General features: G+C 36.1%; 50 protein-coding genes. 5 read left to right on the plus strand and 45 right to left on the minus strand.

The window, feature by feature from the left end:
* Positions 1–102 precede the first annotated feature (102 nt).
* The 10 genes from Q0X02_RS02090 to Q0X02_RS02135 form a co-directional block, all read right to left on the minus strand.
* Positions 103–1,680, minus strand: a complete 1,578-nt coding sequence (locus Q0X02_RS02090; protein WP_297810833.1) for a cell wall-binding repeat-containing protein — start codon at positions 1,678–1,680, stop codon at positions 103–105.
* A gap of 468 nt (positions 1,681–2,148) precedes the next feature.
* Positions 2,149–4,119: a cell wall-binding repeat-containing protein gene (locus Q0X02_RS02095; protein ID WP_297810836.1), complete on the minus strand. Its 1,971-nt coding sequence runs from the start codon at positions 4,117–4,119 to the stop codon at positions 2,149–2,151.
* A gap of 67 nt (positions 4,120–4,186) precedes the next feature.
* Positions 4,187–6,022: an ABC transporter ATP-binding protein gene (locus Q0X02_RS02100; protein ID WP_297810840.1), complete on the minus strand. Its 1,836-nt coding sequence runs from the start codon at positions 6,020–6,022 to the stop codon at positions 4,187–4,189.
* Positions 6,006–7,808 carry an ABC transporter ATP-binding protein gene (locus Q0X02_RS02105; protein ID WP_297810843.1) on the minus strand — a complete coding sequence of 601 codons (1,803 nt, stop codon included), beginning with the start codon at positions 7,806–7,808 and terminating at the stop codon, positions 6,006–6,008. The genes Q0X02_RS02100 and Q0X02_RS02105 overlap by 17 nt, the downstream gene beginning before the upstream one ends.
* 79 nt (positions 7,809–7,887) lie before the next feature.
* The gene (locus tag Q0X02_RS02110; protein ID WP_297810847.1) at positions 7,888–8,553 is read right to left on the minus strand and encodes a sensor histidine kinase; all 666 of its coding nucleotides are present in this window, start codon (positions 8,551–8,553) and stop codon (positions 7,888–7,890) included.
* A gap of 7 nt (positions 8,554–8,560) precedes the next feature.
* Positions 8,561–9,256: a LytTR family DNA-binding domain-containing protein gene (locus tag Q0X02_RS02115; protein WP_297810849.1), complete on the minus strand. Its 696-nt coding sequence runs from the start codon at positions 9,254–9,256 to the stop codon at positions 8,561–8,563.
* Positions 9,257–9,336: 80 nt separating this feature from the next.
* Positions 9,337–10,200, minus strand: coding sequence for a UTP--glucose-1-phosphate uridylyltransferase GalU (gene galU, locus Q0X02_RS02120; RefSeq protein ID WP_297810852.1), 864 nt, complete (start codon positions 10,198–10,200; stop codon positions 9,337–9,339).
* 531 nt (positions 10,201–10,731) lie between these two features.
* On the minus strand, positions 10,732–13,317 hold the full coding sequence (gene clpB, locus Q0X02_RS02125) for an ATP-dependent chaperone ClpB (protein WP_297810855.1): 2,586 nt from the start codon (positions 13,315–13,317) through the stop codon (positions 10,732–10,734).
* 18 nt (positions 13,318–13,335) lie between these two features.
* A complete protein-coding gene (locus Q0X02_RS02130; protein ID WP_297810858.1) occupies positions 13,336–14,277 on the minus strand; it encodes a DnaJ domain-containing protein in 942 nt (313 codons plus the stop codon).
* Positions 14,278–14,522: 245 nt separating this feature from the next.
* Positions 14,523–15,062 (minus strand): sigma-70 family RNA polymerase sigma factor, encoded by a 540-nt coding sequence (locus Q0X02_RS02135; protein WP_297810861.1) that lies wholly within the window; start codon positions 15,060–15,062, stop codon positions 14,523–14,525.
* Positions 15,063–15,299: 237 nt separating this feature from the next.
* Here Q0X02_RS02135 and Q0X02_RS02140 point away from each other — a divergent pair, with 237 nt between their 5' ends.
* Positions 15,300–15,755, plus strand: a complete 456-nt coding sequence (locus tag Q0X02_RS02140) for a hypothetical protein (RefSeq protein WP_297810864.1) — start codon at positions 15,300–15,302, stop codon at positions 15,753–15,755.
* Positions 15,756–15,846: 91 nt separating this feature from the next.
* Here the strand turns inward: Q0X02_RS02140 and Q0X02_RS02145 are convergent, their stop codons facing one another.
* Positions 15,847–16,794: an albumin-binding GA domain-containing protein gene (locus Q0X02_RS02145; protein ID WP_297810866.1), complete on the minus strand. Its 948-nt coding sequence runs from the start codon at positions 16,792–16,794 to the stop codon at positions 15,847–15,849.
* A 692-nt stretch (positions 16,795–17,486) separates the two neighbouring features.
* On the opposite strand from Q0X02_RS02145, the gene Q0X02_RS02150 reads away from it, so the two are divergent.
* The 3 genes from Q0X02_RS02150 (at position 17,487) to Q0X02_RS02160 (ending at position 19,552) form a co-directional block, all read left to right on the plus strand.
* Positions 17,487–18,038 carry a hypothetical protein gene (locus tag Q0X02_RS02150; RefSeq protein ID WP_297810868.1) on the plus strand — a complete coding sequence of 184 codons (552 nt, stop codon included), beginning with the start codon at positions 17,487–17,489 and terminating at the stop codon, positions 18,036–18,038.
* A 66-nt stretch (positions 18,039–18,104) separates the two neighbouring features.
* Positions 18,105–18,317, plus strand: coding sequence for a hypothetical protein (locus tag Q0X02_RS02155; protein ID WP_297810871.1), 213 nt, complete (start codon positions 18,105–18,107; stop codon positions 18,315–18,317).
* Positions 18,318–18,403: 86 nt separating this feature from the next.
* Positions 18,404–19,552, plus strand: a complete 1,149-nt coding sequence (locus Q0X02_RS02160) for an MFS transporter (RefSeq protein WP_297810874.1) — start codon at positions 18,404–18,406, stop codon at positions 19,550–19,552.
* Positions 19,553–19,632: 80 nt separating this feature from the next.
* On the opposite strand, the gene Q0X02_RS02165 is transcribed toward Q0X02_RS02160, so the two are convergent.
* Positions 19,633–20,130 (minus strand): M50 family metallopeptidase, encoded by a 498-nt coding sequence (locus Q0X02_RS02165; RefSeq protein ID WP_297810877.1) that lies wholly within the window; start codon positions 20,128–20,130, stop codon positions 19,633–19,635.
* 32 nt (positions 20,131–20,162) lie between these two features.
* Complete coding sequence (locus Q0X02_RS02170; protein ID WP_297810880.1) at positions 20,163–20,636, minus strand: site-2 protease family protein; 474 nt, start codon at positions 20,634–20,636, stop codon at positions 20,163–20,165.
* A gap of 97 nt (positions 20,637–20,733) precedes the next feature.
* Here Q0X02_RS02170 and Q0X02_RS02175 point away from each other — a divergent pair, with 97 nt between their 5' ends.
* Positions 20,734–20,892, plus strand: coding sequence for a hypothetical protein (locus Q0X02_RS02175; protein WP_297810883.1), 159 nt, complete (start codon positions 20,734–20,736; stop codon positions 20,890–20,892).
* Positions 20,893–21,133: 241 nt separating this feature from the next.
* On the opposite strand, the gene Q0X02_RS02180 is transcribed toward Q0X02_RS02175, so the two are convergent.
* The 32 genes from Q0X02_RS02180 to Q0X02_RS02335 form a co-directional block, all read right to left on the minus strand.
* Positions 21,134–22,171, minus strand: a complete 1,038-nt coding sequence (locus Q0X02_RS02180; protein WP_297810886.1) for a DUF5633 domain-containing protein — start codon at positions 22,169–22,171, stop codon at positions 21,134–21,136.
* Positions 22,172–22,847: 676 nt separating this feature from the next.
* On the minus strand, positions 22,848–23,270 hold the full coding sequence (locus Q0X02_RS02185; RefSeq protein ID WP_297810889.1) for a hypothetical protein: 423 nt from the start codon (positions 23,268–23,270) through the stop codon (positions 22,848–22,850).
* A gap of 44 nt (positions 23,271–23,314) precedes the next feature.
* Positions 23,315–24,250, minus strand: coding sequence for a TIGR01212 family radical SAM protein (locus Q0X02_RS02190; protein ID WP_297810892.1), 936 nt, complete (start codon positions 24,248–24,250; stop codon positions 23,315–23,317).
* Complete coding sequence (locus Q0X02_RS02195; protein WP_297810897.1) at positions 24,243–24,683, minus strand: peroxiredoxin; 441 nt, start codon at positions 24,681–24,683, stop codon at positions 24,243–24,245. The genes Q0X02_RS02190 and Q0X02_RS02195 overlap by 8 nt, the downstream gene beginning before the upstream one ends.
* Positions 24,676–25,509, minus strand: a complete 834-nt coding sequence (locus Q0X02_RS02200; RefSeq protein ID WP_297810899.1) for a Cof-type HAD-IIB family hydrolase — start codon at positions 25,507–25,509, stop codon at positions 24,676–24,678. Before Q0X02_RS02200 ends, Q0X02_RS02195 begins: the two co-directional genes overlap by 8 nt.
* Positions 25,499–25,813, minus strand: a complete 315-nt coding sequence (locus tag Q0X02_RS02205; protein ID WP_297810902.1) for a DUF1292 domain-containing protein — start codon at positions 25,811–25,813, stop codon at positions 25,499–25,501. The genes Q0X02_RS02200 and Q0X02_RS02205 overlap by 11 nt, the downstream gene beginning before the upstream one ends.
* An 18-nt stretch (positions 25,814–25,831) precedes the next feature.
* A complete protein-coding gene (gene pepD / locus Q0X02_RS02210) occupies positions 25,832–27,217 on the minus strand; it encodes a beta-Ala-His dipeptidase (protein ID WP_297810905.1) in 1,386 nt (461 codons plus the stop codon).
* A gap of 205 nt (positions 27,218–27,422) precedes the next feature.
* Positions 27,423–28,518 (minus strand): peptide chain release factor 2 gene (prfB, locus tag Q0X02_RS02215; protein ID WP_297810908.1). Its coding sequence is split into 2 segments (ribosomal slippage): positions 27,423–28,445 and positions 28,447–28,518, totalling 1,095 coding nucleotides; the frame shifts between segments, so codons are not numbered across the junction.
* 73 nt (positions 28,519–28,591) lie between these two features.
* On the minus strand, positions 28,592–31,321 hold the full coding sequence (gene secA, locus Q0X02_RS02220) for a preprotein translocase subunit SecA (protein ID WP_297810911.1): 2,730 nt from the start codon (positions 31,319–31,321) through the stop codon (positions 28,592–28,594).
* Between the two features lie 213 nt (positions 31,322–31,534).
* Positions 31,535–32,245, minus strand: a complete 711-nt coding sequence (locus Q0X02_RS02225; RefSeq protein WP_297810914.1) for a transaldolase — start codon at positions 32,243–32,245, stop codon at positions 31,535–31,537.
* Positions 32,246–32,267: 22 nt separating this feature from the next.
* Positions 32,268–33,626, minus strand: coding sequence for a PTS ascorbate transporter subunit IIC (locus Q0X02_RS02230; protein WP_297810917.1), 1,359 nt, complete (start codon positions 33,624–33,626; stop codon positions 32,268–32,270).
* 28 nt (positions 33,627–33,654) lie between these two features.
* Positions 33,655–33,930 carry a PTS sugar transporter subunit IIB gene (locus tag Q0X02_RS02235; protein WP_297810920.1) on the minus strand — a complete coding sequence of 92 codons (276 nt, stop codon included), beginning with the start codon at positions 33,928–33,930 and terminating at the stop codon, positions 33,655–33,657.
* Positions 33,923–34,393 carry a PTS sugar transporter subunit IIA gene (locus Q0X02_RS02240; RefSeq protein ID WP_297810923.1) on the minus strand — a complete coding sequence of 157 codons (471 nt, stop codon included), beginning with the start codon at positions 34,391–34,393 and terminating at the stop codon, positions 33,923–33,925. Before Q0X02_RS02240 ends, Q0X02_RS02235 begins: the two co-directional genes overlap by 8 nt.
* Positions 34,394–34,496: 103 nt before the next feature.
* Complete coding sequence (locus Q0X02_RS02245; protein WP_297810927.1) at positions 34,497–35,438, minus strand: AEC family transporter; 942 nt, start codon at positions 35,436–35,438, stop codon at positions 34,497–34,499.
* Between the two features lie 143 nt (positions 35,439–35,581).
* Positions 35,582–36,226 carry an NAD(P)H-hydrate epimerase gene (locus tag Q0X02_RS02250; protein WP_297810930.1) on the minus strand — a complete coding sequence of 215 codons (645 nt, stop codon included), beginning with the start codon at positions 36,224–36,226 and terminating at the stop codon, positions 35,582–35,584.
* A complete protein-coding gene (locus Q0X02_RS02255) occupies positions 36,223–37,197 on the minus strand; it encodes an ATP-binding protein (RefSeq protein ID WP_297810933.1) in 975 nt (324 codons plus the stop codon). Before Q0X02_RS02255 ends, Q0X02_RS02250 begins: the two co-directional genes overlap by 4 nt.
* A complete protein-coding gene (locus tag Q0X02_RS02260; protein ID WP_297810935.1) occupies positions 37,197–37,955 on the minus strand; it encodes a DnaD domain protein in 759 nt (252 codons plus the stop codon). Before Q0X02_RS02260 ends, Q0X02_RS02255 begins: the two co-directional genes overlap by 1 nt.
* A gap of 4 nt (positions 37,956–37,959) precedes the next feature.
* Positions 37,960–38,523 carry a GNAT family N-acetyltransferase gene (locus Q0X02_RS02265; RefSeq protein ID WP_297810938.1) on the minus strand — a complete coding sequence of 188 codons (564 nt, stop codon included), beginning with the start codon at positions 38,521–38,523 and terminating at the stop codon, positions 37,960–37,962.
* On the minus strand, positions 38,520–39,857 hold the full coding sequence (gene dnaB, locus Q0X02_RS02270; RefSeq protein ID WP_297810941.1) for a replicative DNA helicase: 1,338 nt from the start codon (positions 39,855–39,857) through the stop codon (positions 38,520–38,522). Before dnaB ends, Q0X02_RS02265 begins: the two co-directional genes overlap by 4 nt.
* Before the next feature lie 33 nt (positions 39,858–39,890).
* Positions 39,891–40,337 (minus strand): 50S ribosomal protein L9, encoded by a 447-nt coding sequence (rplI, locus tag Q0X02_RS02275; protein ID WP_297810944.1) that lies wholly within the window; start codon positions 40,335–40,337, stop codon positions 39,891–39,893.
* Positions 40,318–42,306, minus strand: a complete 1,989-nt coding sequence (locus Q0X02_RS02280) for a DHH family phosphoesterase (protein WP_297810946.1) — start codon at positions 42,304–42,306, stop codon at positions 40,318–40,320. The genes rplI and Q0X02_RS02280 overlap by 20 nt, the downstream gene beginning before the upstream one ends.
* Positions 42,299–43,171 carry a DUF2232 domain-containing protein gene (locus tag Q0X02_RS02285; RefSeq protein WP_297810948.1) on the minus strand — a complete coding sequence of 291 codons (873 nt, stop codon included), beginning with the start codon at positions 43,169–43,171 and terminating at the stop codon, positions 42,299–42,301. The genes Q0X02_RS02280 and Q0X02_RS02285 overlap by 8 nt, the downstream gene beginning before the upstream one ends.
* 105 nt (positions 43,172–43,276) lie before the next feature.
* Complete coding sequence (locus Q0X02_RS02290; RefSeq protein WP_297810951.1) at positions 43,277–43,558, minus strand: hypothetical protein; 282 nt, start codon at positions 43,556–43,558, stop codon at positions 43,277–43,279.
* Positions 43,559–43,590: 32 nt separating this feature from the next.
* Complete coding sequence (locus tag Q0X02_RS02295) at positions 43,591–43,773, minus strand: hypothetical protein (RefSeq protein ID WP_297810954.1); 183 nt, start codon at positions 43,771–43,773, stop codon at positions 43,591–43,593.
* Positions 43,774–43,904: 131 nt separating this feature from the next.
* Entirely contained in the window at positions 43,905–44,765 is an 861-nt protein-coding gene (locus tag Q0X02_RS02300) for an IS3 family transposase (protein ID WP_366093899.1), read from the minus strand.
* A gap of 230 nt (positions 44,766–44,995) precedes the next feature.
* Positions 44,996–45,118 (minus strand): transposase, encoded by a 123-nt coding sequence (locus Q0X02_RS02305; protein WP_297810957.1) that lies wholly within the window; start codon positions 45,116–45,118, stop codon positions 44,996–44,998.
* Positions 45,119–45,210: 92 nt separating this feature from the next.
* Positions 45,211–46,584: a M14 family zinc carboxypeptidase gene (locus tag Q0X02_RS02310; protein WP_297810960.1), complete on the minus strand. Its 1,374-nt coding sequence runs from the start codon at positions 46,582–46,584 to the stop codon at positions 45,211–45,213.
* Positions 46,584–48,173, minus strand: coding sequence for an ABC transporter substrate-binding protein (locus Q0X02_RS02315; protein ID WP_297810963.1), 1,590 nt, complete (start codon positions 48,171–48,173; stop codon positions 46,584–46,586). Before Q0X02_RS02315 ends, Q0X02_RS02310 begins: the two co-directional genes overlap by 1 nt.
* 13 nt (positions 48,174–48,186) lie before the next feature.
* Positions 48,187–49,149, minus strand: coding sequence for an oligopeptide/dipeptide ABC transporter ATP-binding protein (locus Q0X02_RS02320; protein ID WP_297810966.1), 963 nt, complete (start codon positions 49,147–49,149; stop codon positions 48,187–48,189).
* Positions 49,139–50,122 carry an ABC transporter ATP-binding protein gene (locus tag Q0X02_RS02325; protein WP_297810968.1) on the minus strand — a complete coding sequence of 328 codons (984 nt, stop codon included), beginning with the start codon at positions 50,120–50,122 and terminating at the stop codon, positions 49,139–49,141. Before Q0X02_RS02325 ends, Q0X02_RS02320 begins: the two co-directional genes overlap by 11 nt.
* Positions 50,122–50,964: an ABC transporter permease gene (locus tag Q0X02_RS02330; protein ID WP_297810971.1), complete on the minus strand. Its 843-nt coding sequence runs from the start codon at positions 50,962–50,964 to the stop codon at positions 50,122–50,124. Before Q0X02_RS02330 ends, Q0X02_RS02325 begins: the two co-directional genes overlap by 1 nt.
* Position 50,965: 1 nt before the next feature.
* Positions 50,966–51,934 (minus strand): ABC transporter permease, encoded by a 969-nt coding sequence (locus Q0X02_RS02335; RefSeq protein WP_297810975.1) that lies wholly within the window; start codon positions 51,932–51,934, stop codon positions 50,966–50,968.
* Positions 51,935–52,334: the final 400 nt, after the last annotated feature.

A 52,334-nucleotide genomic window follows, 5' to 3' on the forward strand; every position in this document is an offset into this window, starting at 1 on the left:
TAGTGCAAGATAGGAATTACTTCCTTTCTTACACTATTTATGGTACTAAAAAGAGAGGCAATCGCCTCCCAAATTTTTAAAATTTTATTTTTTAATTACAAATTAATTTAGATTGAAAAATCCTGCTGGATCTGTTGTTTCATCTGCAAACCAAATATCAGCATATCCGACGTTGATTGAAACTCCCATTACGCTAATTGTGTTCCAATGTTTTAGTCCTGTAATAACAGCATTGTGGCCTGTAGACCTTTTCCAAATATTAAGGGCTCTTGAAGCTGCATCTTCTCTTGTGAAATCACTCATTGCAGAAATTTCGTATCCATCCACCTTGAAGTTTGTCAATTCTTTTGGTTTGTTCCACATACCTTCTTGGTGTTTGTGATCTTCTGTATACATTACGGGTGACCATTTTCCATTGTTTGACCAGCTATGAAGATTAGCTTCGATTCCTCTGTTATCCTTCCAACTTTCGCTGTAGTATTTGTTTTGGTCGTTGTTGTGAGTTCTGGCAACAAATGTCAATGATTTAGAAACTTTTAGTGGTTTCAACCCTTTTGATTGACGGTATTCGTTTACCAATTTTGCTAATTCTTCTTCTCTTAATGAAAGCGGTGTGTTGATGTCGAAGTTAGAAAGGTTAGTATCTTTTACTCGTTTTGCTTGTTCTGTAGGTTTCTTTTCTTGTTTTTCTGGTTTCTTTTCTTGTTTTTCTGGCTTCTTTTCAGTCTTAGCTGGCTTCTTTTCTTGTTTTTCTGGTTTGTATGTGCCAGTTAATTTTTGATATTGTGTTTTGGAAACTGAATTTTCTCCACCAACAATTGTGACGTTTTTGATGCCAGCCTTGTCGATATATGATTTTATGCTGTCAATTGCAGAATCATCTGACAATAAAATTCCTGTGTTCATTTTAACTGCAAGTGGTGCTGCAGACAATGCATCTGGATAATCTCTTCCATCAGCTATTACAGCCTTTTCAGTTTTGCCGATTTGTTTCAAAACTTCGATTGAAGTATCGTTTCTGTTCTTTCCAGAAATTCTATCTACATTTTCCAATCCTTTTATATTTACTGAATTTTTACCACCAATTATAGTGCTAACTTTTTTTGCTTCAACGCCTTTTGGTAATTTTTTTCCGTTAGTTAGTACAAGAGTTTTGTTTTTTGAAATAGCAAAAGGAGCTGCTGACAATGCGTCGGCAAAGTTTTGTCCATTGGCCAATACAATATTTTTTGATTGTAATGCTTCTGCTACTTTTGTTGATGTTTCGTATCTGTCATCTCCAGAAATTCTCGTGATTTTTTTGCCTTTAGTTTTAAGTGTTTTTTCTACACTTTTAGATACAGAGCCCTTACCACCGATAATAATAACTTCTTTTGCCCCAAGTCTGTCGATTTCTTTTTGCAACTCAGAAGAAGCCTTTGATTTTTCAGTCAATAAAACTGGTGCTTGATTAGCAAAGTTTCCTGCTGTCAATGCATCGGCGAATTTTTCTCCGCTAACTACGACAACTTTGTCGCTTTTTTCAAAAGCATGCTTTGCGATTGCTATTGATGTTTCATATCTGTTGTTGCCTTTAATTCTTTGAACGTCCACTTCTTTTTCTGCAAATGACACTTGTGGAACGATGTTTGCTAGCATAACTCCTGCTAACATCAAACCTAAAATTTTTTTGTTTTTCATAAATTTTCTCCTTCTACAACTAATATTCTATCCCTTTTAATTAGGATACTGTTTTAGTTTTTACAGTTATATTATACCCCTTAAAAGTGTAAAGTTAAATCTTTTTTTTGATATTATACCCTAGCGAAATAGTATGTATTAGTAAACAGAAATTTCATTAGTGATATTTGTGCAAGAAGTTTTCATTTTCATCGTCACTTACTTTAAAAAAATTTTAAATTTAGCAGACATTCATGCTAAGAATATCATACGGATGAAATTGCTTTGGTTTCAAATCGAAACAATCCGTCAAAAATTTGACCGCGTAAGCGAAGCGTGCTTCAAAATTTAGGATTTTGGGATTTAGAAATCAACAATTTCAGTAGTCTAGATATTCGTGCATGAAGTTTGCTAATATTATTGTATAAATCGTGCATGAAGTTTGCTAATATTTCTCATAAAAAAATGGTCCCTATAAGAGACCATTTTTTATCTTACTACTACTGCCATTTGTCTTGACATATAATTTTCAGAAACTTCTGAGTATGATTTTGTGATTTCGTTTGAGTACCAAGGATCTGCCAAGTAGAATCTGTTTGATTTCGGATCGTAGCCATTGATACAAATTCCGTGGTTGTTTGCGAAAAATCTCTTTCCGTGAACATTTGTTGACCATCTCGGTTTTTCCCATCTCAATGTTCCGTAGTACATAATAGAATTTCCGTTTTGAAGTTCTGCCAATATATCTCTCATATTTGAGCCTGAAATATTTTCCGCCTTACCATTTGCAAATCTGTTCGCAAATTCTGTCATTGGCTCAGGATTCATATACGTCGCCATAATGTTTTTGTGGTAGTATTCGTCCCAAACGTATGGATTTTTTGAGAAACCTTTGTTGTTGTCGTTCGTATTCATTGGAAGTTGATTCAAAAACTCGTTGTAAGTGTAATCCATCGCGTATCCTTTTGCTTGCAATGCGTGATACATCGCTGTCGGCTCGCAGCCTATTGGTGCTGGCTTTTGTTTGATTCCACGTTGTGATTTTGGTGTGATTTGGTTCATTATGTTTGGAACTGTAATGTGAACTGTAGCAAAATCTTTTGGATTGTAGTATTTGAATCCTTCTGGTCTTATCCACCCTTTTATTCCGTTGAACGACAAATTCACCCACTTGTCTTCTATTTTGACAACTTTCAAAATTTTGTTGACTGCAACGTCGATGATTTTTTGTGCGGTGTCTTTCATTTCTGTCAACAAAGAAACCGCTTTGTTATTAACAACGTAGTCTTTTAATCTGAAGATGTTTTTGTCAACCGTGTGAACTTTTATCAACTCTCTTTTCAACAATGCGTTTTTAATATTTGCGAAGCAGTCATCTGAAATGGAAGATGTTCCTCCAAACACGAATGATTTTTCTTTTACATCCAAATTCTTCAAATAATTTTCTGTTGTCTGTGATTTTGTAGAAATGAACGATTCGTCCTCTTCAAGTTGGATGTTGTTTTTAGGAACAAGGACGATTGGACAGTCGATTTTTTGACTAACTGGTGCTGCTGCGAGTGCATCTGCATAGACTTCTCCGGTAGTGAAGATTGCTTTTTTCGCTTTTGGATGAGAAATCTTCGCCACTTCAACCGACGTTTTGTATCTGTCAACTCCGGCAATTCTTGTCGAGTTCAAATTAAGAATGCTGTCTATTTCAGATTTTACAGAATCGCTAATGCTGTTAGTTCCACCTACAATATAGCTTTTGACGATTTTCGATTTGTCAATTGATGACAAGTAATCTTTGATTGACGTTGGCAATTCGTTTTTTCTCACCAATAGAATTGGAGATTTTGTTTTGTTTGCAAGTCCAACTGAACTCAAACTATCTGCGTAATTTTCTCCACTAGCAAACACCAAAGTGTCAGCATCTTTCTTGTTATTTGCTAATTTTGCGTTGACAGCGTATCTGTCATTTCCGTCGATTCTTTCAACTTCGATTCCCATTTCTTTCAAAAATTCTTCAACATCTTTGCTGATTGTCTTTTCGCCACCAATGATGTGAACTTTTTTGATGTTTCTGTTCTTAAGTTGTTCTCTAGTATTTTCGTTTAGCTTTGAACCTTCAGTGTACAAAATCGGCATCTTACCGTCAGTGATGTTTCCAGAGCTTATAGCATCTGCGAACACTTCGCTTGATGTAAGTACAACTTCTTTTGTCTTGTTAAAAAACTCATCGTGAATCTTGTTTGCAGATTCAAATCTGTCTTCTCCTTCGATTCTATCGAGCGCATTTTGCTCCGTGACAGCCTTATCAACGTCGTTGACTTTTTGTTCATTTTTTTCAGCAGAATTTTCAACTTGTGCGTTTTCTTCGATTTTTGGCGAAATAATATTCTCGCCATCAGCAAAACTGATTTTGGAACTCAAAGACAACGCCAACAATAATGCTAAAAAGATTTTCTTTTTGTTCATTTTTCCTCCTAAGTAAAAGTACTGTTAACTACAAGTATATCACTGTTAGAAAAAATTTGCCAAAATCCTACACGTAAAACTTCGCTTGTGCATCCCACATTTGCCTGTACAAACCGTTTAGCTGTAATAATTCGTCGTGAGCTCCAGTTTCAGAAATTTCTCCCTTGTCGAACACGATAATTTTGTCGGAGAATTTGCAACTAGACAACCTGTGTGAGATAAAAATTGCAGTTCTGTCTTTGATTATTTCTCCCAATTTCTCGTAAATTTCAGCTTCACTTATAGGGTCAAGACTCGCCGTCGGTTCATCCAAAATCAAGAACGGACTATCTTGGTACAACGCTCTTGCAATGGCGATTTTTTGTTCTTGACCTTTGGAAACGCTAATTCCATTTTCGTCGATATCTTTGTACAGATAAGTTTGGATTCCCTTGTCCCATTTTCGAACATCATCGTACATTCCGACATCTTTGAGCGATTGAACTACTTTTTCTTCGTCGTAATCCATTCCCGAAGCAACATTTTGTGCCAATGGATATGCGAACAAATTAAAATCTTGGAACACAACTGAGAATATTTTCAAATACTCATCGTATCTGTATTTTTTGATGTTAATTCCATTCAACAAGATTTCCCCTTCAGTAACATCGTAAAATCTAATCAACAACCTCACAAAAGTAGTCTTGCCACAACCGTTTTGCCCTACAATCGCCAATTTTTTCCCAAGGTCGAATTTCAAATTGATATTTTTCAATACCCAATTGTCAGTTCCAGGATATTTGAAGCTGACATTTTTAAATTCGACTTCGTATTTTTTGTCGGATCTTTTTTCCGTAGTCAAACTTCCATTGTAAAACTCCGATTTTTTGTGCAAATAATCCATCATAAGTTCTGCATACGGAGTGTTGCTCTTGTACAATGCAACGCCTTCCAAGAATTTCGACAAGTTACTCGTAAAATTGATCAAACTTCCCAGATATTGACTGAGCATTCCTATTGAAATAGCTCCAAGTAATGATTTGGATACTACGACAAGATAAATCAACAAAACTTGTAATTTCGAGAAAAATTCGCTGAGTATTTTGTAAGTGACGCCTTCTGTCGACATAATTCTATCGAAAAATCCACCAGGATTAAAAATCCCACATTCATTAAGCATATTAGCTGCAATATTATATTGATGATACATTCTCGTATCCAGCATTCTGCTTTTATCTTTCATTCGCCAACAATAAAATGAGAACACTCGATTTCCAAATTTTCCTTGTTCAGCTATTTTGTTCCAAATTTCAAACTGTTTTGCGTTGAATTTCTGTGAAATCCATGATAAAAATACAACCACTACAATCAACAAAACATTTATCCAAGAACTATTCAAAAACGAAAAACTTTCTGGTGCATTCCAGCTTGTAATGAGAAATTGATACGACAACACCAAACTACCTATCATCGCCAATAAAGATTCCAATATCATATCGTAGGCATACAGCACTCTTATAATTCCGAATTCACCGATATTTATGTTTTGTTCTATATTCGATTTTTCTCCAATAATGTCTGTGTCTTGGGATTGTTTGTAATCCAATTCATTGAATTTTTTGGATAAAATATGAAAAAATATCTCGTATTTCTTGTCCTTGTATGTGTTTTGGATTTTATTCGTCAAAGCAAGAATTATTTGAATGAAAAACACTGACAACAACGCAATTACTGCCCATTTACCTATAAATTGTACAGGCATCTTATTGACAATCCCGTCTATCATTCTAGCAGATGCGTAAATACTAATTAACGGGAAAACAGCAGTGAATAAACAGTTGAGAGTGTAGCTGATGATAAGTTTTTTGTAATTTTTCCACAAAACACTCCAAGTATCTTTGAATAGTTTAAGATTCTTTTGCATTGTAGTCCTCCCTGTAATATTTCGCTTGGGTGTCGAACAAATACTTGTACGTTCCGCCCTTTTCCATCAATTCTTCGTGAGTTCCACGTTCTTCAATCCCCTTATTTCCAATCAACAAAATGTAATCGCAAAATCTCGTCGAAGCCATTCTATGAGAAATAAAAATCGATGTGTGGTTTTTCGTTAGTTCATTGTATTTGTTGTACAAGTCCCTTTCTGCTAATGGGTCAAGCGCTGCTGTCGGCTCATCCAATATCAAAAACTTAGAATTCTTGTACAAAGCTCTTGCAAGAAGTAATTTTTGAGTTTCTCCCCCTGATAAAACAGGAGAATCTTGGTAGATGTCTTTTTCAATCGTGTTGAATACTCCATTTGGAAATCCCTTAACCTTATCGTAAAGGCCTGCCAATTTCAACACTTCTTCCACGCCTTCCACATCATCTGTGGATTTTGATTGGGTTACATTCATGTAAATTGTTTCCGGCAATATCGAATAATCTTGGAACACCGCAGAGAAAATCTCGTAGTATTTTCTTCTGTTGAGTTCTCTCAAATCAATTCCATTGACAAGCACACGACCTTCTGTTGGATCCAAAAATCCTATCAAAAGCTTGATCAACGTAGTTTTACCCGATCCATTGAGTCCAACTACAGCCACCTTTTCTTGTGGGTTGACTTGGAAGTTCACATTCTTCAATACATATTCGTCACTACCAGGATATTTATATCCCACATTTTCGAATTTTATCGTAATATCATCATCTGGATTTAATTCGATTCCGCCATCCTTTTTGAACTTTTCTTCCAAATCTACAAACTCTCTTACAGTTGCGATGTCCTTCGCTTCCATAAAAAGCACACTTAAAAAATTGAACAATCTTTGAACATCGTAGCCGAATTTTGTTTGTGCAGAAAAAGCCAACAAGAACATACTTGCATCGATTTTGCCATTTACTGCAAAATTTATTAAATAATAATATGTAACGGAATTTCTCAAAAGGTTGAACACGCAATCCAAGAAATCTGCCATCAACATTTTGTTGCCCATCTTGTTCATGAAATCATCGTACAAGACAAAAACGCTGTCGTAAATATCTTCCAGCCAATTTCCAAGCCCAAACATTCTGATATCCTTGGCGTGTTTGTGGCTACTAACTGAATTAATGTAGTTGAATTCCTTTTCAAACTTAGCTTGCGTTTTTCTATTATCGTACTTCCATTGTTTAAGTTTTTTTGAATACATAAAACTAATCAAACTAGCGATAATAGACACCAAAATTATGAAAATAGGAAGCCTTGCAAGTAAAATCAAATAAACACTCGTGCTGATTAGTAAATACAAAACGTCTTTCATCGTAAGCCAGATATGTTCTGTAGCTTTGTCATTTCCTTCTAAGTTTACGTTCGCTTTTTCGGATAAATCCAACACATTCTTGTCCAATGTCATCTCGTAATCCATCGACAAGAATTTTTCGATACATTGATTTAACATCAAAGTTCGAATGTAGATTTTTTTCGGCAAGATTCTCAAATCCAACGACTCTTTTGTCGCAGAACAGATGAAAATCAAAACCGCAAACACAACAACAGTAAGTATAATCGTTGTGAAATCTTGTGAGTTTTCAACCATTTTGATAATTTGTGGAGTAAAGTACAACTGTAAAATATCAATTCCAGCCGTCGTTATAGCCATAATTATCAGAATGAAAATCAAACTTTTTTGGTTGTTCCACGCAAGATTGAACATAAATTTAATGTTATCATTTGTAGAATATTTTTTCTTCATAACTACCTCCCAATAATATCTTAACCGAAATATTCTCGTATTTACGTTTTAGGGATAAGCACATCAAAAACAGGGATGACTATATCAAAATCTCCGTCGTAAAAGCATTGTCCTCTGAATTTCTGTTGATGTAACCGTCGTATTTGTCCACGATTTCGTCGATGCTGATAAGTCCCAATCCTCTGTTCTCGCCCTTTGTCGATTTGAAAATTCTGCCAAACTTCTCCTGTTTTTTGCTACTTGTCTTGTTAGTAAATGAAATGTACAATTTATTTCCCTTCATATCCATATAAATCCTAATAAACCTGTCCTCTTCTGGCAAATTTCTCACCGATTCAATCGCATTGTCGAACAAATTTCCGATAATCGTCGCCAAATCGATATCCTCAATATCCAAAATATTGGAAATCTTGCACTCGGCGATACATTTTATATTTTCATTAGTCGCCATAGTTATCTTGGAATTTAAAATAGCATCCGCCATCCTATTTCCCGTCCTAATCACAGGAGCGATTGAATGCAAATTCTCATCCAAATTATCCAAGTAGTTCTTGATGGATTCCATATCATTTTCAGCCACAAAAGAACGCAAAGTCTGCAAGTGATTTCTGTAATTGTGGCGAAACTTTCTGATATCGCGGTACATATTCTCCACTTCTTGATAATGAGTGTTCAACAGTTGTTGTTGATATTCAAAAATATCTTTTTTAGAGAACAAAATCCTAATTTTATTTAAAAACTTCATATCTCACCTAATAAAACTCAATAATTTTTCTGTTAAGCTCGTTGAACTTCGCATTTGACAGCAAAAATTTGCTATCATTTTCCAACAAAACATAATCCTTCTTTGTTTCTGCAATTTTTTCTATATTTATAATCTCCGAACGACTCACCTTGAAAAACCTATCGTCCAGCATATCCATAAGTTGCGTCAACGTCATCCTAATTCTGTAACTTTTGTTTTGTGCGAAAATGTCAACGTAATTTTTGTCCGAAATGCAACTGAAGATATCCTTCAACAGAATTTTCGTGGCGATTTTCTCGTCCTTCACAACGATAAATTTTTCGAGATTGTCCAATTGACTTGTCGCCTTATCCAAAATCTCAAAAAGTTTTTCCTTTTTTATCGGCTTAATCAAAAAATGCAGAGCGTCCACATCGTAGCCGTATCCGATGTATTCCGGATAACCACTTATGAAAATAATCTGAATATCAGAATTTTTCTTCCTTATCTTCTTGGACAATTCCACGCCATTAATCTTTTTCATCTCAACATCCAACAACAAAATATCTATCAAATCTTTCTCATCGTAATTGAATATGAAATTTTCCCCCGATGAAAAAAGCTTAGTTTTTAAATCAATTTTGTTGATATCTGCCCATTCTTCGCAGTATTTCTTATACAAATTTCTTATATTTTCTTCGTCATCTACGATTGCAATATTCATAACACACCTCTGTCTTATTTTATCACAACAAATAATTTTCCAATAAAAAAGCTACTGACAACTTGTGCCAATAGCCAATATTATTTTTCTCGCAAAAATTCCAACAATTCGTCCTTTATTTTCTCATCATGAAGTGCGAAATCAACCGTAGCCTTCACAAACCCAAGCTTGTTACCGACATCGTATCTCTTGCCAATAAAATCATACGCAATCATCTTGCGTTTTTCTGCAAGCTTATTTAAAGCATCAGTCAATTGAATTTCATTGTTCTTGCCGGGTTTCGTTTCGTGAAGAATCGGAAAAATATCCGGCGTTACAATGTATCTTCCAAGAATTGCCAAGTTAGTTGTAGCCTCTTCACGGCTTGGTTTTTCAACCAACGACTCAACCTCAGTAATTCTATCCGAAGTCTTCACACCATTCACAATCCCATACTTGTCTACATCTTCCCACGAAACTTCTTGCACACCCAAAATCGGCGATTCTTCCCTATCGTAAATATCAGCCATTTGTTTGATACAAGGAAGTTCATCAGAAGTATTGTAAATAATATCATCACCCAACAAAATCGCAAAAGGCTCATCGCCAACAAAACTTTCCGCGTATTTTATCGCATCTCCAAGCCCGTTTTTCTTCTTCTGTCTAATAGTGTAAATGTTCGCCATCTTCGAAAGCTCGTGAATTTCTCCTGATATCTCCGAAGACTTCTTGTTCAATTCGTATTCCAATTCGAAATTCACATCAAAATAATCTTCGATAGAGCCCTTATCCTTGCTTATAATAATCAAAATATCCGTAATTCCAGAATCCACAACCTCCTTTACAATATGATGCAAAGTTGGTTTATCGTAGATTGGAAGCATCTCCTTCGGAACAGATTTCGATGCAGGAAGCATCCTCGTACCAAAACCCGCCGCAGGAATAACCGCTTTTCTTACCTTCATTGTCGCTCCTCGTGTTAAAATTTTACGCCATAAATCATTTGTCTCTATTAATATTGTAACAAGAAATGTTGATTTTTGCTATAAGGGGGCGTGTAGGTCGCAAGATTGAGATTTCGTAGATGCTTACAAAAAGTGCAAAACCGATTTGCACGCTCCTTCTTTTGATTCTTGCTGTGATAATTTCAAAAGCTTGTCCATGAAATAAAAGCAGATTACTGCATTTGCTAAGAATATCGTCTGGAGAAAATAATCAAAAATCCAAGCGAAATGACCCGTAAAAATCTCACTCGTGCCAGCCGAAGGCGCACTTGAGATTTTAGGGGCATGAGCGTGAGGATTTTTTTATTTTTGTAAGCCAGATATTCGTGCAAATCAGTTTTCTGATTTCTTCTGAGCCGAAACTGTCTTGATTTTGCCATAGTCCAGACGATGCGTGTTACGACTTTTATTTCGTATCTTGGTGTAGCGACAATTTTTCTGTACCACAACAAAAAATAGGCAAGACCTGTGATCTTACCTATTTCCTACAATCTATTTCTTTTTAATTCCCAATTCACCATCTACATTTGTGATAACGACAGTGTCTTTGTCAGTTACAGTTCCTTTTATCAATTCACGTCCAAGTTTTGTTTCGACGTTGGATTCGATAAATCTCTTAACCGGTCTTGCACCGTACAATACATCGTATGCTTTGTCGATAATCAAATCTTCTGCAGATTCGTCAATTTCGATAGTGATTTGTCTGTCTTCCAATTGTTTTTGCAACAATGAAACTTGTTTTTCGATAATCTTGTAGATGTCATCTTTTGTCAATGGTTTGAACATTACGATATCGTCAATTCTGTTCAAAAATTCCGGCTTGAATTTTGATTTCAATTCGTCCATTACAGCCGTTCTGCTGTCGGATGAAATATTTCCGTCGTCGTCAATTCCTTCAATCAAATCCATCGAGCCGATGTTACTTGTCATTATTATTATTGTGTTTTTGAAATCGACAGTTCTACCTTTGTTGTCAGTCAAACGTCCGTCATCCAAAACTTGCAACAAAATGTTGAAAACATCTGGATGTGCTTTTTCTATCTCGTCGAACAAAATCACTGAGTATGGTTTTCTTCTGACAGCTTCAGTTAGTTGACCACCTTCATCGTATCCGACATATCCTGGAGGAGCTCCGACAAGTCTACTTACTGCGTGTTTTTCCATATATTCTGACATATCTATACGAATCAAATTCTTTTCGTCATCAAACATATTTTCAGTCAACGCTTTTGCAAGTTCTGTTTTACCAACACCCGTTGGTCCAAGGAAAATGAACGATCCGATTGGTCTGTTGAGGGACTTCAATCCACTTCTAGCTCTGATTATCGCATCAGTCACGGCGTTGATGGCTTCATCTTGTCCCACAACTCTCTTGTGCAACAACTTGTCCATATTCAAAATCTTGTCACGTTCAGTTTCCACCAATTTTGTCACAGGAATTGATGTCCACTTGCTGACAACTTCAGCGATTTCATCTTCAGTTACGCTTTCTTTGATGATGGAATTGTCATCTTCGTCCATTTTCTTGTTCAATTCTTCGAGCTTGTTTTGAAGCTCAACTAATTTTCCGTATTTTAATTCAGACAATTTTTCAAAATCGTATTTTCTTTGAGCTTCTTCCATTTCATGGTTGACAGCTTCGATTTTAGATTTTGTGTTCTTGATTTCGTCGACTTTGGATTTCTGTTTCGTCCATTCCATATACATAGCGTCGAACTCGTTTTTCGTGTCTTGCAATTCTTTTTCCAAATTTTCGAGTCTAATCTTGCTCATCTCGTCGTCTTCTTTGTTCAAAGCGGCACGTTCGATTTCGAGTTGCAATATTTTTCTCTTAGTTTCGTCGATGCTTTCAGGCATAGAATCAATTTCTGTTCTGACCATCGCACTCGCTTCGTCCATCAAATCAATAGCCTTGTCTGGCAAAAATCTGTCCGTGATGTATCTGTCCGACAAAGTTGCCGCAGCGATTACTGCGTTGTCAGTGATTTTGATTCCGTGATAAATCTCGTATTTGTCCTTGATACCACGCAAGATTGAAATAGTGTCCTCAACTGAAGGTTCTTCGACCAAAACTTTTTGGAATCTTCTTTCCAATGCGCCATCTGTTTCGATGTACTTTCTGTATTCATCCAAAGTTGTAGCACCTATTGTTCTGATTTCACCTCTCGCAAGCATTGGCTTCAACAAGTTCGCTGCATCCATTGCCCCTTCCGATTTACCGGCACCGACCAATGTGTGGATTTCGTCGATAAACATAATAATCTTGCCGTCAGATTCTGCAACTTCTTTTAATACGGCCTTCAATCTTTCTTCGAATTCTCCTCTAAATTTAGCGCCGGCAATCAAACTTCCCATGTCCAATGCAAAAATAGACTTGTTCTTCAACGTTTCCGGAACATCGTTGTTGACAATTCTAAGCGCCAATCCTTCCACAATCGCAGTCTTACCAACACCCGGTTGACCAATCAACACAGGATTGTTCTTCGTCCTACGGCTCAAAATCCTGACGCTGTGTCTAATCTCGTCGTCACGGCCGATTACAGGGTCGAGCTTTCCTTCCTTCGCCAAGTCCGTCAAATTACGACCGTATTTTGCCAACACATCAGTCGTATCTTCCGGATTGTCGCTGTCAACTTTTTGATTTCCACGCAATGCCTTCAAATTTGTCTTGAAATTCGTAGAATTTATATTAAATCCCTTCAACAAACCAGCACTGACGCTGTTTTTTTCGTTCAAAATACTTAGGAAAATATGTTCCACCGAAACGAAACTATCTCCCATTGATTTTGCCTCGTCCTCTGATTTCAACAATATCCTTTGAAAAACAGTGCTAGGATAAACGCTAGATTGACTGTCGTTTTTAGGAAGAGAATCTATTTTTTTATTGAAAGCACTCACAACGCCATTGTAATCAGCTCCGATTTTTTGAATCGTCTTTGCAACAATAGAATCTGAATCGGATAAAAGCGCATAAGCCAAGTGAATATCTGTCACTTCAGGATTGCCCAATTTAATGGCAGAATTTTGTGCATTTTGAATTGCTTCAACAGATTTTTGTGTGAATTTATTTAAATCCATAAACATTACCCCCTTACATTATTCAGAAATTTCGTATAATTTTTTGTATAATTTTTCTTGTTCTTCGTTTAATTTTGTTGGATTTACGATAGAAATTTCGAGGAACAAATCTCCCTTGACGCCTTTCATATCGACAAATCCCTTGCCCTTAACTCTAATTCTTTGATTAGACTTGATGTGTTGAGGAATCTTGACTTTGATTCTCTCACCAGTAATCGTATCGACGTTGATTGATTTTCCAAAATAAGCTTCCCAAGGTTTAAGCTCAACCTTTTTGATTATGTTGTGGTCTTCGAGCTTGTTGTACAAATCGACCAAGTTAATCTTCACATAAATGTCGCCGTCAACGCCGAATTTTTCGCCCTTGACTTTGATTTTCTTGCCGGGCAAAATCCCCTTTGGAATTTTCAAATTCAAATTGACAGTCTTGTCACCAATCCTAAGTCCCAATCTTTTTTCGGCGCCGTTGTAAATGTCCGATAGAGAAACGGAGATTTCGGTGTCATATCTTTGCCTTTGTGGTTTTCTTCCAGCGCCTTTGAATCCGCCGAAAATATCGGAAAATCCTCCGCCGCTACTTTGTCCTCCCGAGAAAAACGCATTGAAAAAGTCCGAGAATCCTCCGCCCGCACCACTCGTCGTGTAAGTGTACGAGCCGCCGTTCTTGCCGAAACCGCCGAACCCACCGAAGTTTCCAAAATCGTACGCATTAGGGTCGAAATTTTGACCGCCTTGGAAATTGTAGTTCGAGCCGAACATATCGTATTTTTTACGCTTATCTTCGTTTCCCAAAACCTCGTAAGCCTCGTTAATCTCCTTAAATTTTTCTTGGGATTTCTCATCGCCTTTATTTAAATCGGGGTGATATTTCTTGGCGAGTTTTCTGTAAGCCTTCTTAATTTCTTGGGCACTCGCCTTCTTATCCACTCCTAAAACTTTGTAGTAATCTTTGTATTCCATAAAATCCTCCCGAATAAGAATTTGTTTTTGACTTTCTTTGACCTTAAATATATTATACACCCTCCCCGAAATTTTATCAACAAAAATTACAATCGTTGCAATTTCTTTGACATTCAAATCAATTTTTTTCCAAATTACTCCAAATACAACACCCCAGCTTATTAGAAAAAACTCCGTAAATTTTCCCAAATAAAAAATGGAACCACACCGATTCCATTCTGACCGCTCGCCAATTCAGCCACAACTCAATACATCTTGCGCAGATTCTCCAACGCCTTGCTCCTCGTGTTGTAGAAAGTGGACTGTTTCATATTCAATTTTTTGCAGATTTCCCTAGCACTTTTTTCACGAAGGAAATTCTCGTAAATAATCTTCTGTTGCCTTTCCGGAAGCTTGCGTACCCTCTCGTAAAGTTGTTTAATCTCCAATCTATCCTCAAAATCCTGCTCGATATTTTCATCAGATTCAATCAAATTCATTATTTCATCACCATCCTCATTCGTAAAATTCAACGAAGAAACACTCCTTCTCGGATTCTTCTTCAGATAAAAAAACCTCAACCTCTGCTTCAAATAATAATTGAACGGAACTTTTTTCCTGTCGTCGTACTCCATTATCGCATACATAATCTCCGTCTTTCCCTCATCAACAAGCTCACGAAAAATATCGGCCCTGTCGTAATAATTTTTGATGCTGGAAATAATCAACGGCTCAAAAGCCTTGTAAATTCTCTCATCATCTAGTATCTTGTTTCTAACAATATAATCTATTAATTCGTATTGCATAATCTCATCTCCTTTTTTTTAATTTTACTATCCAAAGCCAAATTTGATTAATCGAGAATCAAATCAAAAACAACTACAATTTAGTCATTTACAATGGAAATTTACACAAATTTTTCACTATTCTCGTCGCAATTCTTGGATTTTGCGAACAATTCATTGTAATTTTTTGTTCAAACGCTTGTCTATGAACGTTTGTTCTGTTATAATAAAATTATCATAAAAATAAAAGGAGAAACAATGAGACAACTACAGGCAATAATCCCGATATACGTCGATGATATCGGAAATGCAGTCGAACTTTATTTTAATGATTTCACCACTACTAGATTTTATTCATTGGATTGTTGCATCAAAAAAATCGCCCGCAACGAACTTATAGACATCGCCGAGGCGAAAAAATTAATCAAAAAATCACTGAATATCACGAAAAATCCTCCTATTTGTTTTAAAAACGGAACCTACTGCATGATAAAAGTCAGAAAACCAATTTCAAAAAACGACGGAAGCTATGGACTGTTCAACATCGACTCGATAAAAGAAATAGTAAAAGGACACATAACGCTCACCAACACACAAAAAATCCCTACACTAGAATCCAAAAGAAACATCGAAGACAAAATCAAAAAAGCAAAACTTGCGAGGCTTTTGATTGAAGACTACACAGAAAACTTGGACATATTCACAAGAAAATAAAAAAAGCTGATACATCTAGTATCAGTTTTTTTGCATTAAAAAATGGGACCACAATTAGTCCCATTTTCAATTAATCTTTTACTCAGATTAATTATTTACGTTTTTTAAGTGAAATGAAAGCACCTGCAACGCTTGATAATGAAGCTGCTGCTAATGTTAAGATTTCAGCTTCGCTACCAGCTTTTGGTAATTTTTTCTTATTCTTCTTATTTGGAGAATCAGTGTTTTCTTTTTCTTTTTTACCAGGTTTTTTAGCTTCTGGTTTTTTAGCTTCGCCAGGTTTTTTGTCTTCTGGTTTCTTAGTTTCTGGTTTTTTGTCTTCTGGTTTCTTAGTTTCTGGTTTTTTGTCTTCTGGTTTCTTAGTTTCTGGTTTTTTATCTTCGCCAGGTTTTTTATCTTCTTTACCAGGTTTTTTATCTTCTTTACCAGGAGTTGATGGTTCATATGGTGCATATGGTCCTTCTGGAGTTGAAGGTTGTCTTTCTGGTGTTGATGGTGTTACTTCAGGAGTTGATGGTTTTTTGGTATTTTTTTTGTTCCATTCATCAATTGTTGTTAGGTTTTCTTTTGCCCATGCAAGACCAGCATCTTTTGCTTGTTCTACATCATAAAGTGTTTTAGCATCTTTTACTCTTTTAACAAAATCATTTTTTTCGTTACCAAGTCCAGCTTTTTTAAGTTCAGCTAATGCATTTACTTTTGCATCTGCAACTTTTTTAGCTATTGCTTCTTTTTGTTTTTTTGCCCATTCAGCTTTTGTTTCTTCAGTTTTAGATTCTTCATGTGATTTTAATAATTGTGCTTTTAAAGCTTTTACAATATCAATTGTTCTTGCATTTTCGATTTGTTTTAAGTATAATTCTGAAGTTACTCCTGCTGCTTTCAATTCTTTGATTGCTTCTTCTTTTGCTTTTATTAAATTTACTTTCGCTTCATTTTTAGCTGCTGCTGGTTGGTCGGCAGCAAAAGTTCCTACCCCACCTGTTACTACGATTGCACCTGCTAGTGCAGCCATTAATAATTTTTTATTAAGTTTCATAATATTATGACAATGGAAACTTCCCTTTCGGGTGGAATTTGTCTCCTCCTTTTAAATTTTTGCATTTCAATGCTATTTAAATCAAATTCGTTTCCAAGCAATTTCTTGCCATTCCTTTGATTACCTCGCGGTAAATTCGGGCAAAGCCCTACTAAAATTGAACGCTTCATTTATGTTTTGTAAATGATTCTTGCTTCTTCCACTGATTTCCCCATCAATGTCCACAAGCGTTTGGTTTGGCTTGTTCACAGCCTACCGTATATCAACTACTAATAATAGTAGCAATTACCGTGTTGTGAACACCTTTTTCTTCGTGCCTTCAATTCTAATGTAAGGTGTACTGTAAGATTATCCTGCGATATTCAAAATCAAGTGAAAATTCTTCACTTTTCTTTTTATTATACATCGTTAAAATATTGTGTATTTACTTATGATTATAAAATAAAAAAAAGATTTTGTTTTTCCACTTTCTGTGTTTATATTCAGTATATACCATAGTTAACAATTATGCAAGATTTTTTAGCGTGTTTTTTTATTAGAAAATTTTTTTCTACAATTTTTGTTTTGCAAAACACTTTTTATTGTTTTTTTGCTTTTATTTGCAAGATTTTTGTGTATGTGTAACAGAAGTTACGGAAATTTTGCGAAAAAAAGTGATATAATTATAAAAAAATAAACTACGGAGGTGTTTTATGTCGAGATTTTTAGGTCCGATTCACTATATAATGTTCGATAAGATAAAATATTTGGACGGGATTACAAAAGAGTTGTGCAAATTGTCAGATAAAAATGTCGATTTGGAAAAAATTGAAGATGGTTCGTTGGAGGATTTGATTGACACGGACAACATTCACGGATGGTTGCAGGTGAGGGTTTCTGTCGTGGAGGATAATTTGGCAAAGATTTTGAGCGAACTAAAAAAAGAAGGAATCCTCGATGATGGTTTGAAGGTTGCCTACGAGTTCGGGGCGAGGGAAAATTTCACGGGCGACGCGTCAGATGCGTTTCAATTTATGTCCGAGAAATTCTTGGACGGTATGCCTTGCGATATGGCGAATTTGCCATTGGACTCCGACGGCTTCGAGTTTCGTTGGATAAAAAGAATTGACGTTCACGATAAATTCTACATCTACGGACAAACGAGTGAGATTTACGATTGTTTTCGCAAAGCTTGGCTCGATGGTCTGCTTTCTAATTGTGAGCTCGAATATTTTGTCGATGGCGATGTGAATGTGATTAGATAGATTTGTTTGGCCCTCTTTTGGGGTATAAATATATGTAACGGGAACATTACTTTGAGGAGGTATGTTATGTATATTAGAGAACAAGTGCTTAAAAACGCCAACAACAAGGAAAAAGTATCGGAGATTTTGGAGAATTACTTCAAAACAGGTGCAAATTTCGAAAATGAATACAGTCGTGACGAACTTCGCCGTCGTGGATTTGAAGAATTGAAATTAATCGGCGAAATCCAAGTTTATCAATTGTTGATGAACTCCGATGACGATAGAAGCACAATATAAAATTAAAATGAACAATCCCTTGCCAATGGCAGGGGATTTTTGTGTGGACAAAGTATATTTTATTGAAAAAGAGTTATAATGTACGTATGAAAACTTCAAGAAAAATATATGCAATGAATTTATTTTCCAATTTAATATTTTATGCGCCTGTTGCGTTGTTGGTTAGGACGAATAGAGGAATTAGCTTGTCGCAGTTTTTTGTGTTACAGGCGATACTGTCTGTTACTTGCATGGTTTGTGAATTTCCTTTGGGTGTTTTAACCGATAAAATCGGGCTGAAAAAGTCAATAGTTCTCGCACAGTTTACTATGCTAACTGCAAGGATAATTTTACTGATATCCAATAATTTTATGCTTTTTGCAGTGGAGGCCTTGCTTGAAGGAATTGCTTTTGCATTAAATTCCGGAACAATAAGCTCCTACATATACAAGCTTTTCGGCGACGATAATTACAGTAATAATATTTCGAAGTTCTATAATTGGGGAACGATTGCTTTTATCGTATCAACTGTAATGTTTCCTTTTATTAATTCAAGATGGAACATTAACGCTTTGATTTGGATTACCATAATTGCAAATGTAACTGCAACTGTGATTTCTATTTTTATTCCAGATACCGACAACTCAGTAGAAACTGAGGAACAATTTGATTTGTCAAAAACATTGAAGCTATTGGTACACGATAAAACTTTTAGAGTAATCGTGTTAATCGTGTCGTTGTTTAATTTGTCATTTTTGTTGATCAACTTTTTCTATGTAAAAGTCATAATTGACAATGGATATTCGGAAAACATAGTGTCGCCATTAATCCTGGCTTACTCGGGACTTCAACTCTCACAAACATTTATCATAAAATATCTAGGAGAACAAAAAGCATGGAACAAAGTTCGATTATTTTCAGTTATTGCATCATTGTTCTTTGCTGGATTATGTGTGATATCTGGAAAGCCCGTAGTATTGTTGATGATTATTCTTCCAGCAATCTTGTCTGTCTTGGGGATATTTATTGAAAAAATCCAAAACAATTATATAGACACAATAGGCTTCAAAAATCACAGAGCAACCATGCTATCAGCATTTAGCTTCTTCGCTGATGTGTTCGAAGTCGTCTTCTTGTTGGCAAACTCGTATATTTCATCGTTCAATTACAAATACATCTTCGTGTTTATAGCAGCATCACTCTTGTTGAGTGCAATTATGCTTAGAAATGATAATGCCGTAAAGTCTGTATCGTGATTTGTGAGTTTAGTAAGTATGATATAAATTATAAAAATCCCTTGCCAATGGCAGGGGATTTTTGTGTGTGTTTAATGGTATTAGATTTTCGTTGTTTTTTTCATTCCTTTTATTGCATTTAGGCATTGAAGTCCGTCAGATTGTTTTGCTCTAATACCTTCGTATTCTTTTGGTAACAAACTAATCAAAGCCTTCCAGAAATTAATATAAAATGTGATAAATACGATGTTACGGTAAAAACTACTTACATCAGTTGAATGATTGATATCATAGATAAAAGGAATCATACTTACAAATAAAATAATGTTAACAAGTGGTCCCGCCAAAAACACGATCAAATTTTTCTTGTAATACCAATCTTCATAATCATCATCAAAGTAACATGCTCCATCGGCTGGAATTAAATGTATTTTAAACCTTTTGGTTTTCAATATTTGTTTGCCTCTTCCGATTTCAATTCTCCATTTCTTTGATTGGTAAGCTATACGATAAGCAATAGCATGTCCCATCTCATGTAAGATTTGAGAAATTTGATAAACAAAATAAGATATTACGATTTTCATTAATAAGTTAAGCATTATAACCTCAATTATGTAAAATAAAAAACAAATCAGTCTTTAATTATTTCAATTATTCTTCTTCCGTCGCTAGGAACATCTCTTTTATAATAAATTGGCAACAAAGTCCAAAAAAGTGTTGCCATATTAAATCGCAACAAAAACTTTATTGATTCTTGAAAAAGATGCGAATATCCAGCTATCATTTTCCCTTCATTTATTAATAATGGAATTGTAACAATCAGTACTATTAAATTAAATAATGGTCCACCTAATGGAATCATTATTTTTTGTAATTTGCTCTTGCCATTATAATATTCCTCGTCTAACTGTGGGAGTATTTTCCCAACAACAATTATAGGTCTTATAATAAGTCTTTTAGTTTCAAATAAAACCTTACCAAGTCCCATATCTATTTTCCAATCTTTACATTTAAAGAAAATAATACACATTAAAATATGTCCCATTTCATGACAAAAAACAAGTACAATTATTATCAAGTATTTGATTATTAGTTCTAAAATCATTATATCCTCCTAAATCTATGATTACGATTTCATTCTACCCTCCCCCACTATTTTTTGTCAAGCATTTTGTGAAAATATACTCATTTTGGAGTAGATGATGAGTTGTATATCCCTTGTCAGTGAAACAATCAGATTACTGATTTTGCTAAGAATATCATCTGGAGAAAATAACCAAAAATCCAAGCGAAATGACCCGTCAAAAATCTCACTCGTGCCAGTCGCAGATGCACTTGAGATTTTAGGGTCACGAGCGTGATGATTTTTTTATTTTCGTAAGTCATATGTTCGTGCAAATCAGTTTTCTGATTTTACTGTGAACCGATACCGTCTTGTCAGTGATACAAATTTACATAAGCCAGACGAGACGTGCTACGACTTTTATTCATTATCTTTGTGTTGCGATAAATTTTCTTGTCCGTGTGTTCATGCAATCAAGTGTTTTAATTTCCAAATAAAAAATGGGGTTATAGACCCCATTTTCTCATTTTAATTTAATTTTATTTGCGTTTTTTAATTGAAGTATACACACCTAGAACACCTGCCAATGATGCTGTTGCTAGTGTAAATACTTCTGTTTCAATACCTGCTTTTGGTAGTTTTTTCTTGTCTGTGCTACTTTTAGCAGATTTATCTGCCTTGTTGTCCGAAGAAGTTACAGTAACTTTTCTCGATTTTTTTACAAAAGTCACCTTTTTCTTCTCTGCGTTCTTCTTAAATTCTTCGGCTTTTTTCTTTGCTGAGGCTTTCATCGCTTCGGACTTCTTTTCTTCAGCCTTTTTTTCTTCCTCGGCCTTCTTTGCTTCTTCTTCCGCTTTTTTCTTTGCTTCTTCTTCAGCTTTTTTCTTCGCTTCTTCTTCGGCCTTTTTCTTTGCTTCTTCTTCTTTTTGTTTTTCTGATGAATTTTTCAATCCATCTATTTTCTTTTCGTTTTCTGTTTTCTTTGCTTCTTCCTCGGACTTTTTCGTTTCTTCTTCAGTCTTTTGCTTTTCTGTTGAATTAGCTGATTTTTCTGGTTCTATTTCCTTGAATTTTAATGTGTAGTGCCATTTGCCATCTTTTTCTTCTAAGTCAAATGCGTTCTTCACCAATTCTGTTTCCAAGTCTGTCTTTGCTGCTTTTTCCGCTTCTTCCTTAGTGCCAAATTCATGTTGAGCCTTTAATTGTTTGATTTTTCCTATTGCTTCATCAAAACGTCTCATAACTCCTATGGCGTATTTAGTAGTTAGACTCGTTTGTATATCGAGCAACGCCCTTTCTTCTTTTACATCCTTTTTTAATTTTTCCACTTCAGGATTTTTTTCTAATTTCTTTAATTCAGGGTTTTTTTCTAATTGTTCTGATTCAAAATTTTTTTCTAGTTTGTCTAAAATTTTATCAACATTATCCAATATTTCATTGATAACTTGGACAGAAACCTCTTCTTGTAGTTTTATCGAATTATCCGTATTGTCCTCTGTAGCAAAACTACTAACTCCACTGCTAAGAACCATCGCTCCCGCAAGTGCTGCTACCAATAATTTTTTCTTTAATTTCATACCAATATGACAATGGAAACTTCCCTTAACGGGTGGAATTTGTCGCCTCCCCTTCAACTTTTTCAAATACATTTATCAATCCGTTCCCAAGCAATTTCTTGCCATTCCATTTACAAGCTATCTGCTCGTATTAGCTACCAGAAATATTCCTGCCGAAATATTCTATGCTGTCGAGTGAAAACATTTTTCACAAGTTAACAATATGACCACAAAATAATTTTGAATTTTGTTAATAGGTACACGATTTTAGCTTCTCAAAAGTATTTTTGTGTATAACTATTTATTTTGTTATTTTTATTATACTATATGATTTTGAGTAATACAATATAATCTTGGTATTCAACAACATTTTTAAATTTTCACCATTTCCATCACCAAATCAGATTACCGCTTTTGCTAATAATATCGTCTGGAGAAAATAAATAAAAATCCAAGCGACGTGACCCGTCAAAATCTCACTCGTGCCAGTCGCAGACGCACTTGAGATTTTAGGGGCTCGAGCGTGAGGATTTTTTTGTTTTCGTAAGCCAGATGTTCGTGCAAAGCAGTTTTCTGGTTTCTTCTGAGCTGAAACAGTCACTGATTTTAGCGATAGTAAAACAATTTTTGCTTTTACACAAATCTACACGATTTACCCAAGAAAAAAGACCCTCGAAGAAGGGTCTTGTTGTATGTTTTATGCGTGCAATTCTGTCGTGTCTTTGTGATATTTTTCTGGTAAGCTTTGTTTGTCCTTGTTCATTCCTATGAAGAAGTTGACGTTAGCTTCTTTTGATAGTATTTCCAAGTTTTCCAACAATTCGTGTAGTTGTTCGTCTGTCATATTGACGATTGAGTAAATACCATCTACGTAAATAGTTTCGATGTCGAAATCCCTTGACATTATTCCTGCCAAAAATCCGTACAAGTTTTCTGGGTTTGAAATGTGGAATGTCGACGCATCTATTAATCTCACTGAGTGGTCAAGTGTAAATATGTGCTTGTCATCAGAATCTACAAATATTATGTTGCCGTTTTTGTTTTTCTTTTCGTCATTTGCTTGGTCTATCAACCATTTTGTTTTTCCACTACCTTTAGGACCTACTACAAATTTAATCATTTTAATCATCCTTTCTTAAACTAAAATAAAAAGTTTAATTTCCTTTATAATATTATACCCATTATTTGATTAAAATTATCACCTTGGAAAATATTTTCTTCTTCCATTTTCCCGATTATCATATCCTGGATTTTCCAATGACTTGTGTTCCAATTGCAAAACACGGAAATCTCCTCGGGCATTCTTCCGACAAGTCGTTGTATCAGAATATTTTTGTCCAAATATTTCAGAAACTCCACCACTTCATCTACGTAAGTTTCGAGCGATTTTAGTTTGATTTCTCCTTCTTCGTACATTTTTGAAAGCTTGGTGTTTTTGGGAATGTAGAGCGAATGAATTTTGCATTCGTCTATTTTCAGTACCGATAAAAGCTTCGCAGTTTCCCTGACATCGTCCATATCGTCCCACGGAAGCGCCAAGATAATATGTGTGCAAATTCTAAATCCGTACTCTTTTATCATCAAACACGCTCGGATAAAATCGGCTACTGTGTGTTGTCTGTTGATTATTTTCAGCGTTTTGTTGTTCGAGGTTTGCAGTCCAAGTTCTACAATGATGTCGACGTGTTTTTCTTGTTGAAGCTGTTTTAATATTTCCAAGTGCTCAACTGCAATGCAGTCGGGTCTTGTCGATATGCTGACAGCGACTACATTTTCTATCACCGCTTCGTTGACGTATTTTCTGAACAAATCAATAGGCATATAGGTGTTCGAGTAATTTTGAAAATACGCTATGAATTTGTGGGCGTTGTATTTTTTCTCGATGGTTTGTTTGTCTTTTTCCAATTGCTCACGAATCGAAAGGCACTTTTCTTTGTTCTCGAAGCTACCTCCTTCTTCGTGACAATAAATGCACCCACCAACGCCGAGCCTTCCATCTCTGTTAGGACAAGTCAAATCCAATTTAATCGGCAATTTGTAGACTTTTTCTTTGTAATGCTCTTTTAAATATTTGCTGTAAATGTTGTATCTATCAGTCATTTAAGTTGTCTCGAACGAACTCTAGCACTTCTTGTGGATTTTCGTCCGGTTTTACTTTCCTAAATTCTTTCACTAAATTCATATCCTTGTCGAATACAAATGTGCTTCGTTCGGTTTTTGTGACTTCCTTGCCGAACATTTTGCCCGTGTACACGCATCCGAAATTGTTCAAGAACACTCTGTCCGGGTCTGAAATCAGTTGTTGTTTGAGCCCTTGTTTTTTTCTGAAATTTTCGTGTGTCTTTTCAGAGTCCTTGCTTATTCCCACAACTTCTGTGTTGAGCTTTTTAAATTCATCGTAAATCTCGGAAAATCCGTCAGCTTCAATCGTGCATCCACTTGTGTTGTCTTTTGGGTAGATGTAGACTACCAAATTCTTGCCAATGTATTTGTCATAATATTCTTCATTCAAAAAATCTTTTAAATTATTCATAATCCCTCAGTCCAAATAGTTCTTCTAAAAATTGTGCCATTCCATCTTGTTCATTAGTGTATTTTGTGATTTTGTCAGCGTGTTGTTTGAGTTCATCACAAGAATTTTTCATGGCAACTCCCAGTCCAAATCCTCTTATCATTTCCAAATCGTTGTGGGCATCTCCAATCGCCACGACATCTTCCTCGTCTATCTTCATCTGCTTCAAAATTCGCCTAGCTCTTGTGAATTTATCGGTGTTTGCGTTTTGCACTTCTAGCATTCTGACATTTTTTGAGAAATATTTCGTGTGAATGTGATATGTCACAAGCTCATTGTCTTTAATCTTGTCCACAATTTCAGCGATGTTTTTTTTGTTTGAAATAAGTATCATACTCAAACAATCATCAATCGGAAGATTTCTCTCTTTCACTGTCATAATCTCTGAGAGCTTGCCAACGCTGTCTATAAATTTGGATTTGTCCTCTCTATCGTCAACAAGTAGGCTGCATTTTTTTTCGACAAAAAAATACGGTCTTATCCCATACTCTTTTGCAAGAGTTGTAAGCCGCTCGACCACATTATACTCCAACGTCAAATCCTCCTTTTTAATATTGGAGCTACTTTCAACAGTAGCTCCGTTATTAGCAAGGATTATCTTGTCAAAATCTAATTTTGCGGTCAATTGTTTAGCTCTGGATAGACCTCTTCCTGTCGCAATGATAATCTTGATTCCTTTTTCGTAAAGGATTGTTAGAATTTGTCTGCTGTAATCAGTGATTTTCTTGTCATCTGTCAGGAGAGTTCCGTCCAAATCTATCATAACAGCCTTAAAATTATTCTTCATCTTCTCCTTCAAAATCGACAAAAATTTCTTCGAATGTTTGCTTAGCTTTTTCGTACTCGTCATCGTCTTCAATGACATCTAAGTTAGCTTCGTCATCGTTGATTTCTTCGTACTTGTAAATCATAATTTCTTTGTCATCTTCTGACACAAGTGCAATGTAGTCTGACTCGTATCCTTCAACCTCGAATACTCCAAGTATTCCGCATTCCATCTCTTCGCCATCTTCAAGTGTTAGTACAAGAGTGTCTAACTCCTCTTCATGTTCATGCATTTCTTCGTTTTCTAAATTTTTTTCGTCACACATTTTTTTGTCCTCCATTTTTTATAGTGATTCTATCAATTTTTTTAAAAATTCATATACTCTGTCAGTTGATTCAAGATCCAGCGTTTCTTTTGGAGTATGAACTCCTGTCATATCTGGGCCGATTGAAATCATATCCATTTCTGGGTACTTCTTGGCAAAAATCGCACATTCAAGTCCTGCGTGGATAACTTCCACTTTCATATCTTTGCCAGTTAATTTTTTGTATTGTTCGAGGCATTTTTCTCTAAGTGGGCTGTCTTCACGATATTCCCAAGGTTCATAGAAGCTTTCAGTGATAACTCTGCCATCGTTCGATTGTGCTGCATCTGTTATCAATTGTTGCACTTCACGGACTTTTTTCAACAACGATGACCTGATGGATATCGTGAATGTAAATTTGTCGTCAGTCTTCGCAATTGCTTGGTTGAGTGATGTTTCTACCAAATCCTTTCCTTCGACCATTGCCACAACTCCGTTTGGAATCGCAGTCAAAAAGTTAAATATGTTTTGAGATGTTTTCGCATCCATCGGAGTTGTCTTGTCAATTTGTTGGAAGACAAATTGCATCTTGTCTTCTTTTTGTTTGAATCCGGTGATGTTTATTTCATTTTCTTTGATTTCATCTTCACTCGCAATCACAACCTCACAACTTCTAGCGATGGCGTTTTGTTTCGTTCCGCCGTCAATCGAAACAATTCTTATGTTGTGATTTGATGAAATTTCTTTGAGGATTTGAACGCAAGATTGGTTGGCGTTTAAGTATCCTTTGTTGATGTCCGCACCGCTGTGGCCGCCTTTGAATCCACTGATTGAAAATTTGTAGAAATACTTTCCAAAATCTTCCCTTTTAATGTCAAATTCAGAGTTCAAAGTGATTCCACCAGCACATCCCACCGTCACGATTCCCTCTTCTTCGCTGTCGACGTTGATTAGATAATGACCCTTCAAGAAATCTTCCCTCACTGCGTGCGCACCGATTAGTCCAACTTCTTCGTTAGTCGTAATCATAAGCTCCAAATCTGGATGTGACAAACTTTCATCTTCGAGAATGCCAAATCCCATCGCAATGGCAACTCCGTTGTCAGCTCCCAAAGTCGTCTTGTTGGCTGTTAGTTTGCCATTTTCTATGATAAACTCGATAGGGTCTTTTGTGAAATCGTGGTCGCTGTCGTCTTCCTTTTCACAAACCATATCCATATGGCCTTGTAGGATAACTCCCGGATGACCTTTTTTGTCTTCAGTTGCGGGCTTTCTTATGACAATGTTGAGTTGTTCGTCAACATCGTATTCCAAGCCCAATTTTTTTGCTTTATTTACCAAGTATTCGTTAATTCTCTCTTGGTCAAACGAGCAACGTGGCACGTTTGACAATTCTCTGAAATTTTCTAATACTATGTTTTTCATTTATTAACTCCTCTAGTTCTTTATACCCATTATAATACTAAAACTCACAATTTCAATCCTTTTCTCACAAACATTTTGCCGCTCTTTTGCTTTTGATTTTTTCTTTCCAAAGCAAATCTTCGAGATAATCACATTTCTGACAAAACGTCCACTATGGTTTTTTGAATATTATTTTTATATTGCACATTACTTGTCGTTTGAAAATTTAATTTTGACTCAAATACGCATTTATAAATTTGTCCAAATCGCCGTCCAAGACATCTTGCACTTGCGAAGATTCGCAGTTGGTCCTGTGGTCTTTTACCAAAGTGTACGGTTGAAAGACGTAGGATCTAATTTGCGAGCCCCATGCTATTTTGTTGTATTTTCCTTGAATGTCCTCGATTTTTTCACGCTTTTCTTCTTCTTTTATCATTATAAGCTTGGCGATGAGCATATCCATCGCGTATTTTCTGTTGGCGATTTGCGACCTTTCCGTTTGGCATTGAACTGTCACTCCCGTTGGAATGTGCGTTATCCTCACGGCAGAATCTGTCATATTGACGTGCTGGCCACCGGCGCCAGATGCCCTGTATGTGTCAATTTTCAAATCCTTGTCGTCGATTTGGATGTTGTGGTTGTCCTTGATTTCGGGAAACACGTCCACTGATGCGAACGATGTGTGACGGCGTTTCTGTTGGTCGAACGGAGAAATCCTGACAAGTCTGTGAACGCCCTTCTCGCTTTTTAAAAATCCGTAGGCGTTGATTCCCTGAACAATCAATGACACCGATTTGATTCCACCTTCCGTGTCCTGATTGTAGTCGGTGATTTTGTAGGAGTATTTCTTGTCGGTAATCCACCTCGTGTACATTCTCAATAACATTTCCGCCCAATCCTGCGCCTCCGTTCCACCCGCTCCTGCGTGAATGGACAATATCGCATTATTTCTGTCGTACTCTCCCACCAAGAGCGTTTTTATTTTAAATTCGTCGACGTTTTCTTCCAAACTTTTGAGCGTCTTCTCGATTTCTTTTGCGTATTCTTCGGTGTCATCTTCCTTGCTTATTTCGAGCATCATCGTGACTTCGTCGATTTTTTCTTTTATGTCGTCGTATTTTTCGATATCATCTTTGATAGAGTTTAATTCATCGAAAATCTCCTGCGCCTTGTCGCTGTCATCCCAAAATCCCGGCTTCAATGTTTTTTGTTGCAATTCTTCTAATTTTTTTCTTAAATTGTCTAAGTCAAAGAGACTCCTTTATTTCGTTTAGATTTTGAGATAAATTTTCTATTTTTTCGTTGATTAAAAATAAGTCCATTTACATCCTCCAATCGCATAAATTTTGAACAAAAAAGAGGGATTTCTCCCTCTTAAAAGCAAGTTCGCTTGTTTTATTTGTTTTTGCCACAGCAATTTTTGTATTTTTTGCCACTTCCACATGGACAAGGGTCGTTTCTTCCGATTTTTCTTCCCTTTACTACTGGCTTGTTGACTTCTTCTTCGCCACCAGTTGTCGATGTTTCGTGAGCTACTTGTCTTCTTTCGATTTCTTCGACCGGTTGAACGTTGAACATTCCCCTTACTGTATCTTCCTTGATAGAGTGGTTCATATCTTCAAACATTTCAAATCCTTCGTTGTTGTACGCTCTGACAGGGTCTTGTTGACCGAACGCTCTTAGTCCGATACCTTGACGCAACTGATCCATCGCATCGATGTGGTCCATCCATTTTCTGTCGACAACCATAAGAAGAATTACACGTTCGATTTCTCTGAACTTTTCCTTGCCAATGGCTTCTTCTTTTTCATTGTAAACTTCCAACGCTTTTTGTACGACATAATCTGTGAAAGTCTTCTTGCTGTAGCTGTTGAGTCTTGTAAGGTCAAGTGTTCCTTCTGGAATGAATGTATTCAAGTAAGTCATCAACGCTTCAACTTCCCAATTTTCAGGTTTTGGGTCTTGGCAGTATGTCTCGATGGCGTTTGAAATGATGTCTTTAATCATCGACACGATTGATTCGTGCATATCTTCGCCGTCCAACACCTTGTCTCTTTCAGTGTAGATTACTTTACGTTGTGCATTCATAACGTCGTCGTATTTCAACACGTTCTTTCTGATACCGAAGTTGTTGGATTCTACTTTTGTTTGCGCTCTTTCGATAGCTTTTGTAATTGCTCTAAATTCCATTGGCTCATCTTCTGGGAACTTGCCCGATTCAGCGTATTTTTGAATAGTTTCGCCGCCGAACAATCTCATAAGATTGTCTCCCAATGAAACGAAGAATCTTGACCTACCAGGGTCACCTTGACGACCGGCACGACCACGCAATTGGTTGTCGATACGACGAGATTCGTGACGTTCCGTACCGATTATATATAAACCACCAACTTCGATGACTTTTTTCTTGTCTTCGTCAGTTATTTTCTTGTATTTCTTGTATAATTCGTTGTAGACATTTCTAGCCGCAACCAATTCTTCATCAGTGCTTGGCAAGAATGAATCCAAACTTTCAATCACATAATCTCCGTAGCCTTGTTTTTTCATATCGTGTTTTGCCATAAATTCAGGATTACCACCCAAAAGAATGTCGGTACCACGACCAGCCATATTTGTAGCGATTGTAACTTTGTTGTACATACCAGCTTGTGCTACGATTTCTGCTTCACGTTCGTGTTGCTTAGCGTTCAACACGTCGTGTTTGATTCCACTCTTCTTCAACAAGTTAGACAATTTTTCTGATATTTCAATTGAAATAGTACCAACTAGAATTGGTTGACCAGTTTCGTGAATTTTTTTGATTTCTTCTACGATAGCGTTGAACTTTGCATTTTCGTTGATGTAAACTCTGTCTTGCTCGTCAACTCTCGCAACCGGTTTGTTAGTAGGGATTTCAACAACGTCCATCTTGTAGATTTCGTTAAATTCTGCTTCTTCCGTCTTGGCAGTACCAGTCATACCGCTTAGTTTGTTGTACATTCTGAAGTAATTTTGGAATGTAACTGTCGCCAAAGTCTTGGATTCGCTCTTAACTTCTACGTCTTCCTTCGCTTCAATCGCTTGGTGAAGCCCGTCAGAATATCTTCTACCTTCCATTATACGTCCAGTAAATTCATCGACGATTAAAATTTCTCCGTCCTTTACAACGTAGTCGATGTCACGCTTCATAGTGTTGTTGGCCTTCAACGCTTGGTTGATGTGGTGAGCCAATTCCATATTGTTCGGGTCAGACAAGTTTTCTACGCCGAAATACTCCTCGGCTTTTTTAGTGCCGACCTCAGTAAGACTCGCCGTTTTTCTCTTTTCATCGACCAAGAAATCCACTGTTTCATCTTTAAATTCACGATCGAAAATATCAGGCTTGTCTTCTTCAGGGTCCATTATACGACCTGTCAAACCATTGGCAAACAGATTTGCCTTCACATACATATCCGTAGATTCGTCGCCTTGACCGGAAATAATAAGTGGTGTTCTCGCTTCATCTATCAAAATCGAGTCAACCTCGTCCACTATTGCAAAGTTAAGTCCTCTTTGAACCTTGTCTTGCTTGTAGATAACCATATTGTCACGCAAATAATCGAAACCGTATTGGTTGTTAGTTCCGTAAGTAATGTCACAAGCGTAGTTTTCACGTCTTTCATCATTGTCCAAGCCGTACACGATAACGCCTACTGTAAGTCCCAAAAATTCGTGAACTTTTCCCATCCATTCCTTATCTCTCTTTGCAAGATAATCATTGACAGTTACGACGTGAACGCCCTTGCCACTAAGTGCATTCAAATACGCTGGCAAAGTTGCAACCAACGTCTTACCTTCACCGGTTTTCATTTCGGCAATTCTACCTTGGTGCAAAACAACACCACCGATTAATTGCACACGATATTGTTTCATTCCCAAAACTCTGTAGCTGGCTTCTCTAACGACAGCAAAAGCTTCAGGTAAAATATCATCCAAAGTCTCTCCGTTTTTTAATCTTTCTTTAAATTCAACAGTTTTATGTTTCAATTCGTCATCCGATAATTGTTGCATCTCCTTATCGTATGATTCAATTTTTTTAATGATTGGTTCTATTTTTTTCAACTCTTTTTTGTTAACAGAGCCGAAGATAGATTCAAATAATCCCATACATATCTCCTAACTTTATAAATATAAATACTACCTTTTATTTTAACATTAAAATAATTCATTTACAACAAAAATCATCGCCATTTGCAGGATATTTTTGAAAAAAACTCTATTACGTCAAAATTTTTTATTTTGTTCGTGTTTTCTAAAATTTTTTCAAATTCGTGGTTTGTTTTCGCTAAAAAAGAGCCCACAATTGTGAGCCCTTTGATTTTATAAAATTGAAAATCCCAACTCTTTTGAATCTTTGCAGAACATTTTCACTGTGTCTAGTGAGTATTCGTTCAAATCTTTGCCACTCAATGAAAGTTTTTTGATTATCGCAGGAGTGCAAGTGATGATGTCCACTCCAAGTTCGTTTGCTTGGTAGATGTTCAACACTTCTCTTGGTGATGCCCACAACAATTCGCAGCCTTTTTTGCTTTTGCAAATCGCCAATGATTCTTTCATTATCGGCATTGGGTCAACTCCTGTATCTGCGATTCTTCCAGCGAATACTGAAACGATGCTTGGTACACTTTCAGTCAAGTTGTCTACGACTGTTTTCACTTGTTCAACTGTGAAGATTGCTGTGACGTTTAACTTGACACCTTTTGAACTTAATTTTTTCAACAATGGTGCAGTCGATGTTCCGTCGCTTGTTGTTACTGGGATTTTAACGTAGACATTATCTCCCAACGCAGAGATTTTGTCGGCTTCTTTTTCCATAGTTTCCAAATCATCTGAGAAAACTTCAAATGACACTGGATATTCTGTTATTTTTTCGAGAACTTTTTTTGCAAACTCAACGTAGTCTGTGATTCCCGCTTTTTTCATCAACGATGGGTTGGTTGTAAATCCTGTAACTTTTTTAGATGCCAATGATTCCAACATATCTTCAAGCACTGCACCGTCTGAATATATTTTTGTATTAATTTTTTCCATTTAAGCCTCTTTCCTTTGTGTTTTATTCTTCGTTGTTAATGGCTGTGTTTTTCTTTGTAATTATTGATGGAGCTATTAAAACAACTAGCAATACTGCAATTATAACATAAACTCCGACATTTCCCATTGCGTTTCCGATTTTACCTAACGTAATTCCTATCAATCCAAAGTCAAAATCTCCGAATGTCGTATTGTTGAATCCCAATTGTCCCAAAACCGGCAACAAAAATGCTGGAAGAAATGCCAAGAACAATCCATTGATGAATGAGCCTACCATAGCTCCTCTCCTACCACCTGTTGCGTTTCCGTAAATTCCTGCAGTGGCACCACAGAAGAAGTGTGGAACAAGTCCCGGAATAATCAACACGCCTCCGAATGCTCCCAAAATGAACATTCCAATCAATCCTCCGATAAAGCTACAAGCAAATCCGAGTATAACTGCTGTTGGTGCGTATGGGAAAAATACTGCACAGTCAACTGCAGGAACGGAGTTTGGAATTAATTTCGTAGCGATTCCTTCGAAGGCTGGAATCAAATCTGCAAGAATCATTCTTACTCCTGAGTACACGATTGCAACTCCAACTGCAAAGCTCAACGCACACACGATTGCAAAAATGTATGGGTTTTTGCCGCCAGCTAATTTGCCTACAAAATCCGGACCAGCTTTGATAGATGAAATCAAATAGAACACCATCATTGTAAGTGCTGTCGAGATTGTCGTATTTCTCAAGAAACCCCATTTTTCTGGAATTTCGATGTCTTCTGTCGATTTAGAACCTTTTCCGACGATTGAACCGATTAATGCTGCCAAATAATATCCCAATGAGCCGAAGTGACCCATGGCGATTTCATCTCCGTCAGTCGCTTTGAGTGTGTATTTTTGTCCGATAGCTGGTGAGATTGCACTCCACGCTCCTAAAATAAATCCGCCTGCAAGAACAAGTCCGATTCCTTTAAAACCGATTGCTCCCAAAGTCGCTGACAATAAACAAGCCATAAAGAAGCTGTGGTGACCTGTCAAGAAAATGTATTTGTATCTCGTAAATCTGGCGATGATTAAGTTGAAAACAAGTCCAACCAACAAGATTGACATTGTTTCGACACCCAAAACTTTTTGTGCAACAGATGTTATTGCTTCGTTGTTTGGAACAACTCCTGTTATGTTAAATCCGTGTTGAATCATTTGGCTCAACGGATCCAAGTTCGTCACGATAACGTTCGCACCAGCCGCCAACATCAAGTAACCTAAGATAGGTCCCAATGTACCAGTCATAACTTTGTGAGCTGGTTTTTTCAATGCGATTAGACCTATCATTGCGATAAGTCCCATCAAAAACGCTGGTTCAGATAGAATATCTTTTATTACTTCTAAGATTCCCATAAATCCCTCCTAAATTTTAAATTATATATTATTTGAATCCTTCAAGTACGGGAACTAAATCTTCTTCGATTTTCTTTCTGTTAGTGTAGCTTTTTACGATAGCTACTTTTTGGTCAGCAGAAAAAATAGATTTAAATTCCTTGACAGTGACAAAAAGGTCAGCTCCCTTTCCGACAGCAGCGTTGGAATCGCAAGATTCAACGTTAGCTTCAATTCCCATTTCCTTGCAAATAGCTTCGACTTTCATTTTTAGCAACAAGCTACTTCCAATTCCATTACCACATACCGTTACAATATTAATCATTGTTTTCCTCCTCTAGTTTTTTGTTGATAATTTCCAACATTTTATCTTCTGAATCACAGGCTATGATTTTTTCTATGATTTCATCTGAATCCAAAATAACTCCCAATTGTTGAAGCGCCTCGATGTGCGAAGAAGAATCCACTGCACACAAGCAAAACAATAGTCTAACCCAATTGTCTTCGTTTTCTTCTTCATTTCTAAAATTAACGGCCTCGTTAAATTTGGTCAAACTAATCGCCATTTTCTTGACGTTTCCATCGGGACGTGCGTGAGGAACAGCGACGTTTTCGCAAAGCACGATGTACGGGCCCAGCTCCTCCACACTTTTAATCATACTGTCGATGTAATTTTCGTTGATATAATCATTTTCGAGCAAACTCGCTGCTGCAATTTTAATAGCATCTCGCCAATTATCTGCTCGTTGTTCAATCCTTACTAAATTTCTCTTGATTAATTCTTTCACAAATTCACCTCTTTACAAAAAATATTAACTAATAAAAGTTATATTAAATTCATTTTATCATAAATCTCTCAACTATTGAACATAAAAAACAAAATCTTACATATCACAACAGAAAACTTCCGATAAGTATCACACAAGGCATACTAACAACCGATACAACCGTCGACAAACACAACGCCCTCGAAGGAAAATCCACAGGCTTGTTGAACATAACGCTAAAAAGCACGCTCACTCCGGCAATCGGAGCCGCTGACATAGCCAACATTGCAATCTTCGAGTTTGTTGGCATAGGGATAAAATACAAAATGACGATGTGAATCAACGGAAAGGCGAAATTTCTGATAAAAGTAATCTCCCAAGCTTTCTTGTCCTTGTAAATAGGCTCGGTGATGCTTACAAAATTTGCCCCAATCACTATCATACTCAAAGGCGTGTTCATATTTGCCAAGTAAAAAATAGGCTTCGTTATAATGGAAGGTAACCTGTAAATAATACCAAACATAAATAAAACAAATCCAAGCACGGAGGCTATAATACAAGGATTCATAAAAACTTTCTTCCAATTAATCTTGCCGGATTTATTCGCCTCGAAAAGCCCAATTCCATGACTCCACAAAAACAAATTAAACACAGCTAAGTATGGAATCGCATAAAACATTCCCTCTTTGCCGAGCAGAGCCTCAATCAAAGGAATACCCATAAACCCGCAATTGCTGTAGACGCTTTGAAATTTGTAGTCGCTCAAATTCTCGTTTTTGGAAAATCTCTCGAATTTAAAAACAAAATGACAAATCAAAATTGACGAGCCCAACAAAATTATCGCACACAAAAAATCCATCTCGAAACTACTCAAAAGACTATCTGTCACAGGTCGATTGAACGCATTGATGATGACGCTACTTCCGATTATGTACATAACAAATCTAGTCAATTGTTTGATAGTTTCCTTGCTGAAAAACTCGTATTTCCGCAAAACAAATCCCATTCCCATAAACACAAACATTATCAAAATCTGCTGAAAAGTAATAACAAAAATAATAACCACCCCCTACATTTAATTATTTATTATACCACTTGGAGAAATTTTTTGTAGAGTATTTTTTTCAATTTGCTTTAGAAATTAAAATCGTTAAACCAAAAAAATAAATTTTGAGAGAGCATTTTTTTGCAAAACAAAAAAAACGCCTCTTACGAAGCGTTGTTTAATACGTATTTGATTGATTTTTCCGGTATCCCAATGTCTTCCACGACGAATTTGGCATTGTAATCTTTCAAGGATTTTTTCGGAAGTTGCAATGTCACGAGCAAATCACAATCGACACACACGTTGTGAATCAAATACTCGTCCGAATCCAACCCCGATGGCATATCCACACTCACTGTGAATGCTTTTGAATTGTTGATGTAATCAATCACATCTTTGTGAATACCCTCGATATCTCTTTTGAGTCCCGTGCCGAAAATGCTGTCGACAATCAAATCATTTTCTTTTATGTCGAATTTCGTGTTTTCGTCCACAAATTCAATGTCGACGTCCAATTTTTCCAAAATACCGTAGTTGATTTTGAAATCTGTCGTCGCTTTTTCGAGCTTTTCAATCACATACACTTTTACTTTTTTTTCAGCGTTGAAAATATCCCTAGCAACTGCAAGTCCATCTCCTCCGTTGTTGCCAACAGACGAAAACACGTACGCCGTGTCAAATTCTCTGTCCAAAATGTGCTTGGAAATCTGAGCCTTGGCATTTTCCATCAACACAATCGAAGGAACTCCGATTTGCTCAATCGTGTATCGGTCGATTTGCCTCATTTGTTCAGCTGTTACATAAATCATAATCCTCTTTTGAACCTCTCTTCTCTGATATCCCTTCCGAAAAATTGTATCGGCATAAATTCTCCTTTGATTCTCGAAGCTATTCTCGCATCGTATTGCTCGGACAAATCATCGAGGCTTATGTTGGTCGAAATCATCGTCGTTTTTTGTTGTTGGATTCGGTAGTTGAGCAAATCAAACAGCAAGCTGATGTTGGTGTCCGATGAGTTTTCCGTTCCCAAATCGTCAATCATCAAAACGTCGCAATCGTAGAGGATTTCCTCGACTTCCGGCTGTGGCTGGTCGTTGAAATTCTTGTATCTAATCGAAAAAAGCTTCTTCAAAAGTTGCATCGCAGACATATACACAACAGAATATCCTCGATTGATTATCTCACGGGCAACAGAAGACAGCATATAAGTCTTTCCAACTCCGACAGGTCCATACAACAAAATGGACTTGTCCTTTTCGGTGTAGTTTGTCGAATAATCGTAGAGATAATTTCTGATGTTTTCCATATATTCACGCTGAGAAATCTTGAATGTGGGATTGATTTTCGTGTCAAAAACATTCAAATCAAAATTGTCGAAGTTTTGCGTGCTCATTTGTTCATTCAGCATACTTTTTTCCCTGGCGATGTTTACCATCAGAGTTTTCTTGCACGAACAGATTTTGCCATCGTAGACTCCAGTGTCTTTGCACTTGTCGCAGTGGTGTTTGAGTTGTAAAAAATCGCTCGGATATCCGTTTAATATGAGCATTTTGTGCATTTTGTCTTCGAGCGACTTGATTTTGTTTTCGTAATCTTCGAGCGGAGCTTTGCCACTCATAGCTTTTTGAATGTAAGCGTATCCGATTTTGTTGCGCTCGATGAACAGATTATGATATCCGTCAATTTTCTCGAAAATTTCAGCATATCTGTCGTCCAAATCCTTTTTCGATTGTGCCCTGTAATCTTCCAACACTCGGTTGGCTTCTTTTGCGTAGCTCATTATTTCTTATCCTTTTGTTCACGCGCTTTTTTCATAAAAGCATCCACCACTTTTGAATTTAGATGAGTGGCGTTGTCGATGTCGTTATTTTGTGGTCTGTAATACGTCCTTTTTTTCGTTTTTCGTTGTTTTTTCTTGTTGTTTTCTTCCTGCCATTGTTCCATCGTCATAATTCCATCCAACTTCCAATTTCTCAACACTTGAAGAACGTAGTTGGTGTTGTTTTTCGTGTTGGGATTGGTCGTGCAGTAATGAAAAGCGCACACCACCAATTCAGGAGTTTGATGATAAGTTGCGATGTGCTCCAAAACCCTCTCCATCTCGGACTTGGACATTTCCATATCTCTGATGTCTTCGATGTCTCGAAACATCTCTTTGATTTCGTTGCTGTTTTCTGGAATATATGTTTTCTGTGACTCCTCAGGCTCCGGATTGGTTATACCGAGATACAACTGTCTTAGGCTTAGAAAAACCGTATGGTCTGTTTGTGTCTTAACATCTGTGTATCGTTTTATAATTCCCTGATCCAACCAGTAATTCCACGCCTCGCTGACCTCGTTTTCCGTCAAATCGAGCGCTTTTGCAATCACATCATCTGAAATATCTTCGTTTGCCGATGTATCATTTGCCAATTTGAACGCATACAAGTAAACTTTCAATTGATTTCCAGTGGCTATTTGAAGATATTGATTTAAAAATAAATTTTCGATAGGAGTTTCCCCCAAATCAATTTTGAATTTTTCTACACTGTACTTCACAATATCACCTCTTATTGTCAATCGCCATAGTCAGATTTTTCGAATAAATTTTGTCGTCTTTCACCAAGAAAAACTCGTCAAAACCATCTGCGGTTGTGCTCATTTTTTGATTTTCGAAAACTTCCTCGTATTGTGAAAATTCTCGAAATCCACATTTTTTGTAGCAACTAATCGCCCTCTTGTTGAAACTATTCACATTCAAGTAAATTCTTCTGAGATTGTGGCGTTCAAACGCACATTTTATCAGTGCTTTGATGGATTCTTCGCCGTAACCTTTGTTCATCTCGTTGGGGTCAAGTACGATTCCCAAGAACGCAGATTTCGTGAACTTGTCGTACTGTTTGAGTCCGATGTAGCCGACAAGCTTGTGAGAATTATCCCTCAACGCAAAGTATTTTTGCAACCTCGTTTCTCTTTTTTGTCTGAACCACATTTTTATTTCAAAATCGTCCAAATCGGACAAGTTGTAATCAATAAATCTCTCATCGTGATGCTTTCCCCACGAAGAAATCTCCAACGCATCTTCAATTTTCAAATCGCTAAGCGTCAATCGTGGTGTTTTTATCATTTATTAAACGCTCCAACTTCTGGAAGTCTGTTGTCCAAATCCATAAATTTTGTGTGTTCCTTGTCGAAGAGCATATCCACAGTACCCGTCGGTCCGTTACGGTGTTTAGCGACGATGATTTCCGCAATGTTTGGCTTGTCCGTTTCCGGATCGTAGTAATCGTCACGATACAGCATCAACACGACGTCGGCGTCCTGCTCGATAGCGCCAGATTCACGAAGGTCACTCATAACCGGTCTGTGGTTTGGCCTTTGGTCAGGCGCACGGGAAAGCTGACTTAGTGCGAGTATCGGACAATTCAATTCCTTCGCAAGTCCTTTGAGCCCACGAGAAATCGTGGAAATTTCTTGTTGTCTGTTTTCGTTTCTGCCACTCGTAGTCATCAGTTGAAGATAATCTATGATTACCAAATCCAATTCCCCACGCGCTTTTAATTTACGGCACTTCGAACGAAGCTCATTCAACGATATCGAAGATGTGTCATCGACAAACATATGACTGTCTGCAATCAACTTCGAGGCCTGTCCCAAATTCATCCAGTCTGTGACTTTTCCGCTGACGAGTTCCGATAAATTTATGTTGCTGAGTGCCGACAACAATCTCTGAGTCAACTGCATCTTGCTCATTTCAAGAGAAAAAACTGCGACGTAGTTGTCGACGCTCGCCTTGAAGGCGATGTTGAGCGCCAACGACGTCTTGCCCATTGCCGGACGAGCTGCGAGCAAAATCAAATCGGATTTTTGAAGTCCGGACAACTGTCTGTCCAAATCCAAAAGCCCCGTCGTAACTCCCGTGAGTTTGCCCTGATTTACACTCATTTCCCCGATTTTCGCAAGCGTCGGCTCCAACATTTCTGAGATTGGAACCAAATCCTGGTGCTTTCTGTTCTGGCTTATCTTGAAGATGTTGCTCTCTGCGTATTCAAGCAGTTCGCCTACAGAATTGTTGGCAATGGACATATCGATAATGTCTTGTGACACTCTCATCAGATTTCTGATAATCGCCTTGCTCTTGATGATATCGGCGTAGTATTTTACGTTCGCCCCGCTTCCAACAGCTTCGGAAATGCTGATTAATTCGTCAATCCCTCCGATTAATTCGAGCATATTGTTCGTGCGAAGCTGGTCTTCCAAAGTGATGTAATCGACAGGCTTCTCGTCGTCGACAACTTGAAGAATCGCCTTGTAGATTTCCTGATACTTCGTCGAGTAAAAATCTACCGGCTCCACGATTTCTCCCGCATTGTCGATGGCTCTCTCGTCAATTATCATCGCCCCGATTACGCTTCTCTCCGCCTCCAAATCACACGGCATTATGCTTTCTCGATTTTCCATTACCTCACCTCCTAGCTTCAAATTTTGTTCAAACTACTCCTTGTCCACGACAACTTTCAAATTGGCGTTGATGTCCGGATAGACTTTTACAGTTACTTCAAATGTTCCCAACGATTTGATGTTTTCCTTCATTTCGATTTTCTTCTTGTCAACATCCAAATTGTGTTGCTCCTTCAAAGCTTTTTCGATATCCATTGACGTGATTGAACCGAAAAGCCTGTCGCCTTCGCCAGTCTTGGCGATTATCTTGACATTCACGCTTTCTATTTTCGCCTTCAATTCATTTGCGTTTTTGATGTTTTCTCTCTCAATCGCTCTTAATTCCGCTTGTTTTTCTTCCCAAATTTTTATATTTTCTTTTGTAGCTTCCACTGCAAGCTTGTTAGGTAGAAGGAAGTTTCTCGCAAATCCTGTTTTGGCATTCACCATTTCCCCTGCTTTTCCAAGCTTGTCAACATTGCTAGTCAATATAACTTTCATCCGTATCCTCCTTGATGTATTCATCTATCGCGTGTTTTACTTTTTCTTCTGCTTCATCCATCGAACAATCCAATTGCGCACCTGCACTTGTCAAGTGACCGCCGCCTCCGATTTTTTCCAAAATCAATTGCACAGATATTTTGCCGAGGCTTCTAGCGCTAACGTGTACCTTGTCTTTTAGCTTGGCAAGTACAAACGACGCCTCCACTCCCAAAATATTGAGCAAATCATCGGCAGATTGTGCCGCAACGAGAATCGACTCGTCAACTTCTTCTTCAAGTCGTCCGATTGCGATGTTGTTCTTGTACATTTTAGACGTGGCAATGACGTCTGATTTTAATTTTATCGTTTTCTCATCGTCTTTGAATAATTTTTTGACCTTCACGCTGTCCGCTCCCTGTCTTTTCAAAATAGATGCAGCTTCAAAAGTTCTGACACCCGTTTGATAAAAGAAATTCTTCGTGTCGACAGTGATTCCAGCGAGCAGTGCCTCTGCAATAATCTTCGGTATTTCGAGCTTATCCGTCATATAAAACAAAACTTCTGTCACCATTTCCGATGCACTCGATGCGTAAGGTTCTAAATAAGTCAACGAAGTATCCTTGATGTAGTCGGAGCTTCTCCTGTGGTGGTCGATTACAACGATGTTGTTGGCTATATCCATAATCTCTTGACACTCGACAGAATTTCTCCTGTGGTTGTCGCAGATAATCACCAAGCTGTTGCTGTTGCAATTTTCCTTGGCGAACGCATTTTTGACAAAATATTTCTTGTAGTCCGGCTTTTCCTCCAAGACAGCGTTGTAGATATTCTCTATTTGTGGGCCAACTTCATTTAGGACAATGTAGCATTCTTTTTGGTTGATTCTACAAGCTTCCAACATTCCCAAACTCGAACCTATCGAGTCAAAATCCGGATTTTTGTGACCCATAATAAAAACATTGGAGCTTTGCACGATAAGTTGCTTCAACGCGTGTGACACAACTCTCGCCTTGACTTTGTTTTGTTTCTCAACAGCCTTGTCCTTGCCACCGAAATACTTAAACTCTCCTGTGTCGACAACTGCCTGAGCCCCTCCACGTCCTAGCGCAACGTCCAAGCACGACCTCGATTTCTCGTGAATTTCGTACGGATTGTCGCCGATAATCGACGCACCAATGCTCAATGTAACTGGAACGTTGTTGGAATTTTCGATGTCCTTTACCATATCCAACACCGAAAATTTTTGCTGCATAATATTTTCAAGCTCGTGTTTTTCTACAATCATCACGAACTTGTCCGACTCGTATTTTCTTATATATCCGTTGTGGCCTCTCGCAAAATCCTGCAAGATATTGTCCACTTTCGAAAAAACCTTGGTTCTTTCTTCCTCTTTGATGCTGTTGCGGGCTTCGTCGTAATTGTCGATGAAGATGTCCAACAAGCAAAGCCTTTTTTCGTCCAAAAGCGTCACCACATCCATAAAAGACGTGTTGTCAACTCCGTAGAGCAAAGTCAAATCCTTGTTATCTCGGTCTTTTATTATCACCGGATAAAATCTGTAATACTTGTTGTCGACTTCCGTCTCGTAATAATCCAACTTGTCATCGTCATCCTTTACAACTCTGAAATCCATAACATTTTCTATTTCATTGTTGAAAATCTCGATGTCATCGCTAACTAACGCTCTAAAATAAGTGTTAAACCAGCTTATCTTTTTCTTGTCGTTGACAATCAAAAGTGGAAAAGGAACTTTGAACACAGCGTTTTTCGTTATATCCGTGAACTCATTGTTCAAATTTATGAATTTGTCTTTGATATTTTCGTTTTTTCGTTTAATATATCCGTAATAATCCACAATCATAAAAGCCGACATTATAAATGCCAATGTGCCTATAATATTTTGAAAATAAAACAAAATAGACGACAACACGACAAGTGCAACAGCTTCTACAATCAAATGTTTCATTGAATACTCAAATTTATCCATTCTTCTCCCTCTTTCTAAGATTTGTGATGCTATTTATCGCACCCAAAATCGCCAGAAAATAAATTCCCGGGTGAATCAAAACACAAATAACAACAGCCAAAATCTTGTAAACCTTGGACAAGCTTCTCAAATGATAAAGCATCAGACAAACTCCTGCCAGAAAATAACTGTAAGTCGCAAAATTCACCAAATTATCCACAACATACAATCCAAGGCTTTTGTCTGTCAAATACAACAATCCGCTCAACATAAATCCGATAATCACGCAGATTGTAAAATTGAAATCTATTGTGAACATATCAAATCTGTGGTTGTTTTGTTTGTCATATCGTTGGGGAATGTACACATTCAACACGCTCGTGTAAAAAGCGATTATCCCCAAAAAAGAGTAGCTCAATCTCACAGCCATTTTCGTGTATTGTCGTGCAAGACTCATAAAATCTTTCAAAAATTCACTGTCGAGCTTGACCGTTTTCAATACATCCAGAGAGTCTGTGAGTTTGTGATTGATGATGTCTGCAATCGTCACGTTTTGGTTGAACTTCAACAACAAATTGGTCAACACGACGAACATAATCGTCCCGCAAAAGCTAATCAGTATAGTCTGCCTGTCGTCAAATCCGGCGTTCAATAAATTCAAAATCGAAAAGCTAATGAACAAGACGTAAAGCCCGACAATTATAGCCACTATTGGGCTCGGGAAGAACATTATCAACACAAAAAATATACCAAATGACAACAAACTGTGTAGGCTGTCATTTTCTAATCCCGTCTTTATAAAATAAGAAGGCAATACAATAAATCCCAACGGAAAAAACAACACGCTTATCAGATAAACCAAAAAAGCCTTCATTGAATTTTTCATAAGCGATTTATAATCAATAGTACTAATACTCCCACCTCCATTATCTTATTATTATACCACAAATTCAGGCAAAATTTACCTCACACAAATCACCAAATGCCAATCTTAAAGCCTTATCTCCGAATAAATCTTGCATTTTTCATTCGAAGGTAGTGAGAATTTTTCGCTTTGCTTTTGTGAATCAAACTCGGCAAAAACATAGGCCGAATTTTCTTTTTTCAAATCGCAAGTTACGACAGTTTTTCCGTCTGACAAATCAAAAATAATCGCAGGTTTCATCTTCACAAATTTTTCGGAGTGATTTGTCACGTTCACATCCAACACGATTTTTTCGTTCGTAAACTGATACACGACAAAACTTTCAAGCCCGCTGTCAACGCATCTCATAACGCACATATCCTCTGATTTGCTGACGACGTCTATTTTTTGTCGACGAACAATCCGTCCGTTGGATAGTGAAAAGTCTTGTCAACTCCGTAATTTGGAACACAAATTCTGCAATTATTCAAAATCTCTTTTCCATTTCGTTTTATATATTCAAGCTTTGCACCGACAGTGTCGATTGCTATCTCAGTTTTCCCTATTTCGTATAAAATTTTCATACTAATTCCCCTTCACGATATTTATACCCAAATAAGTTTTGTTTGCAATTAAAAAAGAGTGCAGGATTGTGTGGCGACCCCATAAAGTTGGACCAAGAACCAGAGAAGATTTATATTTTTTCCGGTATTTTTTATGCTGCATTCTTTTCTCTGTATTCTATTGGACTTAAATATCCTAATTTTTCTTTTATCCTATCTTTATTGTAATATTCGATATATTCTTCGATTGTTTCTTTTAACTCTTCGTATGAGTAGAATTTTTTGCCATAATAGATTTCTTGTTTTAGTATCCCAAAGAAGTTTTCCATTGGGGAGTTATTGAGCCAATTTCCCTTTCTTGACATTGATTGGGTTATTCCTTCAACTTCAAGCTTTAATATGTATTGTTTTACTTGATAGGCCCATCCTTGATCTGAATGAAAGATTCTTTCTTCTTTATTTATACTAGTTATTTCTATTGCTTTGTCTAAGGCTTTCAGTATTGGTTTTAATATTGGTTGTTTTGATATTTCATAGGATATTATTTCACCGTTATACATATCCAGATTGGGATTTAGGTAAAGTTTTTTTACTTGATAGTTTCCATTTTTATCTTTTTCTAGGTATTTGAATTCTGTTGTGTCTGTTGTTATATCTGTGTAGACTTTTTCTACTTTAAAGTTTCTATTTATTTTGTTGTCTGCTACTTCTCCTATTGTTCCTTTGTATGAGGAGTATTTTCTTGTTTTTCTTGAGAAGTTTGTTACTTGAAATTTTAGTTTTTGTACTAGTCTTTGAAATTTCTTTTTATTTATTAGTAGTCCTTGTTTTCTTAGCATTGCTGTTATTCTTCTATATCCATAGTTTGGATTGTCTTTTCTTACTTCTTCATCTTTTTTTGTATTATCCAATCTTTCTTGCCAATAGATGTATGTTGATTTTTGGAAGTTAAAGTATTCTAGAAGTTCTTTTAGTTTGAATCTATCTCTTAGTGATTTAATGATCTTAGATATTCATCTATTTCTGATTCTGTCATCTGTGAGAATTGAATCTTTTTTTAGAATTTCTACTTCCATTTGAAGATAGTAGTTTTGTTTTCTAAGTTTTCTAATTCACTTAATTTTTTTGTTTTATTAGTTTTGTTTTTTAAATCTTTATTTTTATCTGTACTTGGCATATTTGAAGGTCTTCCTCTCTTTTTTTCTTTCAGTACTTCTATGCCTTCTTCTCTAAATTCTTTAACCTATTTAGCTATCATAGCTGGATTATTGATTTTAAGTTCATTTGCTAGGCTTTGATAGGACATTTCTCGTGTTAAGTACAAGTTTACTACATTTAGTTTGAAGTCTAAATTGTATTTTGACATTAAAAACTGACCTCCTTATGTTGGTTTTTAAGTCCAACTTTTGGGGGTCAGTTCATATTTATACGATTTTTTGTTTTCTAGTTCGTGAAATATTATTTGTCTAAGTTATAAGCTAATACCAATCCACATTCTAATTGAACCGAAACTAAACGTTTAATAGGTACTACGCTATAATCTATATTTTCTTCCAAATATTCACTTAATTCTTTTAATTTTTCCTCAGATTTTTTAAATTCTCCTTCTAGGATTTTATAAGCGTCGGAATCTTTTTTAAGCTTTTTCATCTCTTCTTCGTTCATTCTGATTATTAATCCTAGAGATAGCATACTATAAAATTTAGTTACCAATGAGTTATCAAATTTTTCAGCAACTGTAGCTATTTTATTGAATTTATCATCTTCTTCAATCATTTTTAAAGTAGCAGCATGAACTTCTCCTAAATCTGTAAAGGCTTCTAATGCTAATTTATAAACATTATCTTCTGCTAAATATGGTCTGGATACTTTCATGGACTCTATAAGGTACTTATCTAAGCTTTCAGAATACTCTATAGAGTTTTTTATCGCTTCTTTTCTTGTAATATCTGAATCTGATTTGTCGTCAATTCTTTTATCGTAAAAATATGGAAGTTCTGTAACTAATGTACAGGAATCATACTTTGTTCCTGCATAATCAGCAGAGCATGTTCCTACTGCTATTTCTTTTTCAGGATGCTCATTTCCATATTTTTCTAAATAGTCATATTCATCAGAAATTTTTAACTCTTTATAAATAGCAGGTGCAAATTCTTCGCAATATGGCGCTTCTGGTTCTCCATAATGAACAGGAATGTTTTGTTTATTAGCAGCTTTGATAAAATCATCAAATACTTCTCTTGCTTCCTTGCTTATATACCAGTAAGCTCCACCAAATCCTGCATTGTGTAAAGAATAAATAAATGTTGGTTTAATCTCATCTATAAGATCCATCATAGCCTTTGTTTCTGGTATAGGCTTGTCAAATTTCAAGTTTTTATATTCTATTGGGAAAGTCCAATCAACTTGAAGAAAACCCGCTGGTCTATAAAAGTTTCTTGCATAGTTATAAAGGTTATATGGTCCTTTATACCAACCTTCATTCTTTCTTGCTCCATCTACATCCCAAGCCTTAATAATATACCAAGTGTAATCTAATGAATTTCTAAATTCCTCATCTTCAACTAATTGGTTTATTAAGTGGTCAATTGTCATAGTTCCAATTGGCTCGTTTGGATGTGGAAGTCCAAATACCAAGGCATTTTTACTTCCCTTTCCTATTTTAAGTCCAATAATTTTTTCGCCTTCTTTAGAGTTTCCAAACTCAAAAGTTTCAACTATATCGCTATGTTTTTTTGCTATATCATAGCTCATTTCATTCAGTTCATCTACTGTGAAAAATGTTTTATAATCTGGAACTCTATCTATTATTCTATCTATCAATTCTCTCATTATTTAACCATCTCCGTAAATGTGAATTCTGCCCAACCCCATTTTCCTTCACCATCAATTGGAAGGTTTATATATCTCTTAGAGTTAGCGTCATAGCTTGCAAACTCTATTACTGGTACAAATACTGCATCATCCGCCAATATCTTTTGTGCTTGTTTGTATAATTCTGCTCTTTTTGCAGTATCAGGTTTTGTGTTTGCTTCTTTAACCAATTTGTCAAACTCAGGATTTGAATATTGTGACCAGTTGTTTGATGCACCAGTTCCGTATCTTGCATTTAAAGCTGAAGGGTCTGGTCCCATAAATCCACCTTGAAGTTCCATTATATAGTTATGATTTGTTCCTACTTTTTCAGCCCATGCATTATATTCTGATACATTAATCTTCATTTCTATGCCTGCTTTCTTTAATGATGCTTCCATTAACTTAGCTGCATCAGGGTATCCTGCACCTTCAAATACTTCAACCTCTAATCCTCTAACGTAGTATCCATCTTTATCCTTTTTATATCCTGCGTCTTCAAGAGTCTTTATAGCATTTTCGATACTAAATTTAGGACTAACATCTTTTGTGTTTGCAAACTCTTTGATTAAACTTGGGTACATTGAATATTCTGGTTTTTGGAAACCGTGATATACCTTTTTAGATATTTCTTCTTTATCTATAGCGTATGAAATTGCTTTTCTAATAGCAGCGTCTTTAACCTTTTCATTTTTCATATTGAAAACTAATCTCATAGGTGAAGGATATCTATTAAGTTTCATTCTTATATTATCATCGTGAAGTAATTGTTCTGCACTTGCTGATGGTACATTTTCTAAGAAATCAAGTTCTCCATTTACTAGAGCTTGTACAGCTGTAGCATCATCTGGAATAATACTGTAAACTAACTTATCTAACTTTGGAGTGCCTTCCCAATAATCTTTGTTCTTAACAAGAGTTATAGATTCTCCTTGAACAAATTTTTCTAGTTTGAAAGGACCACTTCCTATAGGTTTTGATTTAATTGCTTCGTTTTCTTCCCAAGGTTTGCCGTTATCTAGCACGTGCTTTGGCAATATAAATGTTGAATACCATCCTAATTCTGCAATTAATGAAATATCTGGATCTTTTAACTTAAATGATATTGTATTATCATCTATAATATCGAAAGATTTTATATTTTGAAATTTTGCATTCATTAAGTAAGCAGAGTCTGATTTTATTTTTTCAAAAGTGTATTTAACATCTTCTGCTGTTACTTTTTTACCATCATGCCATTTAGCATTATCTCTTAAGTGGAAAGTTATTTCTTTTGCATCATCAGAAATATCCCACGACTCTGCTAAATCTGGAATAATTTTTTTTGACGCATCCAATTTTACAAGTCTATTAAAAATATTTTGGAATATTGGATATCCATTGTCATCTGGTAATTTATCAGGGTTCCAGCTCATAGGGTCTCCGGAATGTCTAATTATTAACTGTCCTCCTGCTTGCGCTTGTCCTACATCTGTTGAACCAGTACTATCAACTTTTTTGCCGCTCTGCTTGCATCCTGACATTATTAAAGCAGCTGCCAACAATAATGCCATTAATTTCTTTTTCATATGTTCCTCCTAATTATAATTTTATGCAATATGCATAATGTTCATTACCTAGATCAACCTTTTTAGGGTAATCTTTAAAACATTCTTCCGTTGCTAGACTACATCTGTTTGCAAAATAGCAACTTGGAGTTAAATCAATTGGAGTTGGGGGCTCTCCTTCTATATCAATCCTATTCATTTGCTCAGTCGGATCTATAGACGCACAATTTGAAATCAATACTTTTGTATATGGATGAGCTGGATTTTGAATTACATCTTTAGCGTATCCATATTCCACTGTTTTCCCAAGATACATTACCATGATTTTATCCGCAATAAATCTTGTTAAGGCGATATCATGACTAATGAATAAAATGGAAGTGCCATGCTTTGCTAAATCTAACAGCGCATTGATTATATCTGCTCTAACCGAAATATCTAACATACTTACAGGTTCATCTGCAATAATAAATTTAGGTTTTAATAATGTAGCTCTTATGATTGAAATTCTCTGAAGCTGTCCACCGGAAAGTTGATGAGGATATCTTTCCATTATTTCCTTAGCTGGCCTCAATCCTCCTTGTTCTAAAGCCTTTAAGCAAATATCAAACCTCTCTTTTTCACTACTTCCTATATTGTGAATTTTTAAAGGTCTCATAAGAATGTTTCCTATTTTGTCCCTAGGAGTGAAAGAATCATAGGGGTTTTGGAATATCATTTGAACATATTTTCTAAATGATTTTTCATCATTTTTTAATATTTCCTCAACTGATTTACCACCTATGGAAATTTTTCCCTCAGTAGGCTTTTCAAGTCTTGCGAGTACTCTACCTAAAGTAGATTTACCACATCCACTTTCACCAATGAGTCCTAAAATTTCACCACCTTCAATAGAGAAACTTACATTATCTACCGCTTGAATATATGATTTATTAAATAATTTTTTATTAGCAGGATAGAACTTTTTTATATTTTCCACAATAATTTTATTTTCCATTTCTGATCTCCTGAATATTGTGACAATATACTCTTCGATTGTCTATTTGTGTTTCTTTTGGTTTTTGCTTAGCACATATTTTCGAAACATATGGGCAACGCTCTCTAAAAATACATCCTTCACTATCCTTTGAAAGATCCGGCATAAAACCAGGTATTGATTTAATTTCTTCCGTTTCACCATTCATAGATGGAAAACTTTCAATTAATCCTATGGTGTATGGATGGTATGGTTCCTTTAGCACATCCTTTGTGAATCCAATCTCCATAAGTTCTCCCGCATAAAATATTGCTACCTTATTACAAGCTTGGGCTACAACTGAAATATCGTGAGTTATCATGATTCTTGTCATGTTCATTGTTTTTTCGAGCTTTAAGATTTCATCTAAAATTTGTCCTTGTGTAACAACGTCTAAAGCTGTAGTTGCCTCATCTAAAATTAATAGTTTAGGACTAAACAAAAGTGCTATGGCTATAGAAACTCTTTGAAGCATACCTCCTGATAACTCATGAGGATACAAATTCACAACCCTATCGGAAAGATTTACTTTTTTTAATAGTTCGATGAAAATTTTTTTAACTTGCTCTTTTGTGGCTTTAGGTTCATGAACTTTATAAATGTCATAAACTTGTTCAAAAATTCTATGTACAGGACTTAAAGAGTTCATAGACTTTTGAAAAACAACAGCAATTTCTTTCCATCTTAATTTATTAAATTCTTCATTTGATAAAGATAATAATTCTTTGTCGTAAAAATTAACCTTTCCCTCGATTTTTGTCTCTTTAGGATCTAATAACCTAATAATCCCCATAGCTAAAGTTGATTTACCTGAACCAGATTCTCCAACAATCCCTAAAGAGTCGGACTTGTTTAGTGTGAAATTTACATTTTTAGCAGCCTTAACAGAGGAATTTTTGTTAATATAAGAAATATTTAAATTTTCAACTTTTAATATAGCTTCATCTTGTTTCATTATTTTCCTCCTCTGCTTAAATTCTTAGGATTTAAGACTCTATTTAATCCATCTCCAAGTAAATAAAAACAAGTAACTGTTAAAACTATTGCAATGCCAGCAAAAGTAGAAATCCACCAAGCATTGCTAATATATTGCTTTCCTTCAAAAATCATTTGACCCCAACTAATTGTATTTGGATCGCCAAGTCCTAAAAAAGAAAGCCCAGCTTCTGTAAGTATCGCATTTGCCATACCAACAGTTGTGTTTGAAATAACAGGATATATTCCATTAGGAATAATGTATTTAAATAAAATTTGCCTTTTTGTTTCACCCATAGCAATGGCAGACTTTACAAAAGTTCTCTCTCTTAAACTCATAGCTTGTGCTCTCATTAACTTAGCATTACTAGGCCATGTTGTAAGTCCTATTACTATCATTACATTAGTTATAGAACTTCCAAAAAGAGCTATTATCATAAGTATCAAGAAAAATGTTGGTAGCATCATGAATATGTTTATTAACTCCGATAAAACTCTATCTACAGCACCACCAAAGTATCCTGCGACACCACCAATAATTATTCCTATTACACCTGATATAAGAGCAGAAACAACCGCTACCTTTACAGATGTTCTAGCACCATAAACTATCATTGAAAATACATCTTGTCCTAAGTGATTAGTTCCGAGAATATGCCCCTCTTCACCAATCTTAGCCAATGGAAAGTTACCAAATTCATATGGGCTGAAGTTTGCAATAACCGGCGAAAAAACAATGATTAAAAGAATTATTAAAATACCAATCGTTCCTGCTTTTAATTGTTTGTCTCTTTTTATTAACTTAAGAAAATTAATTTTCATTTTAATCACCATACCTTATTCTAGGATCAACGAAAGCATAAATTATATCTACTAACATCATTACAACAGCTATAGATACACTCATCACTAAATAAATTCCCATCAATGTAGGATAGTCTCTTTGATTTATAGCATTAAGAACAAGTCTACCAGTGCCTGGCCAAGCAAATATTATCTCAACCAAGGCAACACCAGTTACCAAATATGCTATTGAAATACCAAAAATAGTAATTGTTGGAAGAATTGCATTTTTAAAAATATACTTATTAAAAATCTTTTCTTCACTCATGCCACACGCTCTAAAAGTTTGAATATAATCTTCATTTACAACTTGCAAAACCGACGACTTTGCTATTCTGAAATATAATGGGATTTGTATTAATACCATAGTTAAAACAGGTAATACTAAATGTTTTAGTACATCAACAAAATAATCTATACCAGTATAATCCACTCTAGAATCAGTCATTCCAAAAGTAGGTAACAAATTTAGTTTTGTTGAAAAAATAATTACTAACATCAGTCCCAGCCAAAAAGACGGCATAGAATTAAGTATGTAATTTACCGATGAGAATATAACATCCAGTAGTGACCCTTCCCTTCGAGCAGCCGATATTCCCATTGCCGTTCCCAATATTAAAGATATTATGGCCGAAGATAAAACCAATAAAACCGTAGGACCCATTTTTTCTAAAATCATATCTTTTACAGGTCTGTTATAGATAACAGATGTTCCGAGATCCCCTTTAGAAACGTTTTTTAGGTACTTTAAATATTGTTTGTAAAGTGGTTGATCAAATCCATATTTCTTTTCCAACGCATTCTGTAATTCAATATTATCAACCTCTTTACCCATCATAGTCTTTATTGGACTTCCAGGAGCTGCATTAATAATTACAAAATTTAAGCTGAAAACTACTAATACAGTTAAAAGTGCTGACAATACCCTTTTAATCATGTACTTGGACATTTGTTCCTCCTTGATAAAATATTAATTTTTAGCTAGCCATAAAGTGAACTCGTTCACTTTAAACTAATTATAACTTTATCTAACTATAGTGTCAAGCATTTTTTATTAATTTTTGTCAAGCATTTTATATTAATTTTAAAATATAACACAAAATGATAACAATTTTTAAAATCATTACATTTTAAATTTTCATATCTGAAACTTTACGAAGAATATTTTTCATTGTCCTAAAAAAATAGTCTTTTGACAATTATGTTTTATTGTTATATCATTTGAAGTGGCTAAATTTATATTTGAAATTAAAATACAAAAAAACTTTGTATATGTTTTTTTAGAATTAAAAACTCTGTCTCTTATACACATCTCCGAGCCCACGAGACCGTTATTCTAGTCTCGTATG

The sequence above is a fragment of the uncultured Finegoldia sp. genome (assembly GCF_947252345.1).
Taxonomy (GTDB): Bacteria; Bacillota; Clostridia; order Tissierellales; family Peptoniphilaceae; genus Finegoldia.

Coding starts and splice junctions, on each gene's coding strand:
- Q0X02_RS02090 (WP_297810833.1), bottom strand. CDS start 1,680: ATGAAAAACAAAAAAATTTTAGGTTTGATGTTAGCAGGAGTTATGCTA.
- Q0X02_RS02095 (WP_297810836.1), bottom strand. CDS start 4,119: ATGAACAAAAAGAAAATCTTTTTAGCATTATTGTTGGCGTTGTCTTTG.
- Q0X02_RS02100 (WP_297810840.1), bottom strand. CDS start 6,022: ATGCAAAAGAATCTTAAACTATTCAAAGATACTTGGAGTGTTTTGTGG.
- Q0X02_RS02105 (WP_297810843.1), bottom strand. CDS start 7,808: ATGAAGAAAAAATATTCTACAAATGATAACATTAAATTTATGTTCAAT.
- Q0X02_RS02110 (WP_297810847.1), bottom strand. CDS start 8,553: ATGAAGTTTTTAAATAAAATTAGGATTTTGTTCTCTAAAAAAGATATT.
- Q0X02_RS02115 (WP_297810849.1), bottom strand. CDS start 9,256: ATGAATATTGCAATCGTAGATGACGAAGAAAATATAAGAAATTTGTAT.
- galU (WP_297810852.1), bottom strand. CDS start 10,200: ATGAAGGTAAGAAAAGCGGTTATTCCTGCGGCGGGTTTTGGTACGAGG.
- clpB (WP_297810855.1), bottom strand. CDS start 13,317: ATGGATTTAAATAAATTCACACAAAAATCTGTTGAAGCAATTCAAAAT.
- Q0X02_RS02130 (WP_297810858.1), bottom strand. CDS start 14,277: ATGGAATACAAAGATTACTACAAAGTTTTAGGAGTGGATAAGAAGGCG.
- Q0X02_RS02135 (WP_297810861.1), bottom strand. CDS start 15,062: ATGCAATACGAATTAATAGATTATATTGTTAGAAACAAGATACTAGAT.
- Q0X02_RS02140 (WP_297810864.1), top strand. CDS start 15,300: ATGAGACAACTACAGGCAATAATCCCGATATACGTCGATGATATCGGA.
- Q0X02_RS02145 (WP_297810866.1), bottom strand. CDS start 16,794: ATGAAACTTAATAAAAAATTATTAATGGCTGCACTAGCAGGTGCAATC.
- Q0X02_RS02150 (WP_297810868.1), top strand. CDS start 17,487: ATGTCGAGATTTTTAGGTCCGATTCACTATATAATGTTCGATAAGATA.
- Q0X02_RS02155 (WP_297810871.1), top strand. CDS start 18,105: ATGTATATTAGAGAACAAGTGCTTAAAAACGCCAACAACAAGGAAAAA.
- Q0X02_RS02160 (WP_297810874.1), top strand. CDS start 18,404: ATGAAAACTTCAAGAAAAATATATGCAATGAATTTATTTTCCAATTTA.
- Q0X02_RS02165 (WP_297810877.1), bottom strand. CDS start 20,130: ATGCTTAACTTATTAATGAAAATCGTAATATCTTATTTTGTTTATCAA.
- Q0X02_RS02170 (WP_297810880.1), bottom strand. CDS start 20,636: ATGATTTTAGAACTAATAATCAAATACTTGATAATAATTGTACTTGTT.
- Q0X02_RS02175 (WP_297810883.1), top strand. CDS start 20,734: ATGAGTTGTATATCCCTTGTCAGTGAAACAATCAGATTACTGATTTTG.
- Q0X02_RS02180 (WP_297810886.1), bottom strand. CDS start 22,171: ATGAAATTAAAGAAAAAATTATTGGTAGCAGCACTTGCGGGAGCGATG.
- Q0X02_RS02185 (WP_297810889.1), bottom strand. CDS start 23,270: ATGATTAAATTTGTAGTAGGTCCTAAAGGTAGTGGAAAAACAAAATGG.
- Q0X02_RS02190 (WP_297810892.1), bottom strand. CDS start 24,250: ATGACTGATAGATACAACATTTACAGCAAATATTTAAAAGAGCATTAC.
- Q0X02_RS02195 (WP_297810897.1), bottom strand. CDS start 24,683: ATGAATAATTTAAAAGATTTTTTGAATGAAGAATATTATGACAAATAC.
- Q0X02_RS02200 (WP_297810899.1), bottom strand. CDS start 25,509: ATGAAGAATAATTTTAAGGCTGTTATGATAGATTTGGACGGAACTCTC.
- Q0X02_RS02205 (WP_297810902.1), bottom strand. CDS start 25,813: ATGTGTGACGAAAAAAATTTAGAAAACGAAGAAATGCATGAACATGAA.
- pepD (WP_297810905.1), bottom strand. CDS start 27,217: ATGAAAAACATAGTATTAGAAAATTTCAGAGAATTGTCAAACGTGCCA.
- secA (WP_297810911.1), bottom strand. CDS start 31,321: ATGGGATTATTTGAATCTATCTTCGGCTCTGTTAACAAAAAAGAGTTG.
- Q0X02_RS02225 (WP_297810914.1), bottom strand. CDS start 32,245: ATGGAAAAAATTAATACAAAAATATATTCAGACGGTGCAGTGCTTGAA.
- Q0X02_RS02230 (WP_297810917.1), bottom strand. CDS start 33,626: ATGGGAATCTTAGAAGTAATAAAAGATATTCTATCTGAACCAGCGTTT.
- Q0X02_RS02235 (WP_297810920.1), bottom strand. CDS start 33,930: ATGATTAATATTGTAACGGTATGTGGTAATGGAATTGGAAGTAGCTTG.
- Q0X02_RS02250 (WP_297810930.1), bottom strand. CDS start 36,226: ATGATTTATGTAACAGCTGAACAAATGAGGCAAATCGACCGATACACG.
- Q0X02_RS02255 (WP_297810933.1), bottom strand. CDS start 37,197: ATGAGCTACGCAAAAGAAGCCAACCGAGTGTTGGAAGATTACAGGGCA.
- Q0X02_RS02265 (WP_297810938.1), bottom strand. CDS start 38,523: ATGATAAAAACACCACGATTGACGCTTAGCGATTTGAAAATTGAAGAT.
- dnaB (WP_297810941.1), bottom strand. CDS start 39,857: ATGGAAAATCGAGAAAGCATAATGCCGTGTGATTTGGAGGCGGAGAGA.
- rplI (WP_297810944.1), bottom strand. CDS start 40,337: ATGAAAGTTATATTGACTAGCAATGTTGACAAGCTTGGAAAAGCAGGG.
- Q0X02_RS02280 (WP_297810946.1), bottom strand. CDS start 42,306: ATGGATAAATTTGAGTATTCAATGAAACATTTGATTGTAGAAGCTGTT.
- Q0X02_RS02285 (WP_297810948.1), bottom strand. CDS start 43,171: ATGAAAAATTCAATGAAGGCTTTTTTGGTTTATCTGATAAGCGTGTTG.
- Q0X02_RS02290 (WP_297810951.1), bottom strand. CDS start 43,558: ATGAGATGCGTTGACAGCGGGCTTGAAAGTTTTGTCGTGTATCAGTTT.
- Q0X02_RS02295 (WP_297810954.1), bottom strand. CDS start 43,773: ATGAAAATTTTATACGAAATAGGGAAAACTGAGATAGCAATCGACACT.
- Q0X02_RS02305 (WP_297810957.1), bottom strand. CDS start 45,118: ATGTCAAAATACAATTTAGACTTCAAACTAAATGTAGTAAACTTGTAC.
- Q0X02_RS02310 (WP_297810960.1), bottom strand. CDS start 46,584: ATGAGAGAATTGATAGATAGAATAATAGATAGAGTTCCAGATTATAAA.
- Q0X02_RS02315 (WP_297810963.1), bottom strand. CDS start 48,173: ATGAAAAAGAAATTAATGGCATTATTGTTGGCAGCTGCTTTAATAATG.
- Q0X02_RS02320 (WP_297810966.1), bottom strand. CDS start 49,149: ATGGAAAATAAAATTATTGTGGAAAATATAAAAAAGTTCTATCCTGCT.
- Q0X02_RS02325 (WP_297810968.1), bottom strand. CDS start 50,122: ATGAAACAAGATGAAGCTATATTAAAAGTTGAAAATTTAAATATTTCT.
- Q0X02_RS02330 (WP_297810971.1), bottom strand. CDS start 50,964: ATGAAAATTAATTTTCTTAAGTTAATAAAAAGAGACAAACAATTAAAA.
- Q0X02_RS02335 (WP_297810975.1), bottom strand. CDS start 51,934: ATGTCCAAGTACATGATTAAAAGGGTATTGTCAGCACTTTTAACTGTA.